We start from the raw sequence: 56,428 nt of genomic DNA on the forward strand, positions 1-56,428 counted from the left end.
GTGTGCTGACGCCCGGCAGCCTGGTCGACATTGTCGATCAGGCCCATGCGCAAGGCGCCATAGGCGCGAATGGTCTCGAAACGCAACAGTGCCTGCGGGTCGCCATTGATAGCGTCCTGCAGTTCGGTACCGGTGTAGCCGATATCGGCAGCATTGACAAAAATGGTCGGGATGCCGGCATTGATCAAGGTCGCCTTGAAGGTGCCCACACCCGGCACTTCCAGGTCATCGACCAGCTTGCCGGTAGGGAACATGGCACCCCCGTCGCCGTCCTCGTCGGCGGCCGGGTCAAGAAACTCCAGCTGCACCTCGGCCGCCGGGAAGGTCACCCCGTCCAGCTCGAAATCGCCGGTTTCCTGCACCTCGCCTTCGGTGACCGGCACATGGGCGATGATGGTCTTGCCGATGTTCGCCTGCCAGATGCGCACGGTGGCGATACCGTTGCGCGGTATGCGCGCCGGGTCGACCAGGCCGCTGCTGATGGCGAACGAACCGACCGCAGCGGACAGGTTGCCGCAATTGCCGCTCCAGTCGACGAAGGCCTTGTCGATGCTGACTTGGCCGAACAGGTAATCGACATCGTGTTCGGGCTTGATGCTTCGCGACAGGATCACGGTCTTGCTGGTGCTGGACGTCGCACCGCCCATGCCGTCGATCTGCTTGCCGTAGGGGTCGGGGCTGCCGATTACCCGCAGCAGCAGTGCATCGCGGGCGGGGCCGGGGATTTGCGCCTGCTCGGGCAGGTCTTGCAGGCGGAAGAACACGCCTTTGCTGGTGCCGCCGCGGATGTAGGTGGCGGGGATTTTTACTTGCGGTACATGTGCCATTGTCTTGGGCATCCTGATAGTCCGGTGAAATACCCTGGGGCCGCAAAGCGGCCCCGCTTCATACTCAGACGGTCGCTTCGAGGAAGTCCTGGGCAAAGCGCTGCAGCACACCGCCCGCTTCGTAGATCGACACTTCCTCGGCGGTGTCCAGGCGGCAGGTCACCGGCACGTCAAGGCGCTCGCCATTGCTGCGGGTAACCACTAACGTCAGGGTCGCCCGTGGCGTACGCGCGCCCAGCACGTCATAGGTCTCGCTGCCGTCCAGGCCCAAGGTCTTGCGGTCGGTGCCCGGTTTGAACTCCAGCGGTAACACGCCCATGCCCACCAGGTTGGTGCGGTGAATGCGCTCGAAGCCTTCGGCGACGATTGCCTCGACACCCGCCAGGCGCACACCTTTGGCCGCCCAGTCACGGGACGAGCCCTGGCCGTAGTCCGCACCGGCAACGATGATCAGCGGCTGCTTGCGCTGCATGTAGGTTTCGATCGCCTCCCACATGCGGGTGACCTTGCCTTCCGGCTCGATACGCGCCAGCGAGCCCTGCTTCACGCTGCCATCTTCCTTGCGCACCATTTCGTTGAACAGCTTGGGGTTGGCAAAGGTGGCGCGCTGGGCGGTGAGGTGGTCGCCACGGTGGGTAGCGTAGGAGTTGAAGTCCTCTTCCGGCAGGCCCATTTTTGCCAGGTACTCACCGGCGGCGCTGTCGAGCATGATGGCGTTCGATGGCGACAGGTGGTCGGTGGTGATGTTGTCCGGCAGCACCGCCAGCGGGCGCATGCCACGCAACGTGCGCTCGCCCGCCAGGGCGCCTTCCCAGTAGGGTGGGCGGCGGATGTAGGTACTCATCGGGCGCCAGTCGTACAGCGGCGCCACTTTCGGCCCACGGTCCTCCTCGATGGCGAACATCGGGATATACACCTTGCGGAACTGCTCCGGCTTGACCGCGGCACGCACCACGGCATCGATTTCTTCATCGCTGGGCCAGATATCCTTCAGGCGGATTTCCTTGCCATCGACCACACCCAGCACATCCTTCTCGATGTCGAAGCGGATGGTACCGGCGATGGCGTAGGCCACCACCAGCGGCGGTGAAGCCAGGAAGGCCTGTTTGGCATACGGATGGATACGCCCGTCGAAGTTGCGGTTACCCGACAGCACGGCGGTGGCGTACAGGTCGCGGTCGATGATCTCTTGCTGGATCACCGGGTCGAGGGCGCCGGACATACCGTTGCAAGTGGTGCAGGCGAAGGCGACGATGCCAAAGCCGAGTTGCTCCAGTTCCTTCTCCAGGCCGGCCTCTTCCAGATACAACTGCACGGCCTTGGAGCCTGGCGCCAGCGATGACTTGACCCACGGCTTGCGGGCCAGCCCCAGCCGGTTGGCATTGCGTGCAATCAAGCCTGCGGCAATCACGTTGCGCGGGTTACTGGTGTTGGTGCAACTGGTGATGGCGGCGATGATCACCGCGCCATCAGGCATTTGCCCCGGTACCTCTTCCCAACTGCCGGCGATGCCTTTGGCCGCCAGGTCGCTGGTGGCCACGCGAGCATGCGGGTTGGACGGGCCGGCCATGTTGCGCACCACGCTCGACAGGTCGAAGCTCAGGGTACGCTCATAAACGGCAGCGCCCAGGCTGTCGGCCCACAGGCCGGCGGCCTTGGCGTAGGTCTCCACCAGCTTGACCTGCTGCTCTTCACGGCCGGTCAGGCGCAGGTAGTCGATGGTCTGCTGGTCGATGGCGAACATCGCTGCAGTGGCGCCGTATTCCGGGGCCATGTTGGAAATGGTGGCGCGATCGCCCAGGGTCAGGGCGCGGGCACCCTCACCGTGAAACTCCAGATACGCGCCGACCACCTTCTGCTTGCGCAGGAACTCGGTCAGGGCCAGCACCAGGTCGGTGGCGGTGATGTTCGGCGCCAGCTTGCCGGTCAGCTCGACGCCGACGATTTCCGGCAGGCGCATCCAGGAGGCGCGCCCGAGCATCACGTTCTCGGCTTCCAGGCCGCCCACGCCGATGGCGATCACGCCCAGGGCATCGACGTGCGGGGTGTGGCTGTCGGTGCCGACGCAGGTGTCCGGGTAGGCCACGCCACGGTCGTTGTGGATCACCGGCGACATCTTCTCCAGATTGATCTGGTGCATGATGCCGTTGCCCGGCTGGATCACGTCGACGTTCTTGAACGCCTTCTTGGTCCAGTTGATGAAGTGGAAGCGGTCTTCGTTGCGGCGGTCTTCGATGGCGCGGTTCTTCTCGAAAGCCTGCGGGTCGAAACCACCGCACTCCACGGCCAGCGAGTGGTCGACGATCAGTTGCACCGGCACCACCGGGTTGACGGCAGCCGGGTCACCACCTTTATCGGCGATGGCATCACGCAGGCCGGCGAGATCGACCAGCGCGGTTTGGCCGAGAATGTCGTGGCACACCACGCGGGCCGGGAACCACGGGAAGTCGAGGTCGCGCTTGCGCTCGATCAGCTGGCTCAGCGAGGCGTCGAGCGTGGCTGGGTCGCAGCGACGCACCAGGTTTTCGGCGAGCACGCGGGAGGTGTATGGCAGGCCGTCGTAGGCGCCGGGCTTGATCGCCTCGACCGCCGCACGGGCATCGAAGTAGTCCAGGTCGGTGCCTGGCAGGTGCTTGCGGAATGCTGTGTTCATATCGTTATCAGGCTCGGTCACGGTATTCGGGGGCAGGTGCGGCTCAGGCCTCGGGAGCGCTACGCGCCCCTTTCGCGACACAAAGCCGCCCCCACAGGTACTGCGCCGTCCCTGTGGGATCGGCCTTGTGTCGCGAAAGGGCTGCGCAGCAGCCCCAGCAATCTCTGACTCAGCGCTGCTCGATCGGCACGAACTGGCGCTGCTCGACGCCGACATACTCGGCGCTCGGGCGGATGATGCGGTTGTTGGCGCGCTGCTCGAAGACGTGCGCCGCCCAGCCGGTCAGGCGCGAGCAGACGAAGATCGGGGTGAACAGCTTGGTCGGGATGCCCATGAAGTGGTAAGCCGAAGCATGGTAGAAGTCGGCGTTCGGGAACAGGCGCTTCTGCTCCCACATGGTCTTGTCGATGGCTTCGGAAACCGGGTACAGCACCTTGTCGCCCACTTCGTCGGCCAGTTGCTTCGACCAGCCCTTGATCACCTCGTTGCGCGGGTCGGACTCTTTGTAGATGGCATGGCCGAAGCCCATGATCTTGTCCTTGCGCTCGAGCATGCGCAGCAGCTCGGCAGTGGCTTCCTGCGGGCTCTGGAAGCGCTCGATGAGCTCCATCGCGGCTTCGTTGGCACCGCCGTGCAGCGGGCCGCGCAGCGAGCCGATGGCAGCGGTAATGCAGGAGTACAGGTCGGACAGGGTCGAGGCGCAGACACGCGCAGTGAAGGTCGAGGCGTTGAACTCGTGCTCGGCGTAGAGAATCAGCGACACGTTCATGACCTTGACGTGCAGCTCGCTTGGCTTCTTGCCGTGCAGCAGGTGCAGGAAGTGGCCACCGAGGGTGTCTTCATCGCTGGTGCAGTCAATGCGTACGCCATGGTGGGTGAAGCGGTACCAGTAGCACATCACGGCCGGGAAAAGCGCCAGCAGGCGGTCGGTCTTGTCGCGCTGGGCCTCGAAGGTCAGTTCGGGTTCGAGGGTTCCCAGCACCGAACAGCCAGTGCGCATCACGTCCATCGGGTGGGCGTCGCGCGGGATGCGCTCCAGCACCTCCTTCAATGCTTGCGGCAGGTCACGCAGGCCCTTGAGCTTGCGTTTGTAGTCGGCAAGCTCGGCTTGGGTTGGCAGCTCGCCGTACAGCAGCAGGTAGGCGACTTCTTCAAATTCGGCACCGGCCGCCAGGTCACGTACATCGTAACCCCGATAGGTCAGCCCGGCACCGGCCTGGCCCACGGTCGACAGTGCAGTCTGGCCGGCCACCTGGCCACGCAGGCCTGCGCCACTGAGTACTTTTGCTTCGGCCATGGTGTTTCTCCTTTCTTGAATTTGTTATGGATGCTTTCTGGCTAATTCGGGAGATGTCGCTCAGCCCTTCTTCTGGGCAAACAACGCATCAAGGCTCTGCTCGAAGGCGTGATAGCCGATGGCATCGTAGAGCTCCATGCGGGTTTGCATGGTGTCGATCACGTTTTTCTGCGTGCCGTCACGACGCAGCGCGGTGTACACGTTCTCGGCCGCCTTGTTCATGGCGCGGAACGCCGACAGTGGGTACAGCACCAGCGACACGTCGACCGAAGCCAGTTCTTCGGTGGTGTACAGCGGCGTGGCGCCGAACTCGGTGATGTTGGCCAGAATCGGTGCCTTCACCCGATCGGCGAAAGTCTTGTACATCTGCAGTTCGGTGATGGCTTCCGGGAAGATCATGTCGGCGCCGGCCTCGATGCAGGCCTCGGCACGGTCCAGGGCAGCGTTCAGGCCTTCGACGGCCAACGCGTCGGTACGCGCCATGATCACGAAGCTGTCATCGCTGCGGGCATCCACGGCAGCCTTGATGCGGTCGACCATTTCCTGTTGGGTGACAATTTCCTTGTTCGGGCGATGGCCGCAACGCTTGGCGCCAACCTGGTCCTCGATATGGATCGCGGCAGCGCCGAACTTGCTCATCGAGCGCACGGTACGGGCAACGTTGAAGGCCGAGGCACCGAAGCCGGTATCGACATCCACCAACAGCGGCACGTCGCAGACATCGGTGATACGGCGCACGTCGGTGAGCACGTCGTCCAGGCCACTGATGCCCAGGTCCGGCAGGCCCAGGGAGCCTGCGGCCACGCCTCCACCGGACAGGTAGATGGCCTTGAAGCCGGCACGCTTGGCCAACAGGGCATGGTTGGCATTGATGGCGCCAACCACCTGCAGCGGATGTTCAGCGGCAACGGCATCGCGGAAACGCTGACCGGGGGTGCTCTTCACAGTCATTTCTCACCTCGTGGGCTGTTGTTGTGGGCGTCCAGATAGTGGCGCTCGATATTGCGTTTGGATGCACCGATATGGCGGCGCATCAGGAGCTCGGCCAGTTCGCCGTCACGGTCGGCGATGGCATCGAGAATGCGGTGGTGCTCGGCAAAGGCCTGACGCGGCCGGTTGGGCGTGGCGGAGAACTGGATGCGGTACATGCGCACCAGCTGGTACAGCTCGCCGCAGAGCATCTTGACCAGGGTCTGGTTACCGCTACCCTGAATAATCCGGTAGTGGAAGTCGTAGTCGCCTTCCTGCTGGTAGTAACCCAGGCCGGCCTGGAACGCAGCGTCGCGCTCGTGGGTGTCGAGCACCCGGCGCAACTCGTCGATGTCGGCCTGGCTCATGCGTTCGGCCGCCAGCCGGCAGGCCATGCCTTCCAGGGACTCGCGAATTTCGTACAGTTCGATCAGCTCGGCGTGGTTGAGCGACACTACCCTCGCCCCTACATGCGGCACGCGCACCAGCAGGCGCTGGCCTTCAAGGCGGTGGATAGCCTCGCGCAGCGGCCCACGGCTGATGCCATAGGTGCGCGCCAGTTCCGGCTCGGAAATCTTGCTGCCGGGGGCGATTTCACCCTTGACGATGGCCGCCTGGATGCGCCGGAAGACGTTTTCGGAAAGTGTTTCCGTTTCGTCTGCCAGCACTGGGCCAGGGGTGGAAAGGTCCTGCATATTGTCGACACCTTGAAAAACTCTTCGCCAGAAATTAACCAACAGAGCCCATCAAGTCAAAGACAAAATGAATATTGTCGACAATCGTCTAAGAACGAACTATCACCGCCTTGATGCTGTCAGATCGCGCACCGCTGGCGTCAAGACGTCGGCGTGATAGAATGCCGCGCCTCCAATGGGGTATGGATAGCCTGTCTGTCATACATTCATGCTTGTTGACAGATACACGAGGAAGCTTGCGCAGCCGTTGCCAGTCGCCTTGACCCGAACCTTGCCTAGAACCTTGCACTGCACCGCGCCAGGATTATGAGACTTACACCCGTTTTATTGCTGCTATGCCTCACCCTGCTGCCGGCCCTTGGCCAGGCTGCGGGCAAGACCGTGTATGGTCTCAACGAATACGCACAGCTGGGCGACCTGAACCTGGAAGTGGCCGCCAAGCTCGACACCGGTGCCAAGACCGCGTCGCTCAGCGCCCGCGACATCAAGCGGTTCAAGCGCAACGGCGAAAGCTGGGTACGTTTCTACCTCGCCATCGATGCGGCCCATTCGCACCCGATCGAACGCCCACTGGCACGCGTAAGCAAGATCAAGCGCCGGGCTGGCGACTATGATGCCGAATCGGGCAAGGCCTACACGGCCCGCCCGGTCATCGAACTCGAAATCTGCATGGGCCAGGCCATGCGCACCATCGAAGTGAACCTCACCGACCGCAGCGCCTTCCAGTTCCCGCTGCTGATCGGCTCCGAGGCGCTCAAGCACTTCGACGCGCTGGTTGACCCAAGCCTTAAATATGCGGCCGGCAAACCTGCCTGTGCCACCGACGCTCCCAAAGCAGAGTAATCCCGATGCGCTCTCTTACCCTCCATCTGAAAGTCCTGATCACCGTACTGGTGCTATTGGGCGTGGCGGTCACGGCTTATCAGATCTTCTTCCTCGGCATCCCGGTGACCGAGGATGAAACCGACGACCTGTGGAACATCGACGCCAAGGTCGAGTTCGTGGCCAGCACCAAGGACCCGGTCAAGGTGCAGATGTTCGTGCCGCCGCTGAACCGCGACTACGTCAGCCTGAACGAGAGCTTCATCTCCAACAACTACGGGGTCAGCGTCAACCGCGCCGACGGCAACCGCAAGGTCACCTGGTCGGCCCGCCGCGCCAGTGGCAACCAGACCCTCTACTACCGCCTGGTGCTGACCAAGCGCTACAGCAACGAGAAGACCACGGTCAAAGGCCCGACCTTCCGTGACAGCCTGGCCGTCGAAGGCCCCGAGAAGATCGCCGCTGAAGCCCTGATGGCACCGATCCGCCAGCACTCGGCCGACGTCGAAACCTTCGTCAGCGAGACCATCAAGCGGGTCAACAACCTCAATGATGACAACGTCAAGCTGCTGCTGGCCGGCGACACTTCGGCCATGAAGAAGGCCCAGATCATCGACCTGCTGCTGTCGATCGCCCACGTGCCGATGGAAAAGGTGCACACCATCCGCCTGGTCGCCGACACCCCGCAGACCCCGGAACTGTGGCTGCGCAGCTTCAACGGCAACGACTGGCTGTACTTCAACCCGGACACCGGCGAGCAAGGCCTGCCGAGCGACCGCCTGCTGTGGTGGACGGGTGACGACAACCTGATCACCGTCGATGGCGGCAAGAAGGCCAACGTCACCTTCAGCATGAACAACAGCGAGATGAACGCCATTCGCCTGGCCAAGCTGACCGACGAGAACACCGACGCCGACTTCCTCGAGTACTCGTTGTACGGCCTGCCGCTGCAAACCCAGCAAACCTTCATGATCATGGTCATGATCCCGATCGGCGTGCTGGTGATCCTGGTGTTGCGCAACCTCATCGGCCTGCAGACCCTGGGTACCTTCACACCGGTACTGATTGCCCTGGCCTTCCGCGAGACCCAGCTAGGCTTTGGCATCGTGCTGTTCACGGTGATCACCGCCCTGGGCCTGTCACTGCGCTCGTACCTGGAACACCTCAAGCTGCAGATGCTGCCACGCCTGTCGGTGGTGCTGACCTTCGTCGTGGTACTGATCGCCGCCATCAGCCTGTTCAGCCATAAACTGGGCCTGGAGCGCGGGCTGTCGGTGGCGCTGTTCCCGATGGTGATCCTGACCATGACCATCGAACGCCTGTCGATCACCTGGGAAGAGCGTGGCGGCGGCCATGCCATGAAAGTGGCCATCGGCACCCTGTTCGCCGCCTCGGTGGCACACCTGCTGATGATGGTGCCGGAACTGGTGTACTTCGTATTCACCTTCCCGGCCGTACTGCTGATCCTGGTGGGCTTCATGCTGGCGATGGGCCGTTATCGCGGCTACCGCCTGACCGAGCTCGTGCGTTTCAAGGCTTTTCTGAAGAAGGCTGACGCCTGATGTTTGGCCTGATCAAGACGTGGAAAGCCCTGGAGGCCCGGGGCATCATGGGTATCAACCGGCGCAACGCGGACTACGTGTTGAAGTACAACAAGCGCCACCTGTACCCGATCGTCGACGACAAGATCATCACCAAGGAGCGTGCCCTGGCGGCCGGCATCCATGTGCCGGAAATGTACGGCATCATCGAGACCGAAAAAGAGATCGAGAAGCTCGACCAGATCATTGGCGGGCGCAACGATTTCGTCATCAAGCCGGCGCAGGGCGCCGGCGGTGACGGCATCCTGGTGATCGCCGACCGCTTCGAAGACCGCTACCGCACGGTGTCGGGCAAGATCATCAGCCATGAGGAAATCGAGCACCAGATTTCCAGCATCCTCACTGGCCTGTACTCGCTCGGCGGGCACCGCGACCGCGCGCTGATCGAGTACCGGGTGACCCCGGACCAAATCTTCAAGAGCATCAGCTACGAAGGCGTGCCGGATATCCGCATCATCGTGCTGATGGGCTACCCGGTAATGGCCATGCTGCGCCTGCCAACCCGCCAGTCCGGTGGCAAGGCCAACCTGCACCAGGGCGCCATTGGTGTGGGTGTGGACCTGGCCACCGGCGTGACCCTGCGTGGCACCTGGCTGAACAACATCATCAGCAAACACCCGGACACCACCAATGCGGTGGACGGCGTGCAGCTGCCGAACTGGGACGGTTTCATGAAGCTGGCCGCCGGCTGTTACGAGCTGTGCGGCTTGGGCTACATTGGCGTGGACATGGTGCTGGACCAGGAAAAGGGGCCGTTGATTCTGGAGCTCAATGCCCGCCCGGGACTGAACATCCAGATTGCCAACGACTGCGGTTTGACCCAGCGTACCCATGCCATCGAGGCGCATATCGAAGCGCTGGCCAAGGACGGCGTGACCGAGGATGCCGAGCAGCGGGTACGGGTCGCGCAAGGGCTGTTTGGGCACGTACCCAACCGCTGAGATACCGGGGGGCTGCATTGCAGCCCCTAATGCAGGATCAGCCTTGTGCTGCGAATGGGCCAAACACAATGTTGAATGTCGCGCCCAGTGCTAGGCGCTTTTCCTACACAGGTCTACAATCGCCCTCCTCGCTTTTACATCGCCGTCCACACTGATGCCGACCTGTACGCTTTACCCCCTGCCCTACCAGCCCGACCCTGCCGCCTATTTCGCCCGCCTGCGCCAGGCCCCCGGCGCAATTCTGCTCGACAGCGCCCGCCCTGGCGCCGAACGCGGCCGCTTCGACCTGCTCAGCGCCTGGCCGCTGCAACAGTTGCGAGCGCACCCGCACGAAGAAGGCCGCGCCTTCCTTCAGCGCCTGCGGGTCGGCCTGGCTCAACTGGGTTACGCCGACTTGCCCGACGGTGTAGAACTGCCCTTCGCCGGCGGCCTGATCGGCTACCTGAGCTATGACTTCGGACGCCGCCTAGAACACCTGCCAAGCCATGCCGTGGACGACCTCGGCCTGCCAGACGCCCAACTGGGCCTGTACGCTTGGGCATTGGTCAGCGACCATCTGCTCGGCACCAGCCAACTGGTGTTTCACCCAAACCTGGCAGCTGACGAACGCCAACGCCTGATCAGCCTGTTCCAAGGCGAAATCAACGCCGAAGCCGGCGAGTTCCAGCTGCTCGCGCCGATGGCCGGCGACCTGCAGCCCGAGCAGTACAAAGCAGCCTTTGACCAGGTACAACGCTACATCCAGGCCGGTGACTGCTACCAGATCAACCTCACCCAACGCTTCCGCGCGCCCTGCCAGGGCGACCCGTGGCGCGCCTACCAGGCCCTGCGCCAGGCCTGCCCAACGCCGTTCTCCGGCTACCAGCAACTGGCCGACGGCAGCGCCTTACTGAGCTTTTCGCCTGAACGCTTCATTCGCGTCAACCAGGGCCAGGTGGAAACCCGACCCATCAAGGGCACCCGCCCACGCGCCAGCGACCCGACCGAAGACACGCGCAATGCCGAAGAGTTGCTGCACAGCCCCAAGGACCGCTCGGAAAACCTGATGATCGTCGACCTGCTGCGCAACGATTTGGGGCGCACCTGCAAAATCGGTTCAGTGCAGGTACCGGAGCTGTTCAGCCTGGAGAGCTACCCCAACGTCCACCACCTGGTCAGCAGCATCACCGGCCAGCTGGCCAGCGACAAGGACGCGCTGGACCTGATCGGCGACAGCTTCCCCGGCGGCTCGATCACCGGTGCACCGAAAATCCGCGCCATGCAGATCATCGACGAGCTGGAGCCATCGCGCCGTGCGCTGTACTGCGGCTCTATGCTGTATGTGGATGTGCGCGGCGAGATGGACAGCTCCATTGCCATTCGCAGCCTGCTGGTCAAGGACGGCCAGGTCAGTTGCTGGGGCGGCGGCGCGGTGGTAGCCGACTCCGAGTGGCAGGCCGAATATGAAGAGTCGATCGCTAAAGTGCGGGTGCTGATGCAAACCTTGCAGGGCTTGTGAGTCCGTCTAGCCCGCGTTTTTTTGTTACCATCACCTCATTACGAGCGCACAGCGCCACAGCCAAGATGGAAACCGCCTGATGAGCCAACCCTTCGACGTCGCCGCCCTGGCCGCGACCTACGCCAACAAGTCCCCACAGGACATTCTCAAGCTCGCGTTCGAGCATTTTGGTGATGACCTGTGGATCTCCTTCAGCGGCGCCGAGGACGTGGTGCTGGTCGACATGGCCTGGAAGCTGAACAAGCAAGTCAAGGTGTTCAGCCTCGACACCGGTCGCCTGCACCCGGAGACCTACCGGTTCATCGACCAGGTACGCGAGCAGTACAACCTGCCGATCGAAATCCTCAGCCCTGATCGGGCCAAGCTCGACCCGTTCGTCAAGGAAAAGGGCCTGTTCAGCTTCTACAAGGATGGCCATGGGGAGTGCTGCGGCATTCGCAAGATCGAGCCGTTGCGCCGCAAGTTGGCCACCGTCAGCGCTTGGGCTACCGGCCAGCGCCGCGACCAGAGCCCGGGCACCCGCAGCCAGGTGGCGGCACTGGAAATCGACAGTGCCTTCTCCACCCCTGAACGTACGCTGTACAAGTTCAACCCGCTGGCGCAGATGAGCAGTGAAGAGGTGTGGGGCTATATCCGCATGCTTGAACTGCCTTACAACAGCCTGCATGAACGCGGCTTCATCAGCATTGGTTGCGAGCCGTGCACCCGGCCGGTGCTGCCGAACCAGCATGAGCGTGAAGGGCGTTGGTGGTGGGAAGAGTCGACGCAGAAGGAATGCGGGTTGCACGCGGGCAACCTGATCAGCAAGGCTTGAAATAGCCGGGGCTGCTATGCAGCCCCAGCATTCTTGAATCAGTGCACTGGCAGTTCGACGCCTTCGAAAAGTTCTTCCAGCTCCTGCTTGTTATGGCACTGAATCGCCTTGGCCATCACTTCGCGGGTCAGGTGCGGGGCGAACTTCTCGATGAAGTCGCACATGAAGCCACGCAGGAAGGTGCCACGGCGGAAGCCGATCTTGGTAATGCTGGCTTCGAACAGCTCGCTGGCGTCCAGGGCCACCAGGTCACTGTCGAGCTTGGCATCCACGGCCATGCCAGCAACGATGCCCACGCCCAACCCCAAGCGTACATAGGTCTTGATCACGTCGGCGTCAGCCGCGGTGAATACAACTTTCGGCGTGAGGCCTCGGTGGTTGAAGGCTTCGTCCAGCTTCGAACGCCCGGTGAAACCGAACACGTAGGTAACGATCGGGTATTCGGCAACGGCTTCCAGGGTCAGCTTCGGCAGCTTGGCCAGTGGGTGACCTTGCGGCACCACCACGCAACGGTTCCACTTGTAGCACGGCATCATGATCAGGTCGCCGAACAGCTCCAGCGCCTCGGTAGCGATAGCGAAGTCGACCGTACCGTCCGCAGCCATCTCGGCAATCTGCATGGGTGAGCCCTGATGCATGTGCAGGGACACTTCCGGGTATTGCTTGATGAAACTGCTGATTACCGGCGGCAGTGCATAACGCGCCTGGGTATGGGTAGTGGCAATGGACAGCGTGCCCTTCTTCTCGTTGGAGAACTCCTGGGCGATCTGCTTGATGCTCTCGACCTTGCGCAGGATTTCGCCTGCGGTATTGATGATGCGCTCACCGGCCGGAGTAACGCGGGTCAGATGCTTGCCACTGCGGGCAAAGACTTCAACACCCAGTTCGTCTTCGAGCAGGCGGATCTGCTTGCTGATACCTGGCTGGGAGGTATACAGGCTCTGCGCCGTCGCGGAGACGTTGAGGTCATGGTGCGCCACTTCCCAGATGTAGCGCAGTTGTTGAAGCTTCATAGGTTCCCCTCGGTTCAGCGATGAGTCCGCGGCAGCAGGCAGCGACGATATATAACTATATTAGTGGTTCTGGAAATAAATCTAGAACTATTTTGTTACGCGCCAGCCGGAAATGGCCTACAGCCATCTTCATGTTTTCCTACGCCCCAGGTGCTGCGCCAAAGGCACCATGTACACCGGCACCGGCGACAATTGCAGCAGCCGCACCGCCGTGCGCCCCAGCGGTACGTCCACCCCGGCACCGGCGCTGTGGCTACCGAATATCAACAGGTCGACGCTTAGCCGCTGCGCCTGGTCGAGAATCACTTGGGCCGGGTCGCCCTGCCGTACCCGCACGGCTTTGATCACCGCCAGATCGGCTTCTTCACCTAGCTCGTCGCGAAAGCTTTCCAGCACCCGCTGCTCTATATTCGCCATCACCGTGTTCACGCCTTGGCTATGCAACTGGTCGAGCGTCTGCTCATCGAGGTAGCTTTGCAGGAGGGATTCGGCGAACTGGCCCATCGGCTCTACCGCGTGAATCACATACAATTCGGCGTTGAACGTGCGCGCCAACGCCAGCGCGTGCTGCATCACGAAAGGGGCGTAGACACCGAGGTCGGTGGCGTACAGCATGGAGCGGATCATTCGACCTCCTCGACTGCCGCAGCGGCAGAGCAAGCTTCAGCTTAGCAGCGCGCCGGATGCACGCTTTGCCGTCCGGCGCGCTGCTGGCGTGGGCTGGAGCGACCCACAGCGAGTGCCGCCAAGGCCGAAGCCGCCTTCAGTGGGGCCGATCACTGCTGTCGATGAAACTCAGCGCCTGATACAGCATCTCCATGCGTGGCAGGCTGCACCCCGCCGCCCGAGCGCGTGCCAGCGGCTCGGCATAGATAGCCTGCAGTTCAAGGGGGCGCTGGTGGGCATGGTCGTGGTACATGCTCGGCCAGTAGTCGGGCATGCGCTCGGTCACCTGGAACAAGTGCTCGGCGTAGCCCTCCGGTAACACATGGCCACAGGCTTCCGCCCCCTGCACCACCTCGGCCATCAAGGCCTGGATCAGCTCGCGACTATGGCGCTCGGCCATCAGCGGCGTGGTGCTCGCCCCCAGCAGCACCGACAGGCCGTTGTAAGGCACGTTCCACACCAACTTCTGCCAGCGAGCCAGGGCCAGGTTCGGCATGGCCTGCGAATCGATGCCCGCGGCCTGGAACAACCCGGCGCCTTCCGCGACCAGCGCGGCGCCACCATCAATGGCCGGCCCGCTGTGGTACCCCAGATTGACCGCACCTAGAGCCTGGTGACGGATTACACCCGGTGCCTGGCGATTGACACAGATGAAGCACAGGCCGCCAAGCAGATGCATGTCGCTGCGCAAGGCCGAGCGCAACTGTTCCTCCACACCCAGGCCATTCTGCAACAGCACCACCTTGGCGCCGGGCGCAGCGGCCTGGACGATCAACGGCGCAAGCTGCGCGTTGCTGGTGGCCTTGGCACCGATCAGCAGCCAGTCACACGGCGGCATGTCGGCGGCATTGACGTAAGCCTGCACCTTCATTTGCAGCGTGCCATGCACGGCACTGTCCAGGCTAAGCCCCTGCTCGCGAACGGCCTGATACTCGCTGCGCAGCAGAAAATGCACATCGAAACCGGCCCGGGCCAGCATCAACCCATAAAAGCCGCCAATGGCGCCACTGCCGATGATGCCGATGCGCGGGGTGTTCGAATCCATGCCAATCTCCAGCTATAGGGTCAGCCCTCTTTTTACACAGGTTGAGACGCGCTGGGCAGCCCATTCGCGCGCAACCCCCTCGAACAGGGAAAAACCCCACAATGACTGGGCTTAGCCCATTGTCGCGCCACCTGTAACGCGCTAAGGTTCGGCTCCCCGCTGCGATTATTCTTGCTGCTGGGCCGCACGGGGATTGTTGGCGGCCGGCACCCGTGACCTGACGAGTAACACGATGGCTGATTTACCGATCGATGACTTGAACGTTGCCTCCAACGAGACCCTGATCACCCCTGATCAGCTCAAGAAGGAAATCCCCCTCAGCGCCAAGGCCCTGCAGACCGTGACTGCCGGCCGTGAAGTGGTGCGCAATATTCTCGACGGCAAGGACCATCGCCTGTTCGTCGTGGTCGGCCCTTGCTCGATCCACGACATCAAGGCCGCCCACGAGTATGCCGAGCGCCTGAAAGTGCTGGCCGAAGAAGTGTCCGATACGCTGTACCTGGTCATGCGCGTGTACTTCGAAAAGCCACGCACCACCGTCGGCTGGAAAGGCCTGATCAACGACCCATACCTGGATGACTCGTTCAAGATCCAGGACGGCCTGCACATCGGCCGCCAGCTGCTGCTGGACCTGGCTGAAATGGGCCTGCCGACTGCCACCGAGGCGCTCGACCCGATTTCCCCGCAATACCTGCAAGACCTTATCAGCTGGTCGGCCATTGGTGCTCGCACCACCGAGTCGCAAACCCACCGCGAGATGGCCTCGGGCCTGTCCTCGGCGGTCGGCTTCAAGAACGGCACCGACGGCGGCCTGACCGTTGCCATCAACGCTTTGCAGTCGGTGTCCAAGCCGCATCGCTTCCTGGGTATCAACCAGGAAGGCGGTGTATCGATCGTTACCACCAAGGGCAACCCTTACGGCCACGTGGTACTGCGCGGCGGCAACGGCAAGCCGAACTACGACTCGGTCAGCGTTGCCCTGTGCGAACAGGACCTGGCCAAGGCCAAGATCAAGGCCAACATCATGGTCGACTGCAGCCATGCCAATTCCAACAAGGACCCGGCCCTGCAACCGCTGGTCATGGAAAACGTTGCCAACCAGATCCTCGAAGGCAACCAGTCGATCATCGGCCTGATGGTCGAAAGCCACCTGAACTGGGGCTGCCAGTCGATACCGAAAAACCTGGACGAGCTGCAGTATGGTGTGTCGATCACCGACGCCTGCATCGACTGGTCGGCTACCGAGAAGACCCTGCGCAGCATGCGTACCAAGCTGAAAGATGTGCTGCCGCAGCGCAAGCGCGGCTAAGCATTGCAACAACGAAAAACGCCGGGCAATGCCCGGCGTTTTGGTGTCTGGTGCCTGCTCAGGCTTTGCTTGAATGCCGCTGCTGGCGCTCCATGTAGCGCTCCACATACGAGCAGGACGGAATCACCGTGTAGCCCATCTGCTCGGCGTACTCCAAGGCTCGTTCGGTCAAAGCGGCAGCGATCCCGCGGCCGCGCAGGGCGTTGGGCACGAAGGTGCGATAGATGTCCAGCGTCTGCTTGCCCAAATCCATGTACGTCAGATAGGCACGATGACCGTCCACGTTGGTCTCGAACTGATGACCCGCCTGGTCATGGTGGATGGTCAGCGCTTCGCTCATCACTACTCCTTGCAGGTCTTCTCGGCAGACCCATACCTTAACCGATGGTTGTTTATCCGGCACAGAATCTCTACGCCACCTGTTGCCCCTTCGACCACTGGACGATTGTAATCGTTCGGATCCTCTGGCACTCACAAGATAGTAGGCGCCGCGAGCGTGATTGCTCAAGGTGGCGGCGGTTAAAAATGGCCAAAATGGCATCAGGGCGACTTTCCCCATCCCACCCAACAGCCGCCGGATGTTCTAGGGCTTAAGACGCTGAGGGACAGTTAAAGTCACCCTTAGTTCAACAAAAAAGTTCCTGTACTACAATCGCTTGCGAACCCTGCACGTTTTTTTCACAGAAGCGTCGCAAATCTTGTCGGCGCAGGGTCAAGCAACATTTTTTTTGCAGTTCTTGCGCTCGGTCAGTTTACTTACTACAAGTAATGGGTACTATGTACGCCGGCCAGTTTCTCTTTCCTGAGAGATGGCTATTTAATAGAAAGTCCTTGAAGGGGAACACGATGAACAACGTTCTGAAATTCTCTGCTCTGGCTCTGGCCGCAGTTCTGGCTACCGGTTGCAGCAGCGTATCCAAAGAAACCGAAGCTCGTCTGACTGCGACTGAAGACGCAGCAGCTCGCGCTCAAGCCCGTGCTGACGAAGCCTACCGTAAGGCTGACGACGCACTGGCAGCCGCTCAGAAGGCTCAGCAGACCGCTGACGAAGCCAACGAGCGCGCTCTGCGTATGCTGGACAAAGCCAGCCGCAAGTAATAATCCTCACGGATTGTTAAGAAGCCGACCCACTTGTGGGTCGGCTTTTTTATTGCCTGTGAAACGGGCAAACGCGTCAGGCGGGTACGAAAAGGCCTGCACTAAGGCAGGCCCGGGTGTGTCGCGATTACCTTACTGCAGTTCGGGCGGAATGCTCGTAACCATTGGTGTGCCACCCTGGTTTTCCACGGGCACGGCAATTTCTACCGGCATGCCATCTTCTGCAGCCACCACGTCACGCACCATGTCCCAGTTCATGCGCAGGTTATTGGCCAGGTCTTCGCGCTTGAGCAAGGCATTGATAACGGCGGTGTGTTTGTCCACCACTGACGGGTTACCCTGGTCATCCAGCGGCGTGTGTGCCTCAAGATAGACCTTGCCGCCACTGATACCAAACTTGTACGGCTCGTTGATGATGCGTACCGGAGTACCCACCGGCACCATCTTCGACAGTTCCAGCACGTTGTTGTTGAGCATGCGGAAGCAACCGTGGCTGGTACGCATGCCAATGCCGAACTTCTTGTTCGAACCGTGGATCAGGTAGCCCGGCACGCCCAAGGTGAACTTGAACGGCCCCAGCGGGTTGTCCGGGCCAGCCGGCACCACGGCGGGCAGGATGTCACCGTCCGCTGCGTGCTCTTTGCGAATCGAGGCAGGCGGCGTCCAGGTCGGGTTTGGCGTCTTGGCAGTGATCTTGGTGTTGGCGATCGGCGAACCCCAACCCTCCCGGCCAATACCCAGCGGGAAGGTATGTACCACGTTCTGCCCTTTCGGGAAGTAATACAGGCGGTACTCGGCCAGATTGATGACGATGCCTTCACGCGGGCCCGGCGGCAAGACGTAACGGGTCGGCAGGATGATTTCGGTGCCGGCGCCCGGCAGCCAGGGGTCGACGCCCGGGTTGGCGGCAATCATTTCCAGGTAGCCGAGGTCGTTGGCGGTGCCGATATCGGCGAACGTGTCCTCGTACTTTGCCTTGATCACATGCACCTGGCCGACGATGTCTTCACCGGGCGGTGGCAGTGGCAGCTCCAGCGCAGCAGCGGGGCCCGCTACCAGCAGGGCGGCCAGGGACAGGCTACGGGTGACGGCAGGAAAGCGCGGCAACATCCGGTAAATCCTTCGAAAGGTGGGTCAAGAGGATCGATTGTACACCCGCGCCAGTGCAAGCGGGAGGCATTGGCGTCATGCAAGCGTTTCAGATGATGAAAGGTGCTTGCCGTTCAGCTGCCATGCAGCTCAGGCCACACCGGGCGCATGCCGCGTCGCTGGGCATCGAGGATGGCACGGCATAGGTCACACAGGCGGCCATCGCGGTAGATCGAGCGCGGCACCCCCGACCAGCGCGGCTGCGCAGGTAGCAGACCACCGCACAAGGTACGGTCGACTGGCACACCCAGCTCAAGCTGGCGGGCCACGAGGTGAACACGGATTTCCTGGCAGGCGAACAAGTCGAGCTGCTCGTCAGGCTCGATCAGTTGGTAGGCAAACAGGGACCAGGCAGGGCGCGGCATTGGGGGCACTCGAAACGGGGGGCGCAACATTAGCCGAAAGGCGCCCTCGTTTAAAGCTTCACAGCAAGGGTTTTATCGCTGGCCAGGCATTTTCCAGCAGGCGCTGCTGGGCACCCTGCGCCGGATGGATGCCGTCGGCCTGCATCAGCTCAGGCACGCCCCCTACCCCTTCAAGGAAAAACGGCACCAAGGGCACCTGCTTGTCCGCTGCCAGCTGTTCATACACGTTGGCAAATGCGGTGGTGTAGCGCACACCATAATTGGGCGGTAGGCGCATGCCCAACAAAAGTACCTTGGCACCAGCCTGGCGCGAACGCTCGATCATCGACGCAAGATTTTGTTGCAATTGCGCGGGCGGCTGCCCGCGCAGGCCATCGTTACCGCCCAGCTCCAACACCACCAGGCTGGGTTTATGGGCTGCAAGCAGCGCCGGCAGCCGTGCCTGGCCGCCTGCGCTGGTGTCACCGCTGATCGATGCATTGACCACTTTGTCATCGAAACCTTCGTCCTTGAGGCGGGTCTGCAAGAGAGACACCCAACCCTGGCGGGTATCCAGGCCAAAACCGGCGCTGATACTATCGCCAACAATCAGCAGCGTTCCCGCCGCCGCGCTCTGGGCCAGGCAATACAGGGCCAGACCGGCACTCAACCACCACACTCGCATCGGATTCTCCATGAGCCCCAGCATTCTCGTTGCGCAGAACCTTAGCAAAGTGGTCCCCAGCGCGGAAGGCGACCTGACCATCCTCCACGCACTTTCCCTTGATCTCACCCAGGGTGACAGCTTGGCCATCGTCGGCGCCTCGGGCTCTGGCAAGTCGACGCTGCTCGGCCTGCTCGCGGGCCTCGACCAGCCCAGCGCTGGCAAGGTCATTCTCGCCGGCCATGACCTGGGGCCACTGGATGAAGACCAGCGCGCCCGTGTGCGCGCCGAACATGTGGGCTTCGTGTTCCAGTCGTTCCAACTGCTCGACAGCCTCAATGCGCTGGAAAACGTCATGCTGCCACTGGAGCTGGACGGCCGCCGCGATGCACGCGAACAGGCGCGCACCCTGCTGGAACGGGTCGGCCTCGGCAAGCGCCTGAGCCACACCCCACGCCAACTGTCGGGCGGCGAGCAGCAGCGGGTGGCCATCGCCCGCGCCTTCGCCGCACAGCCTGCGGTGTTGTTTGCCGACGAACCCACCGGCAACCTCGACAGCCACACGGGTGAGCGCATCAGCGACTTGCTGTTTGAATTGAACAAGGAGCGCGGCACCACCCTGGTGCTGGTCACCCATGACGAACGCCTGGCCCGGCGCTGCCGCCGCCAGATCCGCCTGGACGCGGGGCGCCTGGTGACCTCGGTGGAAGCCTGATGAACCACATGCCGTTATCCCGCCTGTGCGGCCTGGCCCTGCGCCAGTTGCTGCGCGACATTCGCGCCAGCGAAGTACGCGTGCTGTTCTTTGCCCTGCTGGTGGCGGTGGCAGCCAGCACCGCCATCGGCTATTTCGGCGCCCGCCTTAACGGTGCCATGCAACTGCGCGCCAGCGAATTCCTGGGTGCCGACCTGGTGCTGCAGGGCAGTGCCCCCGCCCGCGAGCAACAGATCGATACCGGCACGGCACTTGGCTTGCGCCACGCGCAGGTGGTCGAGTTCACCAGTGTGGTGGGCGGCGATAACGGCATCCAACTGTCCAGCGTCAAGGCCGCCGACGGCACCTACCCATTGCGCGGGCAAGTACGCAGCGCGCCGGCACCTTACGCCGAGGAAACGCCTGGCGGCGGCCCTGCTCCTGGCGAGGCGTGGGTCGAACCACGCCTGCTGGCGGCACTGGGGCTGGCGATTGGTGACAGCATCGACGTAGGCATGAAAACCCTGCGCATGAGCCGCGTGCTGACCTACGAGCCAGACCGCGCCAACAACTTCTACAGCCTTACCCCGCGCGTGATGATGAACCTGGCCGACCTGGGGGCAACCGGCGTGATCCAGCCGGGCAGCCGGGTCACCTACCGCGACCTGTGGCGCGGTGATGCCGAGGCACTGGCCCGGTACCGCCAAGCCGTGGAAAAAGACCTGGCCGCCAACCAGCGCCTGCGCGACACCCGCGATGGCAACCAACAGATCGGCGGCGCGCTGGGCAAGGCCGAACGCTACCTGAACATGGCCAGCCTGGTGGCCGTGCTGCTGGCCGGCGTGGCTGTGGCCCTCTCGGCCAGCCGCTACGCCGCACGCCGCCTGGACGCCAGCGCCCTGCTGCGCTGCCTGGGGCTCTCACGCCGCCAGGCTCTGGGCTTGTATTGCCTGCAGTTGGCCATGCTCGGCCTCGTCGCCGCCTTTGCCGGCGCCCTGCTCGGCTGGCTGGCTCAGTTGGGCCTGTTCCGCTTGCTGCACGGCCTGCTGCCAAGCGTGGTACCGGCCGGTGGCATCATCCCGGCGCTGGCCGGTATCGGTACCGGGCTGGTTGCACTGGCCGGCTTCGCCCTGCCGCCAATTGCCGCCCTGGGCCAAGTTCCGCCACTGCGGGTACTGCGCCGTGATCTGTTACCGATACCACCCAGCAGCTGGTTGGTGTACGGCGCCGCTCTGTTTGCCCTGGGCCTGATCATGTGGCGCCTGAGCCTCGACTTGCTGCTCACTTTCGCCCTGCTCGGCGGCGGCCTGGTCGCTGCACTATTGCTCGGTGGCCTGCTGTTACTCGGATTGCGCAGCCTGCGCCAGCTGCTGGCCGGCGCGCCACTCACCTGGCGCCTGGGGCTCGGCCAGCTGTTACGCCACCCCATGGCTGCCGCCGGCCAGGCCCTGGCCTTCGGCTTGATTTTGCTGGCCATGGCCCTGGTCGCCCTGCTGCGCGCAGAACTGCTCGACACCTGGCAAGCGCAGTTGCCCAAGGATGCGCCGAACCATTTCGCCCTGAACATCCTGCCGGATGACCGCGAACCGTTCGCTCAACGCCTGCACCAGGTCAACGCCACTTCAGCGCCGCTGTACCCGGTGACGCCCGGGCGCCTGGTGCAGATCAACGAGCAGCCGGTACAGCAGATCGTCAGCAAGGACTCGGCAGGCGAGCGCGCCGTACAGCGCGACCTCAGCCTGACCTGGGCCGCCGAATTGCCCGAAGGCAACGCGCTGACCGCCGGCAGCTGGTGGCAAGCCTTGCCAGCCGACAACGAAATCCCCGGGGTATCGGTGGAAGCGGAACTGGCCAGCAGCCTGAAACTGCACATGGGCGACCTGCTGACATTCGACATCGGCGGCCAGCAGCGCCAGGCCCGCGTCAGCAGCCTGCGTAGCGTGCACTGGGACAGCTTCCAGCCGAATTTCTACATGATCTTCCAGCCCGGCACGCTACAAGGGCTGCCGACCACCTACCTGACCAGCTTCTACCTGGCACCGGGGCATGACCTGGATGTGGTGGCGCTGTCACGGGCGTTTCCGGCAGTGACCATCCTGCAGGTGGATGCCTTGCTCGACCAGCTGCGCAGCATCCTCGCCCAGGTGACCCTGGCGGTGGAGTATGTGCTGCTGTTCGTACTGGCGGCCGGGCTGGCGGTGCTGTTCGCAGGCTTGCAGGCCACACTGGACGAACGCATTCGCCAGGGCGCCTTGCTGCGCGCCCTGGGGGCGGCGCGGCCGTTGCTGGTCAAGGCTCGGCGTATCGAATTCGGTTTGCTGGGAGCGGCCAGCGGGCTGTTGGCTGCAGTGGGCTGCGAACTGATTACCCTGGTGCTGTACCGCTACGCCTTTGACCTGCAATGGAGCCCACATCCGTGGTTGCTGGTGTTGCCGCTTGCGGGGGCGTTGCTGGTGGGGGGTGCGGGGGTACTGGGGACGCGACGGGCCTTGAATGCTAGCCCGCTGGCGGTTCTACGCGACACTTGATGGCTGCCTGTGCCCGCGAAGAGGCGGGCACAGGTAACGTCAACTCATCACCCGTAGCTGATGCTGTTCACATACCAGGTCGCTTCACCAGTAGGTGTATGCACCACCACCTCATCGCCCTCCTCCTTCTTCAACAAGGCGCGGGCCATGGGCGAGTCGATCGAAATGTAATCGTTGCGCCCGTAGATCTCGTCATAGCCGACAATGCGAAACTTCATGGTCTCGCCCTCATCGTTCTCGATTTCGACCCAGGCACCGAAAAACACTTTGCCCTCCTGCTGCGGCGAGTACGCCACCACCTTCACATCTTCAAGGCGCTTGCGCAGGTAACGCACTCGGCGGTCGATTTCGCGCAGTAGCTTCTTGTTGTACTGATAGTCGGCGTTCTCGCTACGGTCTCCCAGCGACGCCGCCCAGGCGACTTTCTGGGTGATTTCCGGCCGATACACCCGCCACAGGTGGTCCAGCTCCTTCTTCAGCGCCTCATGGCCTTCCGTGGTGATGATGTTGGTGCTCAACAGCGCACTCCTCAGCGGCGGGTAATCAGGCCTTGGCGCGCGATGCGGGTGAGGTGGCCGATGACTTCGGCAGCCTCCTCCAGCGCTGGCGCCTGGATCACGGCCAGGTCGAAACGGTCAGTGCCATACTGCGCGAGGTAGCAGCCGCTATCGGCGAACTGAATCAGAAAGGCACGCGCCTGGCCCTTGCGCCGTGACAGGCCATCGAGATGACGCAAAAGGGTGGGCTGATGCTGGCCACCGAGCAGGATGCGCGGTGTGCGGGACGCCTGGTTGGCAGGCAAAGGGCTCAAACAGACACTGGTACGTGGGCAACTCATGGAGCTTCTCTCCGCCTCGCGAATCCCGCTGGGCAGCGGTGGGAGGCGTCACCGAACCAGCGCTTTAGCGGTATTTCGGATGGCCCGGAGGTGGGGCTTTCCTGCGCCCCGCAAGTAGCTGTTTAAATCGGCGCAGGCGGTATGCTAGAGCTACAAGCGGCAAGATACAAGCCTCAAACCGATCACTTTCGGCTTGAGGCTTGTATCTTGCCGCTTGCGCAGTATCAGCGGGCGATCAGGCGGTCGAGCGAGAAGCGGCCTGCGCCTTCGATCATGACGGCAACGGTACCGGCCAGCAGCGCCAAGGCGAACTCATAGCCGTTGTTGGACATGAACAGGCCATTGCCGATGTGCACCGAGAAGATCGCCACCACCAAGGTCACGGTCAGCGCCAGCGCCGCTGGACGAGCCAGCAGGCCAACCACCAGAGCCAGGCCGCCGAAGAACTCGGCACTACCGGACAGCAGGGCCATCAGGTAACCCGGGGCCAGGCCGATGCTTTCCATCCATTGGCCGGTGCCTTCCAGGCCATAGCCACCGAACAGGCCGAAGAGTTTTTGCGCACCATGCGCCATGAAAATGATGCCGACCAGGATGCGGATAACGCTGAGGCCAGCGCCAGCACGGGTAGAGAACAGGGCGTTGAGGGTAGTGTTGTTCATGTCGGAGCGTCCTTGAAGCGAGGAAGTTGTGTTGGGATGAGCGCCATCATAATCAATTCTACTGATATGAAAATCGCAAAAAGCCCAACATAACAATCTACAAATTCGATACATCAACGCTTCGCTACGCGCTCCAGCGCGACCCGTTCGCGGTTGAACGCCAGGTAGTATTTGTTGACGCTGTTGACGAAATTGACTGGCCCCATACCCACCTGCTCCATGGCGATGCGTTCGGTCTGGAAAAACCACTGGTTACCGTTGAGCCCACGCCGCCGAGCCTCGGCGCGCATGGCCTGGACCCGCTCGGGGCCAAGATTGTAGGCTGCCAGCACAAAGGCCATGCGCTCACGCTCGTTGATCTTGGCACTGGCGAAGAACTTGCGCCGGATAAGCGCCAGGTATCGAGCACTGGCCTGGACATTGCCATCCACCGTCGCGGTGTTGCTCACCCCCACGCGCTGGGCGGCCGAAGGGGTGATCTGCATCAGGCCATGGGCACCACCGGTGCCGCGTGCGGCCGGGTTGAGCGTCGACTCCTTGAAGGCCAGCGCAGCCAGGTTGAGCCAGTCGATCTGCTGCGCCTGACCATGCTTCTGCAGCACCGCCCGCACCGAGGCCAGGCGCTGGCGGTCCTTGCTGGCCAACGGGTTGTGCACCCGATACTGACGGCGGTAGATGCGCTCGAACGCGGCATCCTGGTTGTCAGGCGCGCGGTAACCTTGCAGGAAGTGATCGACTGTCGCCAACAATTGCGGCGCATCACGCCCCACATACCAGCGCATGGCTTGCGGCGCCCCCAGGTGCACCCGGCTGTCCAGGCGCAGCCGCGGCATAACCCGCGCCCATCGGCGGGCAATAGGCTGCTCGACTACGGTCAGGTGGTAGATGCCAGCCTGTACCATCTCCAGCACGTCCTCCACCGCCAGCGTCGAATCGACCCACTCCACCTTGATTGGCGGCCGCTTGCGCAGCGCCAGTTGCTGGTTGACCTGCTGGATCATTGGCCCGGCGGCGCTGGCGCTGGTCAAGGCCACGGTACGCCCGGACAACTGCTCGACCTTGCTGAAGCTTCGCTCGCCTTTACGCCCGACCAGCATCAACGGCACCTGGTCGAGTATCGGCGCACTGCTGCTGACGCCGCGCACCGTGCTGGGGTCGAGCAGTTCGCCAGGCGCAGCCAGGTCACCCTCGCCACGGGCCAAGGCGCCCAGCAACTGCTCCTTGGCCCTTGGGATGAGTTTCAGCTGGATCTGCTGGTCGTCGTCGGTACGAGCATTGAGGTAATGCTCCAGGGCACGCAGGCGATAATACTCAATGCCGACCGGCTCGCCCTTGACTTCACCCGAGCTGTTGCGGCTTTGGTTGACCAGCACCCGCAGCACTTTGCTGGTGCGAATCTGCTGCAGGTCACGCACCTTGGCTGGCGGAATATTCTGCTGCGGCCCCGGCGCGCGCGCCTGTGCCGGACCGGCAAGGACCAGCCCAAGCGTCAGCAGGAAAACAAGCCAGCATCGCAGCATGCGCAAACGTGTCCGTGGTCGGTGGGCGGCATCCATGGGTTGCACCGCCAAGTGATAAATGACGGTAAAAGACCACGGCAACAGCATGAAGTTCTTGGTTTTTTCAGAAAAACGCGGTTTTTGCTATGCTGGCCGCCCCGCGGCACGAGATAGCACCATGCAACTGATCGATATCGGCGTCAACCTGACCAACAGCAGTTTCCACGACCAACAGGCAGCAATCGTCGAGCGCGCACTTGAGGCCGGGGTTACGCAAATGGTGCTGACAGGCACTAGCCTGGCCGTCAGCGAACAGGCGTTGGCGCTGTGCCAGCAGCTGGACCCGAACAGTGCGCACCTGTTCGCCACGGCCGGCGTGCACCCTCATGACGCCAAAGCCTGGGATGCCGACAGCGAGCGCCAGCTGCGCCTGTTGCTGAATGAACCGCGCGTGCGCGCCGTGGGCGAATGCGGCCTGGATTTCAACCGCGACTTCTCCCCTCGCCCGCTGCAGGAAAAAGCCCTGGAAGCCCAGCTGGCCCTGGCTGTGGAGCTGCGCCTGCCGGTGTTCCTGCACGAGCGTGATGCCAGCGAACGCTTGCTGGCAATCCTCAAGGATTACCGCGACCACTTGACCGGCGCGGTGGTGCACTGCTTTACCGGTGAGCGCGAAGCACTGTTCGCCTATCTGGACATGGACCTGCATATCGGCATTACGGGCTGGATTTGCGACGAACGCCGCGGCACCCACCTGCACCCTCTGGTAGGCAACATTGCGCAAGGCCGGCTGATGCTGGAAAGCGACGCGCCCTACCTGCTGCCGCGCAGCCTGCGGCCCAAGCCAAAAAACGGCCGTAACGAGCCGGCGTTTCTGCCGGAGGTCTTGCGCGAAGTGGCCCTGCATCGAGGTGAGTCGGCCGAGCAGACCGCGGCGCATACCACAGCGACGGCGCGGGCATTTTTCCAAATCTGAATTTGACGCATATCAACAACGGACCTGAGTGATACAGGCACAATGATGGCACCTTGCCAATATTGTTTCCGCTCAACTCAGAGAAGACCTGCCCATGGGTGCCTGGCTTAGCAACGTTTCCTTGAAGTACAAATTCTGGGCCGTCAACGCGGTGGCCTTTGTGACCACCTTGCTGCTGGTGCTGTATGCCGTGCACCTGGAGCAACGCGCACGCGCCGAGGCAGCGCAGGAGCAAGCGGCCGCGCAAGCCCAGTTGTTGGCTGCCTGGCCGGCCGGGCAAGCACTGCCGCGCCCGGCCAACGTCATCAGCTGGTCGGCCGGGCAAACGCCAACCTTCGCCGGTGAGGCCCTTGAAGCCCTGCGCAACGCCCAGGGCTGGGTTGCACTGCCCAGCGCCTGGATCCTCGGTGACAACCCGCTGCGCGGCGCACAGGTACTGCGCAACGGCGACCAGCAGGTTGCCGTGCTGGCCCAGTCGCCCAGCCTGCGCCAGGTATTCTTCGATCGCTTCAGCAATTACGCGGTGTGCGTGCTGATATTGATGCTGGCCATGCTCGGCGCCTCACAACTGCTGATCCGCTTCCTGCTCAGCCAGCTCAATACCCTCAAGGACGTGATGCTGCACGTGGAAAAAACCGGCGACCTGGCGGCTCGGGTACCGCTAGCCTGTGGCGACGAGGTCGGCCAGATGGCCGGGGCCTTCAACGCCATGCAGGCAACCTATCACCGCGTGGTCAGCACCGTCGCCCATACCGCTGCACAGTTGGACTCAGGTGCCGCACGCCTGGCCGCCAGCATGAGCGACGTGCGCCACGGCATGCTTGGCCAACAGAGCGAAACCGATCAAGCGGCCACCGCCATCAACGAAATGTCGGCGACGGTGCACCACATTGCCCAGCACGCCGGCGCCACCCGCGACTTGTCACAATCCGCCGACACCCTGGCCGGCAGTGGCAAAGAGGTGGTCAGCCGGGTGCAGGATTCGATTTCCGGGCTTTCCAGTGGCGTGCAGCAAACTGCCGAGATGATTCGTCAGCTGGCTGAAGACAGCCAGAAAATCAACGGCGTGGTCAGTGTGATCCACAGTATTGCCGAACAGACCAACCTGCTGGCGCTCAACGCCGCCATCGAAGCAGCGCGCGCCGGTGACTTGGGGCGCGGCTTTGCCGTGGTGGCCGATGAAGTGCGCAACCTGGCCAAACGCGTGCAATCCTCCACAGACGAGATCACCACCATGGTTTCGGCCCTGCAGTCGGGCACCCGCGATGCAGTGGAGTTCATGCAGGAAAGCTCGTACAAGGCCGACGACTGCGTGCGCCAGGCACAGGAAGCCGGTGAGGCGCTGGCCGAAATCACCGGTGCCGTGGCGCAAATGCGCGAAAGCAATACCCAGATTGCTGTGGCGGCCGAGCAGCAAAGCCAGGTGGCCGAGGAAATGAACCGCGCGGTGGTGAGCATCCGCGATGTCACCGAGCAGACTGTGCAGCAGACAGTGAGCTCGGCGACCACCAGCAGCGAACTGGCGACCCTGGCAGGCGAACTGAGCAAAGCCATTGGCCAGCTCAAGCTATAGCCACCATAGCCAGCCTCGATTGGCCCCCGCTCGGGGGCCGCACTAAGCTTTGGGCATGACCGAGAGGAATTACCCATGAGCAAACGCCTGCCCAACCTGCCCGCCTGGCAATGGCGCGGCTACCACCATAACCACCGCCACCCGACCAATCTGGTGCTGCACCTGATTGCCGTGCCGTTGTTCATCCTGGGGGCTCTGCTGGTGCTGTCCGGCCTCTTCGGTCTCGACCTGGGCCAGATCGCGGTGGGTATCATTGCCTTGATCGCCGGCCTCGGCCTGCAGCGCCATGGCCACCGCCTGGAAGCCGAACAGCCCGAGCCATTCGCCAACCGCCAGGATGCCATGCAACGCTTACTGACCGAGCAGTTCATCACCTTCCCGCGCTTTGTACTCAGCGGGGCTTGGTGGAAGGCCTGGCGGGAGCGGCACAAGCACCGCCATTGACGTGACGATCATGCGCGCAATCGCTGTGGTTACGGGTTAGGCAAACACGGTGACGGTCTGGCGGCTCAAGGCCAGCAATTCACCCCCTGCGGTCCACAACGCCGCAGCAGCATGCCCATAACCATCCCGCGCATGCTCGGTCTCTACGCAATACCGGCACCAGTCCAGGGTCGATAGCTTCGCCGTGGGCTGAATGAATTCGATGGTCCAGGTCAGCGTGCTGCCCGCTGCGGGCTGCTTGAGAAACGGCATCAGGCTCGGTGGCCAGGCATCGACCAACGCCAGCAGGTGCGTTTCGTTGACCTGTTCTTCAGCCACATCCCGCAACCGTACCCAGCCCCCCATCTTGCGCGACTGATTGCCACTGAACGGCAACCCGCCCACTGCCCAGCGCAATGCCACGTGCCGCATGAACTCCGGGGTAACGCCTTTGATGTACGGTAACTCGGGAGCTGCATCATCGAGTGCCGGCATTTCCATCGCCGGTAATGCTGGCACTTCGACCACCGAAGGCCGGCCTGCACCGAAATTGCCCTGTACCAGCGTCACCACCTGGCCATCCTGAACGGCGCGGCCCAGCAAGGTGCTGACTGCCTTGCCTTCACGCAGCACCTCCACCTCGAAGCGGATCGGCACATCTGCCGCCGCTGGCGCCACAAAGCTGATGGCCAGCGAGCGTACCGGGCGGCTGTCGCTGAGTTTCAGGCGCATGGTTTCATAGACCATTGCCGCCATCAGCCCGCCAAAGGCAGCGCGGCCCTGGGCCCAGCTGGGCGGGATACTGACGGAGTTCGGGTTGGCCCGCACGGCGTCGAGCAGTTGGTTGAAATTCATTGGCCGGCTCCTGCCTGCAGCGAAAAAGGTCTGCCCATCCTAGCCAGCAAACCTCGGGGGATCAGCCCGCATTTCGGTCATTTTTCGGGCTGGCGCCGCGCCAGCGCCCGTTGCAGGGCATCGAGGGTCACATCCGATTGGCGCTCAGCCTCGTGCAGCTCATGCTCCCAAGCCGCCTTGCAGGGGGCCAGGTCGGCATGATCGCGCACTTGCAGCAGCCATTGCAGGCGGTCGTGCCAGTTGCCAAGGTCGCCCTGCGCCTGCTTCAGCAAACGCTGCAGTTTCTTGCCTGCATGGTTGAGCTGCGGGTATGCCTCATCGCCATAGCGCGCACGCTTGATCAGCAAACGCAGCCGGTGACGATCGTGGGCCGGGTCCTGCAGCGCTTCGTTCAACCTGCGCCATTGCTTGACCAGGCGTTTGTCGATGCGCTTGCCCAGCGACTTGACCAAACCCTCACGGCCTGCCGCACGCAGAAACAGTGGAAACGCGTCGACAATCGCCAGCACCCTTGCCAGCTGTGGGCTAGCAGCGACACTGGCGAAGGTTTTGTCACGCCCCTGAAGGCGCCGCTGGCCGGCCGCGATTTGGCCGCGCCCGATCAGCTCAGCCGCCAGCACCTCGCGATCACGCAGCGGCGTGGTCAGGGTACCCAGCGCGCTGGCGGCATCTTCCAGTTGCTCCACGCCAGGCAGGCCGCGCAGCGGCCGCAGCAGGCTGCGCAGCCGGCGCAAGGTGATACGCAGGTCGTGCAAGGCCTCGCTGTCGGTATTGGCAGCCAAGCGCTCGCGACAGGCCAGCAGGCGCACCTGCACGGCCAGAATCTGAGCTACGACATGATCGAGCATGGCAGACATTGGACGCTCCTTGGTCAACGCCCGGCGCGCGATTCACGAATGTAGAAGCGCGCCTTTTCAGCTTTGCGGGTACAGCTTTCGTAACCTTCGAACTGCTGCTGGGTCTTGGCCCCGGTGAGCAGCGACAAAGCCTTGGAATAGCTCACGGCACCGGCAAAGCCTTCGGCCTTGGCCAGGTCCAGTTCCTTCCAGGCGGCATCCAGCTGGGTCGCGCAGCTGTCACGGTAGGCCGTCTTGCCCGCACAGCCGGCAAGGGCCAAGGCAATCAGTGGAAGGCAGATCCAGGCTTTCATCAGTAATACCTCAATGGAAAATTCGGTGGCTGTTCGACGCCCCGGCAGCTGAAAAGTGCCCTGCCCGGCCAGCGGGCTCCGGCCGGTTTTAATACAGTAGCTCAGCGCGATCTACATTGAAGCACAGGCAGCGATGGGTGCATTGTAGGACCATGGTGGCAATGGCCGGGGAATGTTCATGAGTAAACGCGTAGCGCTGGTACTGGGATCGGGCGGAGCCCGGGGGTATGCACACATCGGCGTCATCGAGGAAATCGAGCGCCGCGGCTACGACATCGCCTGTATCGCCGGCTGCTCCATGGGCGCGGTGATTGGCGGCATCTACTCCGCCGGCAAATTGGACGACTACCGCAACTGGATCGAAAGCCTGGATTATCTGGATGTATTGCGCCTAGTCGACGTCAGCTTTCGACTGGGTGCCATTCGCGGCGACAAGGTGTTTGGGCAGATCCGCAAGATCGTCGGCGAAATCAACATCGAGCAACTGCGTATTCCTTACACAGCAGTGGCCACCGACCTCACCAACCAGCAGGAAATCTGGTTCCAGGAGGGCTGCCTGCATCAGGCCATGCGCGCCTCGGCAGCCATCCCCAGCCTGTTCACACCGGTGATGCAAGGCAACCGCATGCTGGTCGACGGAGGCATCCTCAACCCCTTGCCAATCGTCCCGGTGGTGTCCAGCCATTGCGACCTGATCATCGCGGTCAACCTCAACGCCACCAACCAGAAGCACTATCAGTTGCCGGTGATCGAACGCCCGGCGGCATTCAAGATGCGTTTTGATGCTTTGTTGAGTTCACTGGGTTCACGCTTGCCGTTTCGGCGCAAGCCGGCCGAGGAGCTGATACGCATCGAGCAGGAGATCGTCGCCGAAGGGCTGGCTCCACCCAGCCCATGGCTGAACGATGCCGCCGACCCGGAAAGCCAGCAACCGGCGGCGGCACCGGAGCGCGAGGGTGCACCGAAGTCGGCTACCGGTTCGTTCATCATCGATAACGTGGGGCCTGCTTCGCTGCTGGACCTGATCAACCAGAGCTTCGAGGTCATGCAGACCTCGTTGGCACAGTACAAAATCGCCGGCTATCCGCCAGACGTGCTGATCAACGTGCCTAAACGGGTCTGCCGGTTTTTCGAGTTCTACAAGGCGCCGGAGCTGATTGCTCTAGGGCGGGAGATTGCGCGGGATACGCTGGATAACTATGAAGGGGTGAAGCGCTAACACGATGACCGTGCATGCCTTCACGTGAACCGAAATGAAACAGGCCGCACGAGGCGGCCTGTTTGTTCATGCAGCGATCACCTTAGTAACGGGTGATATCCGCATTGGCTTCCAGCTGCTTGCGGTAGGCCGCGAAGTCCTGCTGGCCAGCACGCGACGCAAGGTAGCGGCGGATCTGCTGCTTCTCTTCGTCGGTGGCAGTTGCGCCTTCGTTGACGCCCTTGAGCTGCAGTACTACCAGGCTACCGTCGCGCAGCACTACGCTGCCATAAACCGGCTTGTCCTTGGCTTGCGGCTTGCCCAGGCGGAACAGCGCCTGCAGCTCGGCCGGGTCAATGCCGTCCTCACCACGTGTAACTGCTTCATAAGCTTTCCAGCCTTGCCCTTCATGCACGCTACCTGCTGCGATGGAACCATCACGCAGGCCGGCAATCAGCTTGTCCGCCTTGGCCTTGAGCTCGGCAGTCGCCTTCTCTTTGGCCAGGTGTTCGCTGATGTTCTTGGCCACAGCTTCCAGCGGCAATTGCTCTGGCTTGCGGTGCTCCTTGACACGCAGCACTACAGTGGTTTCCGGGTCGAGTTCGATGGCGGTGCTGTTGGCACCCTCATCCAGCACTTCTTCGGAGAACGCGGCCTGCACCACTGAACGGTTGGCCGTGATGCCCTCACCGCCTTCGCGGCCAAACGCTGCAGAGGTGTGCACCTTGAGGTTCAGGTCCTGGGCCGGCTGGGCCAGGTCGGAAGCCTCGTAGGCTGCATCCTGCAGTTGCTTGCTGGCGTCGACATAACGCTGCTCGACCAACGGAATCTTCAGGTCGCGGGCCAGCTTGTCCTTCAGGCTGGCGAAGCTCGGTACTTCTGGCGCCTGCACGCCCAGCAGCTTGATCAGGTGGTAGCCAAACTCGGTACGCACCGGCGTCGATACCTGGCCATCCTGCAGCTTGTAGAGCGCGTCTTCGAAGGCTGGGTCGTATACACCCGGGCCGGCAAAGCCGAGGTCGCCGCCGTTGTTGGCCGAGCCTGGGTCCTGGGAGAACTCCTTGGCCAGCGCGGCGAAGTCTTCACCCTTGGCCAGGCGCTGCTCGATCTCTTCGGCGCGGGCCTTGGCCTGGGCTTCGGTGACCTTGTCGTTGACCTCGATGAGGATGTGCGCGGCATGGCGCTGCTCGGCGAGGTTGGCGATTTCCTTCTCGTACTGGGCCTTGAGTTCTTCGTCGGTGACCTTGACCTGGTCGAAGAACGCCGACTTCTTCAGCTCGATGTAGTCGATCACTACTTGGTCAGGCGACATGAACTCCTTGGCGTGCTGGTCGTAGTGCGCCTTCACCTCTTCTTCGCTGACCTTGACCGCGGCCGGGTCGGCCTTGAAGGTCAGGGAGGCGAAGTCGCGCGTCTGCTTCTCGAGGCGAGCAAAGGCGTCAACCTGCTGATCGGTCACGAAGCTGCTGCCAGCCAGGCCGGTGCGCAGCTGGCCGATGAGCATTTCCTCGGCGAGCATCTCGCGGAACTGCATGCGACCGTAGCCCATCTGGCGGATGACCTGGTCGAAACGGTCGGCACTGAACTTGCCGTCCACCTGAAACTCCGGCGTCTGCAGGATCACCTGATCAAGCGCGGCCTCGGAGAAGGCGAACTTGGCATCTTCGGCGCCTTGCAGCAGCAGCTTGCGGCTGATCAAGCCCTTGAGGGCCTCTTCACGCAGCAATTTGTCATCCAGCAGCGCTGGGTCGAAATCCTTGCCCAACTGTTGCATCAGCTGACGGCGCTGCATGTCGGCCGCCTGGCTCAGCTCGTTCTGGCTGATGGTCTGGCCGTTCACCTTGGCGGCGTCCTGGCTATGGGTGGCGGCCTGAAAAATGGCTTCGAAGCCGGTCAACGCCATCAACACGACGATAAGGCCGATGATGGTCTTGGCAATCCAACCTTGTGAATTGTCCCTGATATTTTGCAGCATGCGTCCCCCAGAAACGGCTGTACCACTGCGTCGACAACCGCGGAGCGTGGGTAGAATCCTGATAAAAGAAAGGCGCATCCGAGGATGCGCCTTTTCTTAGCAAACGTGTCAGGCGGGAACGTTTGCGCCCCGCCGTCACCGTGCTCGGACCAGGCCAGGCCGGGTCCGGCTGAAAGACGACTTAGTTGACGGCGTCTTTCAGGCCTTTGCCTGCCTTGAAACCTGGAACCTTGGCGGCTTCGATCTTGATCGCCTTGCCGGTTTGCGGGTTGCGGCCGGTACGCTCGGCGCGATCCTTGACCGAGAAGGTACCGAAGCCAACCAGTACTACATCGTCACCTTGCTTCAGGGCGCCGGTGACGGATTCGATGACTGCATCCAGCGCACGGCCGGCTACAGCTTTCGGGATGTCTGCAGATGCGGCGATAGCGTCAATCAGTTCCGACTTGTTCACTCTAAGTCCCCTTATTTCTCTATTGAGTTTGTTTCTAAGTATGTAATGAAAAGCTTATGAAACGTGCGCTGGGTGGCCTGTTGACAATAGCGTGCCGCTTTATAGCAAGGCCCCGAAAAAACTGTCAAGGAAAGCCCCCCAGCCAAAAACTACTAATGCGTGCTGATTCTTTCCTTAGCATCGCCGTCGCGCTTTTCATCTTTCGCGACAATCTCAGGAGCCACATCTGGCAAGGGCTCCGGGGCGTATTGCAGCGCAATTTGCAGGACTTCGTCAATCCATTTGACCGGTTTGATCTGAAGATCCTGTTTGATATTTTCCGGAATCTCCTTCAGATCGCGAACATTTTCCTCTGGAATGATCACCGTCTTGATCCCGCCACGGTGTGCCGCCAGCAGTTTTTCCTTCAGCCCGCCAATGGCCAACACCTGGCCACGCAGGGTGATTTCGCCGGTCATGGCCACGTCGGCACGTACCGGAATCTGCGTCAGCGCCGACACCAGCGCGGTGCACATGCCGATACCGGCACTTGGGCCGTCCTTCGGCGTGGCGCCTTCAGGCATGTGGATGTGCACGTCGTGCTTCTCGTGGAAGTCGGCTGCAATCCCCAGGCTGCGGGCGCGGCTGCGAACCACGGTCTGCGCGGCGGTGATCGACTCGACCATGACATCGCCCAGCGAGCCGGTCTTGATCAGTTGGCCTTTGCCGGGGATGACCACGGCCTCGATGGTCAGCAGTTCGCCGCCAACCTGAGTCCAGGCCAGGCCGGTCACCTGGCCGATCTGGTCCTGCTGCTCGGCCAGGCCGTAGCGGAACTTGCGCACGCCCAGCAGATGCTCCAGCTGCTCGCTGGCCACCTTGACCTTGACCTGCTTCTGCCCGGTATGTTCCTTGACCACCTTGCGGCAGACCTTGGCGATTTGCCGCTCGAGGCCCCGCACACCGGCTTCGCGGGTGTAGTAGCGGATGATGTCGCGGATCGCCGAGACGTCGACTTCCAGCTCTTCCTTCTTCAAACCGTTGGCCTTGACCTGCTTGGGTACCAGGTACTTGACCGCGATGTTGATCTTCTCGTCCTCGGTGTAACCCGGCAGGCGGATGACTTCCATCCGGTCGAGCAGCGCCGGCGGGATGTTCATCGAGTTCGAGGTGCACAGGAACATCACGTCCGAAAGGTCGTAGTCGACCTCCAGGTAGTGGTCGTTGAAGTTGTGGTTCTGCTCCGGGTCGAGCACTTCAAGCAGCGCCGAGGCCGGGTCGCCGCGCATGTCGCTGCCCATCTTGTCGATTTCATCGAGCAGGAACAGCGGGTTGCGCACCCCCACCTTGGTCATCTTCTGGATCAGACGGCCCGGCATGGAGCCGATGTAGGTACGGCGGTGGCCGCGAATTTCGGCCTCGTCACGCACACCACCCAGGGCCATACGCACGAACTTGCGGTTGGTGGCGGCAGCGATCGACTCGGCCAACGAGGTCTTGCCGACGCCGGGTGGGCCGACCAGGCACAGCACCGGGCCGCGGATTTTCTTGACGCGTTTCTGTACGGCAAGGTACTCGAGGATACGTTCCTTGACCTCTTCCAGACCATAATGGTCGGCGTCGAGGATTTCCTCGGCCTTGGTCAGGTCCAGGCGCACCTTGCTCTGCGCCTTCCACGGCACCTGCACCAGCCAGTCGAGGTACGAACGTACCACGGTGGCCTCGGCCGACATCGGCGACATCTGCTTGAGCTTGTTCAGCTCTGCCTGGGCCTTGGCCAGGGCATCTTTGGGCAGGCCAGCGGCTTCGATACGCTTTTTCAGCTCTTCGACTTCGTTGTGGCCTTCGTCGCCATCGCCCAGCTCTTTCTGAATGGCCTTCATCTGCTCATTCAGGTAGTACTCGCGCTGGCTGCGCTCCATCTGCTTCTTGACCCGGCCGCGAATGCGCTTTTCGACCTGCAGCAGGTCGATTTCGGCGTCCAACAGCGCAAGCACGTGTTCGACACGGGTAGTCAGGTCGACGATTTCGAGAATTTCCTGCTTCTGCTCGATCTTCAGGGCCATGTGCGCGGCCATGGTGTCGACCAGGCGCCCAGGCTCTTCGATGCTGTTCAGCGAAGACAGCACTTCGGCAGGGACTTTCTTGCCCAACTGAACGTACTGCTCGAACTGCGACAGCAGCGTGCGCACGAACACTTCCGACTCGCGCTCGGCGGCATCGGTTTCGTCGATCAGGGAGACTTCGGCACGGATGTGCCCTTCTACTTCGGTGAAACGCTCGACGGCGCCACGCTGCTCGCCTTCGACCAACACCTTCACGGTGCCATCAGGCAGCTTCAGCAGTTGCAGCACGGTGGCAACGGTACCGACGCGGTACAGGGCGTCCTCACCCGGGTCGTCGTCGGCTGGATTCTTCTGGGCCAGCAGGAGGATCTGCTTTTCGCCCGTCATCGCTGCCTCGAGGGCTTCGATGGACTTTTCACGCCCCACGAACAGCGGGATAACCATGTGCGGGTAAACAACGACATCGCGCAATGGCAAAAGAGGCAAGTCGAGGGTGGTCTTCATGATTTCGCCTCTACAGCGGCCTTATGGCCGGAAACCGGTGGAAATGATGCTTGGACCTAATGTGGGGGCACGCCTGGGAAATTACAAGCGCTTGCGCAGGAAAAGCAGAAAGGGGCCCGTAGGCCCCCTTCTTGCTTGCAACCGAGAACCGGCCATTACCTGAATCAGGCGTCTGGCGCGGCCTTGGCTTGCGGCTCGCTGTTCTCGTAGATCATCAGCGGCTGCGAGGTGCCCTCGATGACGCTCTCGTCAATCACCACCTTGCTGACCTCCTTCTTCGAAGGAATCTCGTACATGGTGTCGAGCAGCACGCCTTCGAGGATCGAACGCAGGCCACGGGCGCCAGTTTTACGCTCCAGGGCTTTGCGCGCTACGGCCTTGAGCGCATCACTGCGGAACTCGAGGTCGACGCTTTCCATCTCGAACAACTTGGCATACTGCTTGGTCAGGGCGTTCTTCGGCTCGGTGAGGATCTGCATCAACGCAGCCTCGTCCAGCTCGTCGAGTGTAGCCAATACCGGCAGACGGCCGACAAACTCCGGGATCAGGCCAAACTTGACCAGATCGTCCGGCTCGACCTCACGCAGGGATTCGCCAACCTTCTTGCCCTCTTCCTTGCTACGCACTTCGGCGCCAAAACCGATGCCACCCTTGGTGGAACGGTTCTGGATGACCTTTTCCAGGCCCGAGAACGCACCACCGCAAATGAACAGGATGTTGCGGGTATCAACCTGCAGGAATTCCTGTTGCGGGTGTTTGCGGCCACCTTGCGGCGGAACCGAGGCCACGGTGCCCTCGATCAATTTCAGCAACGCCTGCTGCACACCCTCGCCCGAAACATCACGGGTGATGGATGGGTTGTCCGACTTACGCGAGATCTTGTCGATTTCGTCGATGTAGACAATGCCCATCTGGGCCTTTTCCACGTCGTAGTCGCACTTCTGCAACAGCTTCTGGATGATGTTCTCGACGTCCTCACCCACATAACCGGCCTCGGTCAGGGTGGTGGCGTCAGCAATGGTGAACGGTACGTTCAACAGGCGTGCCAGGGTTTCGGCGAGCAGGGTCTTGCCCGAGCCAGTCGGCCCGATGAGCAGAATGTTGCTCTTGCCCAGTTCGACTTCGTCACCCTTCTTGTCACGCTGGTTCAGGCGCTTGTAGTGGTTGTACACCGCTACGGCCAGCACCTTCTTCGCGCGCTCCTGACCAATGACGTACTGGTCCAGGATGCCGCTGATTTCTTTCGGCGAAGGCAATTTGTGCGCGCTGCTTTCGGCCTGGGCTTCCTGCACCTCCTCACGGATGATGTCATTGCACAGGTCGACGCACTCGTCGCAGATAAATACCGAGGGCCCGGCAATCAATTTGCGCACTTCGTGCTGGCTTTTGCCGCAGAAGGAGCAATAGAGCAATTTGCCGCTGTCCTCGCCGTTACGGGTGTCAGTCATTCGATCGATCCAATCCGGTAGGCTTGCAACACAAGATGAAGGCAATTGCGGGCTTTTTCAAGTCCGCAGGTAGGCGCTTTCGGCGCCTACCTGCTCTGGCACCCCGGTTCAGGAGGCCAGTTGCCGCTTGTCGTAGACCGAGTCGATCAGGCCGTACTCGGCCGCGCGCGAGGCGCTCATGAAGTTGTCACGCTCAGTATCGCGCTGAATGGTCTCGAGGTCCTGGCCGGTGTGGTAGGCCAGCAGCTCGTTGAGACGCGCCTTGATGCTGAGGATTTCCTGGGCGTGGATCTGGATGTCGGTAGCCTGGCCCTGGAAGCCGCCCAGCGGCTGGTGAATCATCACCCGCGAGTTAGGCAGGCAGTGACGCTTGCCCTTGGCGCCAGCGGTCAACAGGAAGGCACCCATGCTGCAGGCTTGGCCGATGCAGATGGTCGAGACATCCGGCTTGATGAACTGCATGGTGTCGTAGATCGACATGCCAGCCGTCACCGAACCGCCTGGGGAGTTGATGTAAAGATGGATATCCTTGTCCGGGTTTTCCGCCTCAAGGAACAGCATCTGCGCCACTACCAGGTTGGCCATGTAGTCTTCTACAGGGCCCACCAGGAAGATCACTCGCTCCTTCAACAGGCGCGAGTAGATGTCGTAGGCGCGTTCGCCACGGGCGGACTGCTCGATAACCATCGGGACCAGACCGCCTGCGGCCTGGATGTCAGAGCTCTGCTGAATATAAGAATTGCGGGACATGTCCTGCGCTCACTCCCAAATAGTCATGGCTTGAATACGCACAAGCCAGCTCGAAGGCTGGCTTGTGGGGGTTTCCTACGAGAGAAGCCCGTTACTCAGCAGCGGCAGGAGCCTCAGCTGGCTTAACGGCATCTTCGTACGAGACCGACTTGTCGGTCACAGTCGCTTTCTGCAGAACAGTATCTACAACTTGCTCTTCCAGCACAACCGAACGCACTTCGTTCAGTTGCTGATCGTTCTTGTAGTACCAGGCGATGACCTGCTCAGGCTCTTGGTAAGCCGAAGCCATTTCTTCGATCATCTCGCGAACCTTGGCGTCATCTGGCTTCAGCTCGAACTGCTTGACCACTTCGGCCACGATCAGGCCCAGCACTACGCGGCGCTTGGCTTGCTCTTCGAACAGCTCGACTGGCAGCTGCTCAGGCTTGATGTTGCCACCGAACTGCTGAACAGCCTGCACGCGCAGACGATTGATTTCGTTTTCCAGCAGGGCTTTCGGCACTTCGATCGGGTTGGCAGCCAGCAGACCGTCCATGACCTGGTTTTTCACCTTGGTCTTGATCGCCTGACGCAGCTCACGCTCCATGTTCTTGCGAACTTCGGCGCGGAAGCCTTCCAGGGTCGATTCCTTGATGCCGAACTGGGCGAAGAACTCTTCGTTCAGCTCTGGCAGCACAGGTGCCGAAACGCTGTTGACGGTGATGGTGAACTCGGCGGCTTTGCCAGCCAGGTCCAGGTTCTGGTAATCCTCTGGGAAGGTCACGTTCACAACGCGCTCTTCACCCGCCTTTGCGCCAACCAGACCATCTTCGAAGCCTGGGATCATGCGGCCGGAGCCCAGTACCAGCTGGGTACCCTTGGCCGAACCACCGGCGAATACTTCACCGTCGACCTTGCCGACGAAGTCGATGTTGACCTGGTCGTCGTTCTGCGCAGCGCGCTCGACGGCCTCGAAACGGGTGTTCTGCTTGCGCAGCACTTCCAGCATGTTGTCCAGGTCGGCGTCAGCCACTTCGGCGCTCAGGCGCTCGACGTTAATCGACTCGAGGCCGGAAACGGTGAACTCTGGGAACACTTCGAAGATGGCGACGAATTCCAGGTCCTTGCCCTTTTCGAAGGACTTCGGCTCTACAGCCGGGGCACCAGCCGGGTTCAGCTTCTGCTCGACGATGGCTTCGTAGAAGGAAGCCTGGACCAGGTCACCGAAAGCCTCTTGACGGGCGTCAGCTTCGAAACGCTGACGGATCACGTTCATCGGCACTTTACCAGGACGGAAGCCCGCAATCTTGGCGCGCTTGGCAGTCTGCTGCAGACGCTTGTTGACTTCGTTCTCGACGCGCTCGGCCGGAACGGCGATGGTCATGCGGCGCTCGAGAGCGGAAGTGTTTTCAACAGAAACTTGCATGGATATTCCTCGTTGCACAGACGTTAGCCGGCGTTAGCCCGACTCCAAGAATCAAGGGCAAGCATTCTAGTGAGTCACGCAGCAGAAGTCACCCCACTCGGGACGACGGGAAACAACGCCGGTCGATTAACTTTCAAGGCCCGCACGGCACACCGCCGGGCCTGCTTCAATAAGGGCTGCACGACACCCGAGGCGACGTGCAGCCGAAATACCTTGTCAAACAACTGCCTGTGGCGAATTCGCTTCCTTTATTCAGGATCGATTTCGTTGAACTGGCAGTACTCTTCCCATTCCAGCCCCAGCGCCTCGGCCACCTCACGGTGCGTCTCCAGACGCATGGCGTTCAGCTGCTCCGGGGTTTCGGCAATCAATTGCAGCGCCAGCTCCCAGGGCTGAATACCCTGCTCGTCGGCTGCATCCTCGAACGCCCACTCGATCTGCTGAGCCTGCTCACGCGCGTCCAGCTCACGGATCTCCTCGAGCAACTGCGGATTGGCTTCGGCAAAGCGCTGCAGCGCCAGGGCCTGACGGGCTTCTTTTGCAATCATCGTGGTGTCCTCTGCCAGCCAAACGGGCCGGTGTTTCAACCGGCTGAAATCTAACAGCTTTTATTGGGGTGTCACCAGTGGATTGCAAGGGCGAGGAATGCGATTTGGCGGGAAGGGGCTCGCCACGACATTTTCGGCGCCTCTGAGATCGAGCGCCGACGCACCCAAGGCATACAACCACAGCCACGCAGAACCCAAAACAAAAAGGCGCCCGATCTCACGATCAAGGCGCCTTTCAAGAATATGGGGTGGACGATGGGAATCGAACCCACGACAACTGGAATCACAATCCAGCGCTCTACCAACTGAGCTACGCCCACCATATTGCGGTCTTGCGATGTTGCGGTACAACCTTACAGAAGCATGGTGCGGACGAAGAGACTCGAACTCTTACAGCTTGCGCCGCTGGAACCTAAATCCAGTGTGTCTACCAATTTCACCACGTCCGCGTAACGCTTAAAACAAAGGCGCCAGATGCTATCGAGGCGCCCTTGAAGAATATGGGGTGGACGATGGGAATCGAACCCACGACAACTGGAATCACAATCCAGCGCTCTACCAACTGAGCTACGCCCACCATATTGCATTACTGCCTACTTGCTTGCCAAAGCTGCCTAATGGCGCACCCGGCAGGACTCGAACCTGCGACCATCCGCTTAGAAGGCGGATGCTCTATCCAGCTGAGCTACGGGCGCTTAAGCTTGAAGCCTAACCGAACAAGACGTTAACAAGTAATTGTTAAACCACTCATTCTGCCCGACTTAGCCAACCAGTGCTAGGCTGTGCCCGACAAGTGCGGCGAATCTTATAGGCGACCCCGAAAGTCGTCAACACCTTTTTAAAAAAAATTTAAATTATTTAAGGGCTTAGGGGATTTGCCCGACCACCCGCCTTTGCCCTTGGCCCATGTCGTGCGAGAATGCGCGTTCTTAATTGTTTCCTTCTCGATGGTTAATCACGCGTCTATGACTGCACACCTAATCGATGGCAAGGCGATCGCCGCCAGCCTGCGCCAGCAGATCGCTCAACGTGTCGTGGAGCGTCGCCAGCAAGGCCTGCGTACGCCGGGCCTGGCGGTGATCCTGGTCGGCACCGACCCCGCCTCCCAAGTCTATGTTTCGCACAAGCGCAAGGACTGCGAAGAGGTCGGCTTCATTTCGCAGGCATTCGACCTGCCCAGCGAGACCACGCAACAAGCCCTGACCGAGCTGATCGACCGCCTCAATGATGACCCGGCCGTCGATGGCATCCTGCTGCAGCTGCCACTTCCGGCGCACCTGGACGCCTCGCTGCTGCTCGAGCGCATTCGCCCGGACAAGGATGTGGACGGCTTCCATCCGTACAACATTGGCCGCCTGGCCCAGCGTATTCCGCTGCTGCGTCCGTGCACGCCAAAAGGCATCATGACCCTGCTGGAAAGCACCGGTCAGGACCTGTACGGCATGAACGCCGTGATCGTCGGCGCGTCCAACATCGTTGGCCGCCCGATGGCCATGGAATTGCTGCTGGCCGGCTGCACCGTGACTGTCTGCCACCGCTTCACCAAGGACCTGGCCGGCCATGTAGGCCGTGCCGACCTGGTGGTGGTGGCCGCCGGCAAGCCGGGCTTGGTCAAGGGTGAGTGGGTCAAGGAAGGCGCCATCGTCATCGACGTGGGCATCAACCGCCAGGAAGACGGCAAACTGGTTGGCGACGTGGTCTACGAGACCGCCCTGCCGCGCGCCGGCTGGATCACGCCGGTGCCGGGTGGCGTCGGGCCGATGACCCGGGCGTGCCTACTGGAAAACACGCTGTATGCGGCAGAAGAGCTGCATAAGTAATACCGCGTGATGTGAAAACGGCACCTCTGGCAGGTGCCGTTTTTTTTGCCTGTGATTTTTCGGTGGCTGCACCGCCTCTTCGCGATGTTCAGCCAATCACTTCCTGGCCGCCTCCCACGACTTCAACAGTTCGTTGTAGCTGACCGTCTCGCCTTTGGGCTTTTCGTTGGCCAGCTTGGGCTTCGGTGCACCCGGCTGGTCGAACCAGTACTGTGCGTCCTTCTCTGGGTTCAGCTTCGGTGCACAGGTCGCCTGGGCATTGGAGCGTTGCAAGCGTTCCATCATGCGATCCTGGTCGCGGGCCAGGCCATCCAGCGCCTCCTGCGGGGTCTTCTCGCCACTGGCCACTTCGGCAATATGGCTCCACCACAACTGCGCCAAGCGCGGATAGTCCGGCACGTTGGTGCCGGTTGGCGTCCACTGCACCCGCGCCGGGCTGCGATAGAACTCGACCAGCCCACCGAGCTTGGGCGCCAGCTCGGTCATGGCCTGGGAGTTGATGTCCGACTCACGAATCGGCGTCAGGCCGACGATGGTCTTTTTCAGCGACACGGTCTTGGAGGTGACGAATTGGGCATACAACCATGCCGCCAGCCGTTGCTTCTCGGGGGTGGACTTGAAGAACGTCCACGAGCCGGTGTCCTGGTAGCCCAGTTTCATCCCCTCCTCCCAATACGGCCCCTTCGGCGAGGGCGCCATGCGCCACTTCGGTGTGCCGTCGGCATTCACCACCGGCAAGCCGGGCTTTGTCATGTCGGCGGTGAACGCGGTGTACCAGAAGATCTGCTGGGCGATGTTGCCCTGCGCCGGCACCGGGCCGGCTTCGGAGAAGGTCATGCCCTGGGCTTCCTTGGGCGCGTAGGCGCGCATCCAGTCCACATACTTCTGCGTGGCATAGACGGCGGCCGGTCCATTGGTGTCGCCGCCACGGGTCACGCTGGAGCCCACCGGGTGGCAGTCCTCCACACGAATGCCCCATTCATCCACCGGCAAACCGTTGGGAAGCCCCTTGTCGCCGCCGCCGGCCATGGAGAACCACGCATCGGTAAAGCGCCAGCCCAGCGATGGGTCTTTCTTGCCGTAGTCCATATGGCCATAGACGCGCTTGCCGTCGATCTCCTTGACGTCTTCGGTGAAGAACTTGGCAATGTCCTCGTAGGCCGACCAGTTCACCGGCACACCCAGCTCGTAGCCGTACTTCTCCTTGAACTTGGCTTTCAGCTCAGGCCGTTCGAACCAGTCGGCACGGAACCAGTACAGGTTGGCGAACTGCTGATCGGGCAACTGATAGACCTTGCCATCAGGCGCGGTGGTGAACGAAATACCGATGAAGTCCTTCAGGTCGAGGGTCGGCGAGGTGTAGTCCTTGCCCTCGTTAGCCATCAGGTCGGTGATCGATTCGACCTTGCCGTAGCGAAAGTGCGTACCGATCAGGTCGGAGTCATTGACCCAGCCGTCGTAAATGTTCTTGTCCGACTGCATCTGTGTCTGCAGCTTTTCCACCACGTCGCCTTCCTGCAGCAGGTCGTGGGTCAGCTGGATGCCGGTGATCTCGCTGAAAGCCTTGGCCAGCACCTTGGACTCGTATTCATGGGTCGTGATGGTTTCCGACACCACATTGATCTTCATCCCACGGAACGGCTCGGCGGCCTTGATAAACCACTGCAGTTCAGCCAACTGCTGCTCTGGGGTAAGGGTCGAAGGCTTGAACTCGCTGCCGATCCATTTTTTGGCCGCATCTTCGTACTGGTCGGCCCAGGCTGAGCCTTGCACGCTGGCCAGTACCAGCAATGCGGCCAGGGTCAAATGTCGCCTGTTGTGCTTGTTATCGAACATTGTGATCTCCCGTTTCAGTTATCCCACAGGGCCGCTCGCTCAGCCCCAGCGCAGTACCACCACCAGCCACGCCAGCGACAGCAGCGAGGCCACCCACAATGGCCAGTCGCTGACGCCGACCACCAGCAGGTGCAGGTAGGCGCTGGCCAGCAGGCCGATGAACAAGCGGTCACCACGGCTGGTGACCAGCGGCAAGAAGCCCCGTCGCTCCACGCACGGGCGACGCAGTTCAAGCAGGGTCATGCTCAGCAGCAGCATGCCTATGGCGACGAAAAACAGCGCCGTCGGCAAGGTCCAGGCCATCCACTCCATGCGTCGCCCTCCTCACACCCGGCCCAGGGCAAAGCCCTTGGCCACATGGTTGCGCACGAACCAGATCACCAGCATGCCCGGCAAGATGGTCAGTACCCCCGCCGCCGCCAGCACGCCCCAGTCGATACCTGATGCCGACACGGTGCGGGTCATCACTGCGGCAATCGGTTTGGCATTCACCGACGTCAGGGTGCGCGCCAACAGCAGTTCGACCCAGGAGAACATGAAGCAGAAAAACGCCGTGACGCCGATACCGGAGCCAATCAGCGGAATGAAGATCTTCACGAAAAAGCGCGCAAAGCTGTAGCCGTCGATGTAGGCCGTTTCGTCGATCTCCTTCGGCACCCCCGACATGAACCCCTCCAGAATCCACACCGCCAGCGGTACGTTGAACAGGCAATGGGCCAGGGCCACGGCGATATGGGTATCGAACAGACCAATTGACGAGTACAGCTGGAAGAACGGCAGCAGGAACACCGCAGGTGGCGCCATGCGGTTGGTCAGCAGCCAGAAGAACAGGTGCCGGTCGCCAAGGAAGCGGTAGCGCGAGAAGGCATAGGCCGCCGGCAACGCCACCAGCAAGGAAATCAGCGTGTTCAGGCACACGTAGTACAGCGAGTTGATGTAGCCGCTGTACCAGCTGGCATCAGTGAAGATCACCCGGTAGTTGTCGAGGGTGAACGCCTGCGGCCACAGGGTCAGGCCACCCAGGATCTCGGTGTTGCTCTTGAACGACATGTTCAGCAGCCAGTAGATCGGCACCAGCAGGAAGAAGAAGTACAGCAGCAGGGCCAGCGATTTGCGCGTGCTCATGGCCTAGTCCTTGTCGGCATGGGTCATGGCTGTGTAGAACAGCCACGACACCAGCAGGATGATCAGGAAGTACACCAGCGAGAACGCCGCTGCCGGGCCCAGGTCGAACTGCCCCACGGCCATGCGTGTGAGGGTCTGGCTGAGGAACGTGGTCGCGTTGCCAGGCCCACCACCGGTCAGCACGAATGGCTCGGTGTAGATCATGAAGCTGTCCATGAAGCGCAGCATCACCGCGATCAGCAGCACGTTCTTCAGCTTGGGCAGTTGGATATGGCGGAACACGGCCCAGCCCGAGGCACGGTCGATGCGCGCGGCCTGGTAGTACACGTCGGGGATGGCACGCAGCCCCGAATAGCACAGCAACGCCACCAACGAGGTCCAGTGCCACACATCCATCACCAGCACCGTGAGCCAGGCGTCGAACGGGTCGCCGGCGTAGTTGTAGCTGACCCCAAGCTTGGCCAGGGTGGCGCCGAGCAGGCCGATGTCGGCACGGCCGAAAATCTGCCAGATAGTGCCAACCACGTTCCACGGAATCAGCAACGGAATAGCCATGATGATCAGGCACACCGAGGCCATACGGCCTTTGGTTGGCATGGTCAGGGCAATGCCGATACCCAGCGGGATCTCGATCAGCAGCACGCAGGCGGAGTAGATGAACTGGCGCAGCAACGCATCGTGCAGCGCCGGGTCGCGCAGCACCTGGCGGTACCAGTCGGCGCCGACGAAGTAGCGGTTGGACTGGTCGAAGATGTCCTGCACCGAATAGTTGACCACCGTCATCATCGGCACCACCGCACTGAATGCCACCAGCAGAAACACCGGCAGCACCAGCCACCACGCCCTGTTGTTCGGCACCTTGTTGATCATGGCCCGGCCTCCAGCAGCACATCGTCGACGTACAGCATCAGCCACTGCGCGGGCAGGCTGACCCAGGCCAGCTCCACGGGCAACGGGCGATCCTCGCTCAGCCGCGCCTTGAGCGCGACACCGCCCAGTTCGAGGGTGACGATGCGGTAGGTACCCAGGTCTTCGACATCCAGCACCCGCGAGGGGTGGGCATCATCGAACGGGCCGTCCCACAGCTGCACGAACTCCGGGCGAATACCCACTTGCAATCGCCCACCCGCCATCGCCGCCAGGCGCTCGCGCAGGCCATCGGGCAGCGCCAGGCGGACATCACCGAACACCACTGCATCTGTCTCGGCGCGCACGTCAATCAGGTTCATCCCGGGGCTGCCGATGAAGTAGCCGACAAACGTATGTCGCGGTCGCTCGAACAGCTCGCGCGGGGTGCCGAACTGGACGATGCGCCCACCGTGCATCACTGCGATCTTGTCGGCGAAGGTAGAGGCCTCCAGCTGGTCATGGGTGACGTAGATCATGGTGATGTTGAACTGCTCATGGATCTGCTTCAGCTTGCGCCGCAGCTTCCATTTCAGGTGCGGGTCGATCACCGTCAGCGGCTCGTCGAACAGGATTGCCGATACGTCATCGCGCACCAGGCCACGCCCCATCGAGACCTTTTGCTTTTCGTCGGCACTGAGGTTGCGTGCCTTCTTGCGCAGCACGCCAGCCAGGTCGAGCACCTCGGCAATTTCTTCCACCCGGGCACGCACACGCGCTTCGTCCAGCCCCTGGTTGCGCAGGGGAAAAGCCAGGTTGTCGAACACCGTCATGGTGTCGTACACCACCGGAAACTGGAACACCTGAGCGATGTTGCGCGCCTGCGGTGACAACTGGTTGACCGGTTTGCCGTCGAACAGCACCTCGCCATGGGACGGTGTCAGCAGCCCGGAAATGATATTGAGCAACGTCGACTTGCCGCAGCCCGATGGCCCGAGCAAGGCATAAGCACCGCCCTGCTCCCACACATGTTCCAGCGCGTGCAGGGCATAGTCTGCCTCGCTGGCGGGCTGGCGACTGTAACTGTGCGCCAGTTGGCGCAGGCGAATTTCGGCCATTACCCTCTCCTTGCCTGGCGCAGCCCCGGGGCCTGCACCAACACCCCGGCGCTGTCGAAGACGAACAGCTTGTGCGTGGGGATGAACACACGGATCGGCGTATCCACCTGGTATTCGTGCACCCCAGGCAGGTGCAGGACCATGCGCCAGAATTCGTTGCGCACATGCAGAAAGGTTTCTGAACCACTGATCTCTGCCAATTCCACCAGCACCGCCAATTCCAGGTCATCGTCATGGGCCGGCACCAGGGTGATATGGCTGGGGCGCACGCCAAAGCGGTAGTCGCCCTCGGCCAACGGCTGCAAATCGGCATTGCGGGCAAAGTGCACGGCCTGGGCCAGGCTCACCTCGTTGCCACTGATACGGCCGGGCACCAGGTTGATCGGCGGCTCGGAAAACAACTCGGCAGCCAGCACGCTGCACGGGCGCTGATACACCTCGGCGCTGGGCCCGCTTTGCACGATGCGGCCTTCGTGCACCAGGGTAGTGGTGCCGCCCAGCGCCAGCGCCTCGTTGGGCTCGGTGGTAGCGTACACAGCAATGCAATGGCGGGCCGCGAACAGCTCACGCAGCTCTTGGCGCAGGCCCTCGCGCAACTTGTAGTCGAGGTTGACCAATGGCTCGTCGAACAGGATCAACGAGGCGTCCTTGACCAACGCCCTGGCCATCGCCGTGCGCTGCTGCTGGCCACCGGAAAGCTCAAGCGGCAGGCGCTGCAGGTAGGTTTCGATGCGCAGCATCTCGGCGGTTTCCTGCACCCGGCGGCGGATCTGGTCCTCGGCCATGCGCGCCTGGCGCAGCGGCGAGGCGATGTTCTCGTACACGCTCAAGGTCGGGTAATTGATGAACTGCTGATACACCATCGACACATTGCGCTGGCGCACCGGCACGCCGGTGACGTCCTGGCCGTCCATCAGCACCCGCCCCCGGTCCGGGCGGTCGAGCCCGGCCATCAGGCGCATCAAGCTGGTCTTGCCCGCCAGGGTACGGCCCAACAGCACGTTGAACGAACCGGGCTCGAAACGCAGTGAGGCATCGACGACCCAGGGCTGGTTGTCGACACTGCGGCTGACCTGCTCCAGCACCAGGGACATGGCGTGGCCTTTTTGTGAGGGTTGTCCGCCGAGCACAGCCAGTTTCGTGCCAGTCATTCCCCGGCGCTCTGGTCCGGGGCCTGGATGGCAGAACGGGCAAATCGCGGGTTCACAAGTGAACACAATCACTGAACAACTGAACACTTGCCGGTTTGACAATGAACAGCGGTGAACAACACTGAACAGCAGTCCGCCCATAACAACAACCACCCAGGACAGGCCCATGGCCGCATCCGCGTCGACCCACACCCAACTGATCCAGGCGTCCTGGGCCCGCTGCCGCGATCACGGCCTGCAACCACAGCACGCACCGGACTTCGACTGCCTGACCCGTACCGAGCTAAGCGCCCTGCTGGAGCGGCGCCAGGCGCTGCTACGCCTGACCCGCGAGGAAGTGCTGCCGCAATACGCGCACCTGCTGGGCAATGCCAGCTACCTGGTGATGCTGGCCGATGCCGGTGGCTGCCTGCTCGACAGCTGGGGCTCGCGACGCTTCATCGAACCGCACCAACAGCACGGCTTCAGCGCAGGCGCCCATTGGCACGAGCGTGGCGTGGGCACCAATGCCCTGGGCACCGCACTGATTTGCGCCGAGGCGATTCACGTCGGCCAGGACGAGCACTTCCTGCGGCAGAACCGCTACATGTCCAGCGCCGCCGCCCCCCTGTTCGACGCCGCACGACAACTGGTCGGGGTGCTCGACGTAGCGAGCGACGGCTACTTGCCGGCCAGCCAGACGCTTGGCTTGGTGCGCATGATGGGCCAAAGCCTGGAAAACCGCCTGATCCTCGCCGAACATGCCGACCAGCATGCACAGCTGATCTTCAACAGCGCCTCTGACAACCTCGACAGCCCCTGGGCCGGCCTGCTGGTATTCGATGAGCGCGGGCAGGTCATGGCTGCCAATCACCGGGCCGACAGCCTGCTCGGCGGCAACCCGCTGCAACAGAACATCGAGCAACTGTTCCAGTTGCCCCTGCAGCAGCTGCTCAGCCATCCCCAGCAACAGCCCTTCGCCCTGCAGGCCACGGGGCGCAACCGCTTCCATTGCCAGTGGCACCCTGCGCGCGAAGCCACACGCCGCCGCGAGGCTGGCAGTGGCGAGGCGCGCCTGGATAAAGCGTTGCAACAGGCCGGCCTGTTGCTGGAAAAGGACATCCCGGTGTTGGTGCAGGGTGAAACCGGCGTAGGCAAGGAAGTGTTCGTCGAAACCTTGCACCGAGCCAGCAGCCGCGCCAATCAGCCGCTGATTGCCGTCAACTGTGCGGCGATCCCAGCCGAACTGGTGGAGTCGGAACTGTTTGGCTACGACAAAGGCGCGTTCACCGGCGCCCACCACAAGGGCAACCTGGGGCTGATCCGAAAAGCCGACCACGGCATCCTGTTTCTCGACGAAATAGGCGACATGCCACTGCCCACTCAAGCCCGCCTGCTGCGTGTGCTGCAGTCACGCACTATCCAGCCACTGGGTAGCGGCGAGCCGGTAGCGGTAGATATCCGCGTGGTGTCGGCGAGCAACCGCGACCTGGCCGAAGAAGTGCGCGCCGGGCGCTTTCGCCAGGACCTGTACTACCGCATCGCCGGGCTGGCCGTGGTATTGCCTGCGCTGCGCGAGCGCAGTGACCGGCGTCAGTTGATTGAGCAGCTACATGCCCGCTACCGCGACCCCGGGCAACCTGCGCGGCTGCCCCCGGCCATTATCGACCTGCTCGATCAACACCCATGGCCAGGCAACCTGCGCGAGCTGGTGAGTGTGCTGCAGGTGGCACTGGCGCTGGCGGGCAACGGACCGGTCGGCATCGAGCACCTGCCTGCGGGCTTTCTGGCCGAGTCGCAGCTACCGGTACGGGTGACGACCGAAGAGACGGACCTGCAGACCCTGGTCGAGCAAGCCAATGGCAACCTGTCGGCGGTGGCGCGGGGGCTGGGTATCAGCCGCACTACGCTGTACAAGCGTTTGCGGGCGCACTGAATCCATTGGCAGGTTTAGGCTCCCCACAGCCGTTTCGGCTGTCAGTGTCTCCAAATCAGCCGCAGCCGCTGCCGCCAGGGCCCATTACAGCCAGCTTTACCTCCCTGCACACCGCACAATGAACCCAGTGCCCACTCTGGAAGCGTCGCCGCAGGGAGACCCCTCATGACCCGCTTTATCGATGTGCAAGACCTGGCCCGCCTGGTCAACCGCAAAGGCCTGCCTACCTGCCTGCTGGAAATGGCCGAATACATCCGCCAGGACTACCTGCGCTGGCCCGCCTTCGAGAAATGCGCCCGGGTTGCCAACCATTGCGCGGACGGGGTGATCGAGCTGATGCCGGTTGCCGATGCCAGTCGCTACGCCTTCAAGTACGTCAACGGCCACCCGAAGAACACCCGCCACGGCCTGCCCACGGTGATGGCCTTCGGCGCACTGGCCAGCATCGATACCGGCGCACCGTTGCTGCTCAGCGAGATGACCCTGACCACGGCCATTCGCACGGCGGCCACCTCGGCCCTGGCCGCCCGCTACCTGGCGCGAGAGGACAGCCGCAGCATGGCGCTGATCGGCAATGGCTCGCAAAGCGAGTTTCAGGCCATCGCCTTCAATACCCTGCTGGGCATTGACGAAATACGCCTGTTCGACATCGACCCCGCCGCCTCGGCCAAGCTGGTCGCCAACCTGGCCAACCGCCCCGGCCTCAAGCTGACCATCGCACGCTCCGTGGCCGATGCGGTGCGCGGTGCCGATATCGTCACCACGGTGACCGCCGACAAAGCCTACGCCACCATCCTCACCCCCGAGATGATCGAGCCGGGCATGCACCTGAACGCCGTGGGCGGTGACTGCCCAGGCAAGACCGAACTGCACCGGGCAATAGTCGAGCGGGCTCGGGTGATTGTCGAGTACGAGCCGCAAAGCCGGGTTGAAGGCGAGATTCAGCAGATGCCGGCGGATTCGCCGGTGACCGAGTTCTGGCGGGTGGTGGCGGGTGAGGCCAAGGGCCGCGAGCACGCCGAGCAGGTGACGCTGTTCGACTCGGTCGGGTTTGCCTTGGAGGATTTTTCGGCGCTGCGTTATGTGCTGGATACGGCGCAGGCGCTGGGTATCGGCAAGGACATCGGGCTGGTGCCGGTGCTGGAGGATCCGAAGGATCTGTATGCGCTTTTACAGCCGCGCAAGGTTGAGTTGCGAGCGGTGCCCAAGGCTGATTCCGTATGCGCCTGACAGACCTTGGGGCTGCTGTGCAGCAGCGCCCTTTACCGCCTAACCTGTCCATGCCCACTTCTGAAAGAAGCCCACGCGCATGGACACCAATGCCCACCCCCTCGACCGCATCGACGAAGCGATCATCGACATCCTGCGCCACGACGGTCGTATCACGTTCGAAAAACTCTCCACCCTCGTCCACCTCACCCCGCGCCCCTGCCTGGAGCGCGTGCGCAAGCTGGAGCGACGTGGCGTGATTCGTGGCTATGGGGCAATCATCGACCAGCACAAAGTGGCGCCCGGGGTGTCACTGCTGGTGCTGGCGGCCCTGTCCAACCAAAGCGGGCGCGCGGCACAGAAGGCCTTCGAAGCCACCTTGCACAACTGCCCGGAGGTGCATGAATGCCAGCTGATCAGTGGCCACTTCGACTACAGCCTGCGCCTGCACTGCCGCGACATGGAACACTACCGACTGCTCAGCGAACGCTGGATGAACGACGACACCTTGCACATCGACAAGCTGGTGGCGCACCCCGTGCTGGCCGAGGTCAAGACCATGGCCCGCTAATGGGCGTTCACGTGGCCCGCCATTGCTCCGGCTGCCGGTAGGCCTGTGCCCAGGCTTGCACCTCATTGACCGGCATCGGCCGAGCAATGCAGTAACCCTGCGCCAGCTCACAGCCCAGGCCCATCAGCACCCGGCCGTGCTCGACACTCTCCAGCCCCTCGGCAATCACCTCGCGGCCAAACGCCCGGGCCAGGCCGATCACCGCCGCCGTCAGCGCCAGGTCATCCTGGTCGTGAAGGATGTCACGCACGAACGACTGGTCGATCTTGATCGTCTGGGTCGGCAAGCGTTTCAGGTAACTCAACGACGAATAACCGGTGCCGAAATCGTCCAGTGAGAAACGCACGCCCAGTGCACGGCAGGCGTCCAGGCAGCGGCTGACGTGCTGCAGGTTGTCGATGGCAACCGACTCGACGATTTCCAGGTCCAGCCGCGCCGGGTCCACCTCCGGGTACGCTGCCAGTAGCTGCTGCAGGCGCTCGGCGAAGTCATTGCGCTGCAAATGCCGTGCGGCGATATTCACACTCAACGACCAGGGCTGCCCTTGGCGCTGCCAGGCCTGCAGCTGGCTCAGCGCCTGGCCGACCACCCACTCGCCGATTTCGACGATCAGGTCGGTCTGCTCTACCCAAGGCAGGAAGTCGCCGGGCGGCACCACGCCACGGCCTGGCCGTTGCCAGCGCAACAACCCTTCGAAGCCCAGCACCTGGCCGCTGCGCAGGTTGACCTTGGGTTGGTAGTAAAGGCACAGCTCACTGTTGTGCAGTGCCCGGCGCACGCGCGCTACAGTCTGGTGAGTGGCCTTGAGCTCCTGCTCCTGCGACACGTCGAACAGGTGATAGCGGTTGCGCCCGCGCTGCTTGGCCACATACATGGCCTGGTCGGCGTGGCGCACCAAGGTGTCGGCATCTTCGTCATCCTGCGGGTACAGGGTCACGCCGATACTGGCGCTGAGCGAAAGCCTGTGTTCACGCACCACACAGGGCGCCGCCAATGCCCGCAACACCCGCCGCAGAGCTGCATGCAACTGCTGCTCATCATCGACATCGCGCAGGATCAGCACGAATTCGTCGCCCGAAAGCCGGGCCACGGCATCGCCACCGCGCAGGATGCTCTTCAAGCGCTGCGCCACTTCCACCAGCAGCAAGTCGCCCACGGCATGCCCATAGCCGTCATTGACCGCCTTGAACCCATCCAGGTCGAGCATGCACACCGCCAGCGGAATGTCTTCGCGGCGCGAGTAGGCCAGGGCCTGATTCAGCAGGTCGGACAGGTAGGCGCGGTTGGGCAGGCCGGTGAGCACATCGTGGCCTACCCGCCACTGCAGGGTATGCAGCAGCTGGCGTTTCTCGGTGACGTCAAAGCGGATCGACACATACTTGCGCACCTGGCCGGTCAGCGGGTCGATCAATGGCACCATGGTGCTGTCGACCCAATACAGCGAACCGTCCTTGGCCCGGTTGCAGATCTCGCCCTTCCATACCCGCCCGGCAGCCAGGGCACGCCACATGCCAACGAAGAACGCCGGTTCGTGCAGGCCCGAGTTGAGGATGCGGTGGTTGGCGCCCAGCAGCTCCTCACGGCTGTAGCCCGAGATGCTGCAGAACTGCTGGTTGACGTAAGTGATGTTCCCACGCAGGTCGGTTTCGGAAAAGATCGCGGCCGCGTCCACGGCCGCGCGATAGTTGTCATCCATAAAGCATCCTGCCTTAGCGGTTGAAGCGCTCCACCAGGGCGCGCAATCCGGCGCACACCTGTTCCAGTTCGGCGCCGCGCGAGGCGGCGGCGTTGGCGCTGTGGGCGCTGTGCTGGGCAATACCGGCTACGCCGTTGATCTGCCGCGAAACGTCTTCGGCCACCGCCGACTGCTGCTGCGAGGCGGTGGCCATCTGCTGGCTCATGTCGCTGATGCGCTGCACCGCGTCACGAATGCCGTGCAGCGCCTGCCGGGCTTCCTGTACCTGGGCAACGCCCTGCTCGGCGCCATCGATGCCTTGGCTGGCGATCGCCACGGCCTCCTCGGCGCCACTGCGCAGGGCATCGATAATCGCCTGAATGTGCAGGGTCGACTGGCGAGTCTTGTCGGCCAATGCCCGCACCTCATCGGCGACCACGGCAAAACCGCGGCCCTGCTCGCCTGCACGCGCCGCCTCGATGGCGGCGTTGAGGGCCAGCAGGTTGGTCTGCTCAGCAATGCCGCGAATCATCCCAGCAGCCTCGGCGATGGCACCGGTCTGACCAGCCAGGTGGCTGACCGCCTGGTTGATCTGCGTCACGGTGCTGGCCAGGGTCCGAATGGCCGCGCCGCTGGCATCGGCCACCTGGCTACCCTGCTCGGCCAGCAGGTGTGCGGTGTGTGCCTCGGCGGCGGTCAACTGGACGTGATTGGCCACTTCACCGATAGAGGCGGCCATCTGATTCATTGCCGTGGCGCTCAGGTCGGTTTCGGCACGCTGCTTGAGCAAGGCCACCTCGGTGCTGCGCGACAACTGCCCGGCATCGTGGGCGGCTACCGCCATTTGCCCGGCCAGGTCACTTAGCCGCGTCAATGCGGTTTTCAGGCGTGCCTCTTCGCTGATCAGCATCAGTTGCAACTGCCCGGCGGCACCCGGCAGGTCGCTGTAGGTCAAGGCGGCGACCGGGTCGGCAAACGTGCCTTGCGCGCCCTGCACAACCTGCTGAAGCTGTCGCCCAAGGGCGTTGCGCACCCACAAGCCATAGGCCACGAACAGCCCCACCGTCAGCCCCTGCCCCACCAGGCCAGGCCACAGCTGATGGGCGCCAACTGCCAGCACTCCCCCGGCCAGTGGCAAGGCCAGGGCCTGCGCCAGCAAGCTCAACCGGCGCGGCGCCGACAATGCCGCTTGACCGTTACGCAGCCGCGCATACAAAGCCTCGGCACGGGCCACCTGCTCGCGGGTGGGGCACACCCGCACCGACTCGTAGCCCACTACCCGCCCGCCTTCGAGGATGGGCGTGACGTAGGCGTTGACCCAGTAGTAGTCGCCGTTACGGCAGCGGTTCTTGACGATACCCATCCAGCTCTTGCCGGCTTTCAGGTAGCGCCACATCAGCTCGTACACCGCCGGCGGCATGTCCGGGTGGCGCACCAGGTTGTGCGGGCTGCCGATCAGTTCGGCCTCGCTATAGCCGCTGATGGCAGCGAATTCAGGGTTGCAGTAGGTGATCAGGCTGGCGGTATCGGTAGCAGAAATCAGCCGCTGATCTGAGGGGAAACGTTGCTCGACCGGGGTTACCGGCAAGTTGAGGCGCACGATGAGACTCCATTCACTGACGAACCGGTACCCAGCTCATCGACAGCCGCCGGAACCGATCCATGGCGATCCGCTCCAATTGGCAAATGCGCTTCCCGCCGTTGGGGCACGAGGCCGACCGAAGCAAGGAAGTTGACGATGACTGGCCAGTCAAGCCGTGAATTCTACGAAATTCATCACATAAATAAAACAAAGGTGATCAATCATGGCGTTGCGCCATGCCGATAGATATCGTTAAGTTCTTGATTCTAAATGGGAATTAAGTGATGACGAGATCAGCTTTGGGTTTCGCCCTGCGCCGCTACCGCAAGCTGGCGGGCCTGACCCAGGCACAACTGGCCGAACGGACCGGCTTCGACCCCAAGACCATCAGCCGCTTCGAAACCAGCACCTATACCCCCAGCATTGATGCACTGATGGAGTTCGCTCAGGTGCTGGGTGTAAAACCCAAGGACTTCTTCGCCGAACCGGACGACGAAGAGGAGCAGCGCGCCTACCTGTTCGGTGTCATTCACAACGCCCCGCCCAAGGATCTTGGCAAGCTGATTGCAGCAGTGGAGCAGGCACTGGCCAAGCCCTGACCTGTTCACGCGCCCCCCTCTACGGTACGCACCGAACTAGAGCCTGGCAGGCCG

General features: G+C 62.2%; 52 protein-coding genes, 4 tRNA genes and 1 pseudogene. 18 read left to right on the forward strand and 39 right to left on the reverse strand.

Features of this window, described 5'->3' with window-relative positions; genetic code table 11:
- From prpF to APH42_RS07530, 5 genes are all read right to left on the reverse strand, one after another.
- Positions 1–827: 2-methylaconitate cis-trans isomerase PrpF (prpF, locus tag APH42_RS07510; RefSeq protein ID WP_060493050.1), on the reverse strand; the 827-nt coding region annotated here is incomplete at its 3' end.
- Between the two features lie 64 nt (positions 828–891).
- The gene (gene acnD / locus APH42_RS07515) at positions 892–3,480 is read right to left on the reverse strand and encodes a Fe/S-dependent 2-methylisocitrate dehydratase AcnD (protein ID WP_060493051.1); all 2,589 of its coding nucleotides are present in this window, start codon (positions 3,478–3,480) and stop codon (positions 892–894) included.
- 169 nt (positions 3,481–3,649) lie between these two features.
- Positions 3,650–4,777 (reverse strand): 2-methylcitrate synthase, encoded by a 1,128-nt coding sequence (gene prpC / locus APH42_RS07520; protein ID WP_060493052.1) that lies wholly within the window; start codon positions 4,775–4,777, stop codon positions 3,650–3,652.
- A gap of 60 nt (positions 4,778–4,837) precedes the next feature.
- Complete coding sequence (gene prpB, locus APH42_RS07525; RefSeq protein ID WP_060493053.1) at positions 4,838–5,728, reverse strand: methylisocitrate lyase; 891 nt, start codon at positions 5,726–5,728, stop codon at positions 4,838–4,840.
- The gene (locus APH42_RS07530; RefSeq protein WP_012271590.1) at positions 5,725–6,441 is read right to left on the reverse strand and encodes a GntR family transcriptional regulator; all 717 of its coding nucleotides are present in this window, start codon (positions 6,439–6,441) and stop codon (positions 5,725–5,727) included. Before APH42_RS07530 ends, prpB begins: the two co-directional genes overlap by 4 nt.
- Before the next feature lie 306 nt (positions 6,442–6,747).
- On the opposite strand from APH42_RS07530, the gene APH42_RS07535 reads away from it, so the two are divergent.
- The 5 genes from APH42_RS07535 to APH42_RS07555 all read left to right on the forward strand — a co-directional run bounded on the left by APH42_RS07535 (position 6,748) and on the right by APH42_RS07555 (position 12,117).
- A complete protein-coding gene (locus APH42_RS07535; RefSeq protein WP_012271589.1) occupies positions 6,748–7,284 on the forward strand; it encodes an ATP-dependent zinc protease in 537 nt (178 codons plus the stop codon).
- A 5-nt stretch (positions 7,285–7,289) separates the two neighbouring features.
- Positions 7,290–8,825, forward strand: coding sequence for an inactive transglutaminase family protein (locus APH42_RS07540; protein WP_012271588.1), 1,536 nt, complete (start codon positions 7,290–7,292; stop codon positions 8,823–8,825).
- Positions 8,825–9,805 (forward strand): alpha-L-glutamate ligase-like protein, encoded by a 981-nt coding sequence (locus APH42_RS07545; protein ID WP_012271587.1) that lies wholly within the window; start codon positions 8,825–8,827, stop codon positions 9,803–9,805. Before APH42_RS07540 ends, APH42_RS07545 begins: the two co-directional genes overlap by 1 nt.
- A gap of 154 nt (positions 9,806–9,959) precedes the next feature.
- Positions 9,960–11,303 carry an aminodeoxychorismate synthase component I gene (gene pabB, locus APH42_RS07550; protein ID WP_060493054.1) on the forward strand — a complete coding sequence of 448 codons (1,344 nt, stop codon included), beginning with the start codon at positions 9,960–9,962 and terminating at the stop codon, positions 11,301–11,303.
- A 79-nt stretch (positions 11,304–11,382) separates the two neighbouring features.
- A complete protein-coding gene (locus APH42_RS07555) occupies positions 11,383–12,117 on the forward strand; it encodes a phosphoadenylyl-sulfate reductase (RefSeq protein WP_003250299.1) in 735 nt (244 codons plus the stop codon).
- Between the two features lie 38 nt (positions 12,118–12,155).
- On the opposite strand, the gene cysB is transcribed toward APH42_RS07555, so the two are convergent.
- The 3 genes from cysB to APH42_RS07570 form a co-directional block, all read right to left on the reverse strand.
- Positions 12,156–13,130 carry an HTH-type transcriptional regulator CysB gene (gene cysB / locus APH42_RS07560; protein ID WP_010953293.1) on the reverse strand — a complete coding sequence of 325 codons (975 nt, stop codon included), beginning with the start codon at positions 13,128–13,130 and terminating at the stop codon, positions 12,156–12,158.
- 129 nt (positions 13,131–13,259) lie between these two features.
- Positions 13,260–13,757, reverse strand: coding sequence for a universal stress protein (locus tag APH42_RS07565; protein ID WP_060493055.1), 498 nt, complete (start codon positions 13,755–13,757; stop codon positions 13,260–13,262).
- A gap of 136 nt (positions 13,758–13,893) precedes the next feature.
- Positions 13,894–14,841 carry a putative 2-dehydropantoate 2-reductase gene (locus APH42_RS07570; protein WP_060493056.1) on the reverse strand — a complete coding sequence of 316 codons (948 nt, stop codon included), beginning with the start codon at positions 14,839–14,841 and terminating at the stop codon, positions 13,894–13,896.
- A gap of 232 nt (positions 14,842–15,073) precedes the next feature.
- On the opposite strand from APH42_RS07570, the gene APH42_RS07575 reads away from it, so the two are divergent.
- Positions 15,074–16,150, forward strand: a complete 1,077-nt coding sequence (locus tag APH42_RS07575) for a 3-deoxy-7-phosphoheptulonate synthase (protein WP_012271583.1) — start codon at positions 15,074–15,076, stop codon at positions 16,148–16,150.
- Between the two features lie 58 nt (positions 16,151–16,208).
- Here the strand turns inward: APH42_RS07575 and APH42_RS07580 are convergent, their stop codons facing one another.
- Positions 16,209–16,490, reverse strand: a complete 282-nt coding sequence (locus tag APH42_RS07580; RefSeq protein WP_003250290.1) for a GNAT family N-acetyltransferase — start codon at positions 16,488–16,490, stop codon at positions 16,209–16,211.
- A gap of 506 nt (positions 16,491–16,996) precedes the next feature.
- Between APH42_RS07580 and oprI the strand changes: the two genes are divergently transcribed.
- On the forward strand, positions 16,997–17,248 hold the full coding sequence (gene oprI, locus APH42_RS07585) for an outer membrane lipoprotei OprI (RefSeq protein WP_003259780.1): 252 nt from the start codon (positions 16,997–16,999) through the stop codon (positions 17,246–17,248).
- 132 nt (positions 17,249–17,380) lie between these two features.
- Here oprI and APH42_RS07590 read toward each other — a convergent pair whose 3' ends face one another.
- The 3 genes from APH42_RS07590 to APH42_RS07600 form a co-directional block, all read right to left on the reverse strand.
- Positions 17,381–18,358, reverse strand: coding sequence for a L,D-transpeptidase family protein (locus APH42_RS07590; RefSeq protein WP_012271581.1), 978 nt, complete (start codon positions 18,356–18,358; stop codon positions 17,381–17,383).
- 113 nt (positions 18,359–18,471) lie between these two features.
- On the reverse strand, positions 18,472–18,762 hold the full coding sequence (locus APH42_RS07595) for a hypothetical protein (protein ID WP_012271580.1): 291 nt from the start codon (positions 18,760–18,762) through the stop codon (positions 18,472–18,474).
- A 58-nt stretch (positions 18,763–18,820) separates the two neighbouring features.
- A complete protein-coding gene (locus tag APH42_RS07600) occupies positions 18,821–19,426 on the reverse strand; it encodes an arylesterase (RefSeq protein WP_041166452.1) in 606 nt (201 codons plus the stop codon).
- 10 nt (positions 19,427–19,436) lie between these two features.
- Between APH42_RS07600 and APH42_RS07605 the strand changes: the two genes are divergently transcribed.
- Together APH42_RS07605 and APH42_RS07610 are read left to right on the forward strand one after the other, a co-directional pair.
- On the forward strand, positions 19,437–20,120 hold the full coding sequence (locus APH42_RS07605) for an ABC transporter ATP-binding protein (RefSeq protein WP_012271578.1): 684 nt from the start codon (positions 19,437–19,439) through the stop codon (positions 20,118–20,120).
- A complete protein-coding gene (locus APH42_RS07610) occupies positions 20,120–22,627 on the forward strand; it encodes an ABC transporter permease (protein ID WP_012271577.1) in 2,508 nt (835 codons plus the stop codon). Before APH42_RS07605 ends, APH42_RS07610 begins: the two co-directional genes overlap by 1 nt.
- A 47-nt stretch (positions 22,628–22,674) precedes the next feature.
- On the opposite strand, the gene greB is transcribed toward APH42_RS07610, so the two are convergent.
- From greB to APH42_RS07630, 4 genes are all read right to left on the reverse strand, one after another.
- Positions 22,675–23,145 (reverse strand): transcription elongation factor GreB, encoded by a 471-nt coding sequence (gene greB, locus APH42_RS07615; RefSeq protein ID WP_012271576.1) that lies wholly within the window; start codon positions 23,143–23,145, stop codon positions 22,675–22,677.
- Between the two features lie 11 nt (positions 23,146–23,156).
- Positions 23,157–23,465: a hypothetical protein gene (locus tag APH42_RS07620; protein WP_060493057.1), complete on the reverse strand. Its 309-nt coding sequence runs from the start codon at positions 23,463–23,465 to the stop codon at positions 23,157–23,159.
- Positions 23,466–23,689: 224 nt separating this feature from the next.
- Positions 23,690–24,127, reverse strand: coding sequence for a DoxX family protein (locus APH42_RS07625; protein WP_012271574.1), 438 nt, complete (start codon positions 24,125–24,127; stop codon positions 23,690–23,692).
- A 113-nt stretch (positions 24,128–24,240) separates the two neighbouring features.
- On the reverse strand, positions 24,241–25,647 hold the full coding sequence (locus APH42_RS07630) for a transglycosylase SLT domain-containing protein (protein WP_012271573.1): 1,407 nt from the start codon (positions 25,645–25,647) through the stop codon (positions 24,241–24,243).
- Between the two features lie 157 nt (positions 25,648–25,804).
- Here APH42_RS07630 and APH42_RS07635 point away from each other — a divergent pair, with 157 nt between their 5' ends.
- The 3 genes from APH42_RS07635 (at position 25,805) to APH42_RS07645 (ending at position 28,616) form a co-directional block, all read left to right on the forward strand.
- A complete protein-coding gene (locus APH42_RS07635; RefSeq protein WP_012271572.1) occupies positions 25,805–26,599 on the forward strand; it encodes a TatD family hydrolase in 795 nt (264 codons plus the stop codon).
- A gap of 94 nt (positions 26,600–26,693) precedes the next feature.
- A complete protein-coding gene (locus APH42_RS07640) occupies positions 26,694–28,172 on the forward strand; it encodes a methyl-accepting chemotaxis protein (RefSeq protein ID WP_060493058.1) in 1,479 nt (492 codons plus the stop codon).
- Positions 28,173–28,247: 75 nt separating this feature from the next.
- Positions 28,248–28,616, forward strand: a complete 369-nt coding sequence (locus APH42_RS07645) for an Mpo1-like protein (RefSeq protein WP_060493059.1) — start codon at positions 28,248–28,250, stop codon at positions 28,614–28,616.
- 36 nt (positions 28,617–28,652) lie between these two features.
- Here the strand turns inward: APH42_RS07645 and APH42_RS07650 are convergent, their stop codons facing one another.
- The 3 genes from APH42_RS07650 to APH42_RS07660 all read right to left on the reverse strand — a co-directional run bounded on the left by APH42_RS07650 (position 28,653) and on the right by APH42_RS07660 (position 30,600).
- Entirely contained in the window at positions 28,653–29,450 is a 798-nt protein-coding gene (locus APH42_RS07650; protein WP_060493060.1) for an acyl-CoA thioesterase II, read from the reverse strand.
- Between the two features lie 77 nt (positions 29,451–29,527).
- Complete coding sequence (locus tag APH42_RS07655; RefSeq protein WP_060493061.1) at positions 29,528–30,307, reverse strand: CHAD domain-containing protein; 780 nt, start codon at positions 30,305–30,307, stop codon at positions 29,528–29,530.
- A gap of 14 nt (positions 30,308–30,321) precedes the next feature.
- Positions 30,322–30,600, reverse strand: coding sequence for a lipoprotein (locus APH42_RS07660; protein ID WP_003250254.1), 279 nt, complete (start codon positions 30,598–30,600; stop codon positions 30,322–30,324).
- 178 nt (positions 30,601–30,778) lie between these two features.
- Between APH42_RS07660 and APH42_RS07665 the strand changes: the two genes are divergently transcribed.
- On the forward strand, positions 30,779–31,819 hold the full coding sequence (locus APH42_RS07665; RefSeq protein WP_012271567.1) for a patatin-like phospholipase family protein: 1,041 nt from the start codon (positions 30,779–30,781) through the stop codon (positions 31,817–31,819).
- Between the two features lie 82 nt (positions 31,820–31,901).
- On the opposite strand, the gene APH42_RS07670 is transcribed toward APH42_RS07665, so the two are convergent.
- From APH42_RS07670 to APH42_RS07720, 11 genes are all read right to left on the reverse strand, one after another.
- Positions 31,902–33,773, reverse strand: coding sequence for a SurA N-terminal domain-containing protein (locus tag APH42_RS07670; protein WP_060493062.1), 1,872 nt, complete (start codon positions 33,771–33,773; stop codon positions 31,902–31,904).
- 181 nt (positions 33,774–33,954) lie between these two features.
- On the reverse strand, positions 33,955–34,227 hold the full coding sequence (locus APH42_RS07675) for an HU family DNA-binding protein (protein ID WP_012271565.1): 273 nt from the start codon (positions 34,225–34,227) through the stop codon (positions 33,955–33,957).
- Between the two features lie 152 nt (positions 34,228–34,379).
- Positions 34,380–36,776 (reverse strand): endopeptidase La, encoded by a 2,397-nt coding sequence (gene lon, locus APH42_RS07680; RefSeq protein WP_012271564.1) that lies wholly within the window; start codon positions 36,774–36,776, stop codon positions 34,380–34,382.
- Positions 36,777–36,940: 164 nt separating this feature from the next.
- Entirely contained in the window at positions 36,941–38,224 is a 1,284-nt protein-coding gene (gene clpX, locus APH42_RS07685; RefSeq protein WP_012271563.1) for an ATP-dependent Clp protease ATP-binding subunit ClpX, read from the reverse strand.
- Between the two features lie 108 nt (positions 38,225–38,332).
- On the reverse strand, positions 38,333–38,974 hold the full coding sequence (clpP, locus tag APH42_RS07690; protein WP_012271562.1) for an ATP-dependent Clp endopeptidase proteolytic subunit ClpP: 642 nt from the start codon (positions 38,972–38,974) through the stop codon (positions 38,333–38,335).
- Positions 38,975–39,065: 91 nt separating this feature from the next.
- Complete coding sequence (tig, locus tag APH42_RS07695) at positions 39,066–40,379, reverse strand: trigger factor (RefSeq protein WP_060493063.1); 1,314 nt, start codon at positions 40,377–40,379, stop codon at positions 39,066–39,068.
- Between the two features lie 248 nt (positions 40,380–40,627).
- Complete coding sequence (locus APH42_RS07700) at positions 40,628–40,927, reverse strand: DUF6388 family protein (RefSeq protein WP_012271560.1); 300 nt, start codon at positions 40,925–40,927, stop codon at positions 40,628–40,630.
- A 244-nt stretch (positions 40,928–41,171) separates the two neighbouring features.
- Positions 41,172–41,247 (reverse strand) — tRNA-His (locus tag APH42_RS07705).
- 44 nt (positions 41,248–41,291) lie between these two features.
- Positions 41,292–41,376, reverse strand: a tRNA-Leu gene (locus tag APH42_RS07710).
- Positions 41,377–41,428: 52 nt separating this feature from the next.
- Positions 41,429–41,504 (reverse strand) — tRNA-His (locus APH42_RS07715).
- Between the two features lie 41 nt (positions 41,505–41,545).
- A tRNA-Arg gene (locus APH42_RS07720) sits at positions 41,546–41,622 on the reverse strand.
- A 270-nt stretch (positions 41,623–41,892) separates the two neighbouring features.
- Between APH42_RS07720 and folD the strand changes: the two genes are divergently transcribed.
- The gene (folD, locus tag APH42_RS07725; protein WP_003250234.1) at positions 41,893–42,747 is read left to right on the forward strand and encodes a bifunctional methylenetetrahydrofolate dehydrogenase/methenyltetrahydrofolate cyclohydrolase FolD; all 855 of its coding nucleotides are present in this window, start codon (positions 41,893–41,895) and stop codon (positions 42,745–42,747) included.
- A 96-nt stretch (positions 42,748–42,843) separates the two neighbouring features.
- On the opposite strand, the gene APH42_RS07730 is transcribed toward folD, so the two are convergent.
- Genes APH42_RS07730 through APH42_RS07755 form a run of 6 tightly spaced genes read right to left on the reverse strand, consistent with a single transcriptional unit; the run spans position 42,844 to position 48,766 of the window.
- Positions 42,844–44,583 carry an ABC transporter substrate-binding protein gene (locus tag APH42_RS07730; protein ID WP_012271558.1) on the reverse strand — a complete coding sequence of 580 codons (1,740 nt, stop codon included), beginning with the start codon at positions 44,581–44,583 and terminating at the stop codon, positions 42,844–42,846.
- Between the two features lie 39 nt (positions 44,584–44,622).
- Positions 44,623–44,895 (reverse strand): DUF2160 domain-containing protein, encoded by a 273-nt coding sequence (locus APH42_RS07735; RefSeq protein WP_012271557.1) that lies wholly within the window; start codon positions 44,893–44,895, stop codon positions 44,623–44,625.
- Positions 44,896–44,907: 12 nt separating this feature from the next.
- Positions 44,908–45,708: a carbohydrate ABC transporter permease gene (locus tag APH42_RS07740; protein WP_012271556.1), complete on the reverse strand. Its 801-nt coding sequence runs from the start codon at positions 45,706–45,708 to the stop codon at positions 44,908–44,910.
- Between the two features lie 3 nt (positions 45,709–45,711).
- Entirely contained in the window at positions 45,712–46,575 is an 864-nt protein-coding gene (locus APH42_RS07745) for a carbohydrate ABC transporter permease (RefSeq protein WP_060493081.1), read from the reverse strand.
- Entirely contained in the window at positions 46,575–47,672 is a 1,098-nt protein-coding gene (locus tag APH42_RS07750; protein ID WP_060493064.1) for an ABC transporter ATP-binding protein, read from the reverse strand. Before APH42_RS07750 ends, APH42_RS07745 begins: the two co-directional genes overlap by 1 nt.
- The gene (locus APH42_RS07755) at positions 47,672–48,766 is read right to left on the reverse strand and encodes an ABC transporter ATP-binding protein (protein ID WP_060493065.1); all 1,095 of its coding nucleotides are present in this window, start codon (positions 48,764–48,766) and stop codon (positions 47,672–47,674) included. Before APH42_RS07755 ends, APH42_RS07750 begins: the two co-directional genes overlap by 1 nt.
- A gap of 223 nt (positions 48,767–48,989) precedes the next feature.
- Between APH42_RS07755 and APH42_RS07760 the strand changes: the two genes are divergently transcribed.
- From APH42_RS07760 to APH42_RS07770, 3 genes are all read left to right on the forward strand, one after another.
- Positions 48,990–50,738, forward strand: coding sequence for a sigma-54-dependent Fis family transcriptional regulator (locus tag APH42_RS07760; RefSeq protein ID WP_060493066.1), 1,749 nt, complete (start codon positions 48,990–48,992; stop codon positions 50,736–50,738).
- 165 nt (positions 50,739–50,903) lie between these two features.
- Entirely contained in the window at positions 50,904–51,968 is a 1,065-nt protein-coding gene (locus tag APH42_RS07765) for an ornithine cyclodeaminase (protein WP_012271551.1), read from the forward strand.
- 79 nt (positions 51,969–52,047) lie between these two features.
- Positions 52,048–52,518 carry an Lrp/AsnC family transcriptional regulator gene (locus tag APH42_RS07770; protein ID WP_060493067.1) on the forward strand — a complete coding sequence of 157 codons (471 nt, stop codon included), beginning with the start codon at positions 52,048–52,050 and terminating at the stop codon, positions 52,516–52,518.
- Positions 52,519–52,525: 7 nt separating this feature from the next.
- Here the strand turns inward: APH42_RS07770 and APH42_RS07775 are convergent, their stop codons facing one another.
- The 3 genes and pseudogenes from APH42_RS07775 to APH42_RS30795 form a co-directional block, all read right to left on the reverse strand.
- A complete protein-coding gene (locus APH42_RS07775; RefSeq protein ID WP_060493068.1) occupies positions 52,526–54,214 on the reverse strand; it encodes a bifunctional diguanylate cyclase/phosphodiesterase in 1,689 nt (562 codons plus the stop codon).
- A gap of 13 nt (positions 54,215–54,227) precedes the next feature.
- Positions 54,228–55,103: a methyl-accepting chemotaxis protein gene (locus APH42_RS30790; RefSeq protein ID WP_374701048.1), complete on the reverse strand. Its 876-nt coding sequence runs from the start codon at positions 55,101–55,103 to the stop codon at positions 54,228–54,230.
- A 408-nt stretch (positions 55,104–55,511) separates the two neighbouring features.
- Positions 55,512–55,793 (reverse strand): annotated as a pseudogene (locus APH42_RS30795) (PAS domain-containing protein); the annotation flags it as partial.
- Positions 55,794–56,059: 266 nt separating this feature from the next.
- Here APH42_RS30795 and APH42_RS07785 point away from each other — a divergent pair.
- A complete protein-coding gene (locus APH42_RS07785; protein WP_012271547.1) occupies positions 56,060–56,374 on the forward strand; it encodes a helix-turn-helix domain-containing protein in 315 nt (104 codons plus the stop codon).
- The last annotated feature ends 54 nt before the right edge of the window (positions 56,375–56,428 follow it).

It is taken from the genome of Pseudomonas sp. NBRC 111140 (assembly GCF_001320885.1).
GTDB lineage: Bacteria > Pseudomonadota > Gammaproteobacteria > Pseudomonadales > Pseudomonadaceae > Aquipseudomonas > Aquipseudomonas putida_P.

Excerpts from the sequence above, each read along its gene's own strand:
- APH42_RS07555 (WP_003250299.1), top strand. The coding sequence starts at position 11,383 with ATGAGCCAACCCTTCGACGTCGCCGCCCTGGCCGCGACCTACGCCAAC.
- lon (WP_012271564.1), bottom strand. The coding sequence starts at position 36,776 with ATGAAGACCACCCTCGACTTGCCTCTTTTGCCATTGCGCGATGTCGTT.
- tig (WP_060493063.1), bottom strand. The coding sequence starts at position 40,379 with ATGCAAGTTTCTGTTGAAAACACTTCCGCTCTCGAGCGCCGCATGACC.
- APH42_RS07580 (WP_003250290.1), bottom strand. The coding sequence starts at position 16,490 with ATGAGCGAAGCGCTGACCATCCACCATGACCAGGCGGGTCATCAGTTC.
- APH42_RS07775 (WP_060493068.1), bottom strand. The coding sequence starts at position 54,214 with ATGGATGACAACTATCGCGCGGCCGTGGACGCGGCCGCGATCTTTTCC.
- APH42_RS07740 (WP_012271556.1), bottom strand. The coding sequence starts at position 45,708 with ATGAGCACGCGCAAATCGCTGGCCCTGCTGCTGTACTTCTTCTTCCTG.
- APH42_RS07640 (WP_060493058.1), top strand. The coding sequence starts at position 26,694 with ATGGGTGCCTGGCTTAGCAACGTTTCCTTGAAGTACAAATTCTGGGCC.
- APH42_RS07630 (WP_012271573.1), bottom strand. The coding sequence starts at position 25,647 with ATGCTGCGATGCTGGCTTGTTTTCCTGCTGACGCTTGGGCTGGTCCTT.
- APH42_RS07595 (WP_012271580.1), bottom strand. The coding sequence starts at position 18,762 with ATGCCGCGCCCTGCCTGGTCCCTGTTTGCCTACCAACTGATCGAGCCT.
- APH42_RS07755 (WP_060493065.1), bottom strand. The coding sequence starts at position 48,766 with ATGTCCCTGGTGCTGGAGCAGGTCAGCCGCAGTGTCGACAACCAGCCC.
- APH42_RS07545 (WP_012271587.1), top strand. The coding sequence starts at position 8,825 with ATGTTTGGCCTGATCAAGACGTGGAAAGCCCTGGAGGCCCGGGGCATC.
- APH42_RS07605 (WP_012271578.1), top strand. The coding sequence starts at position 19,437 with ATGAGCCCCAGCATTCTCGTTGCGCAGAACCTTAGCAAAGTGGTCCCC.
- APH42_RS30790 (WP_374701048.1), bottom strand. The coding sequence starts at position 55,103 with ATGCTGATCAGCGAAGAGGCACGCCTGAAAACCGCATTGACGCGGCTA.
- APH42_RS07635 (WP_012271572.1), top strand. The coding sequence starts at position 25,805 with ATGCAACTGATCGATATCGGCGTCAACCTGACCAACAGCAGTTTCCAC.
- APH42_RS07575 (WP_012271583.1), top strand. The coding sequence starts at position 15,074 with ATGGCTGATTTACCGATCGATGACTTGAACGTTGCCTCCAACGAGACC.
- cysB (WP_010953293.1), bottom strand. The coding sequence starts at position 13,130 with ATGAAGCTTCAACAACTGCGCTACATCTGGGAAGTGGCGCACCATGAC.
- APH42_RS07625 (WP_012271574.1), bottom strand. The coding sequence starts at position 24,127 with ATGAACAACACTACCCTCAACGCCCTGTTCTCTACCCGTGCTGGCGCT.
- APH42_RS07535 (WP_012271589.1), top strand. The coding sequence starts at position 6,748 with ATGAGACTTACACCCGTTTTATTGCTGCTATGCCTCACCCTGCTGCCG.
- APH42_RS07645 (WP_060493059.1), top strand. The coding sequence starts at position 28,248 with ATGAGCAAACGCCTGCCCAACCTGCCCGCCTGGCAATGGCGCGGCTAC.
- APH42_RS07665 (WP_012271567.1), top strand. The coding sequence starts at position 30,779 with ATGAGTAAACGCGTAGCGCTGGTACTGGGATCGGGCGGAGCCCGGGGG.
- clpP (WP_012271562.1), bottom strand. The coding sequence starts at position 38,974 with ATGTCCCGCAATTCTTATATTCAGCAGAGCTCTGACATCCAGGCCGCA.
- APH42_RS07785 (WP_012271547.1), top strand. The coding sequence starts at position 56,060 with ATGACGAGATCAGCTTTGGGTTTCGCCCTGCGCCGCTACCGCAAGCTG.
- oprI (WP_003259780.1), top strand. The coding sequence starts at position 16,997 with ATGAACAACGTTCTGAAATTCTCTGCTCTGGCTCTGGCCGCAGTTCTG.
- APH42_RS07760 (WP_060493066.1), top strand. The coding sequence starts at position 48,990 with ATGGCCGCATCCGCGTCGACCCACACCCAACTGATCCAGGCGTCCTGG.
- APH42_RS07570 (WP_060493056.1), bottom strand. The coding sequence starts at position 14,841 with ATGGATTCGAACACCCCGCGCATCGGCATCATCGGCAGTGGCGCCATT.
- APH42_RS07730 (WP_012271558.1), bottom strand. The coding sequence starts at position 44,583 with ATGTTCGATAACAAGCACAACAGGCGACATTTGACCCTGGCCGCATTG.
- APH42_RS07660 (WP_003250254.1), bottom strand. The coding sequence starts at position 30,600 with ATGAAAGCCTGGATCTGCCTTCCACTGATTGCCTTGGCCCTTGCCGGC.
- APH42_RS07610 (WP_012271577.1), top strand. The coding sequence starts at position 20,120 with ATGAACCACATGCCGTTATCCCGCCTGTGCGGCCTGGCCCTGCGCCAG.
- APH42_RS07565 (WP_060493055.1), bottom strand. The coding sequence starts at position 13,757 with ATGATCCGCTCCATGCTGTACGCCACCGACCTCGGTGTCTACGCCCCT.
- APH42_RS07600 (WP_041166452.1), bottom strand. The coding sequence starts at position 19,426 with ATGCGAGTGTGGTGGTTGAGTGCCGGTCTGGCCCTGTATTGCCTGGCC.
- pabB (WP_060493054.1), top strand. The coding sequence starts at position 9,960 with ATGCCGACCTGTACGCTTTACCCCCTGCCCTACCAGCCCGACCCTGCC.
- acnD (WP_060493051.1), bottom strand. The coding sequence starts at position 3,480 with ATGAACACAGCATTCCGCAAGCACCTGCCAGGCACCGACCTGGACTAC.
- APH42_RS07540 (WP_012271588.1), top strand. The coding sequence starts at position 7,290 with ATGCGCTCTCTTACCCTCCATCTGAAAGTCCTGATCACCGTACTGGTG.
- APH42_RS07650 (WP_060493060.1), bottom strand. The coding sequence starts at position 29,450 with ATGAATTTCAACCAACTGCTCGACGCCGTGCGGGCCAACCCGAACTCC.
- APH42_RS07590 (WP_012271581.1), bottom strand. The coding sequence starts at position 18,358 with ATGTTGCCGCGCTTTCCTGCCGTCACCCGTAGCCTGTCCCTGGCCGCC.
- clpX (WP_012271563.1), bottom strand. The coding sequence starts at position 38,224 with ATGACTGACACCCGTAACGGCGAGGACAGCGGCAAATTGCTCTATTGC.
- folD (WP_003250234.1), top strand. The coding sequence starts at position 41,893 with ATGACTGCACACCTAATCGATGGCAAGGCGATCGCCGCCAGCCTGCGC.
- APH42_RS07765 (WP_012271551.1), top strand. The coding sequence starts at position 50,904 with ATGACCCGCTTTATCGATGTGCAAGACCTGGCCCGCCTGGTCAACCGC.
- APH42_RS07735 (WP_012271557.1), bottom strand. The coding sequence starts at position 44,895 with ATGGAGTGGATGGCCTGGACCTTGCCGACGGCGCTGTTTTTCGTCGCC.
- prpC (WP_060493052.1), bottom strand. The coding sequence starts at position 4,777 with ATGGCCGAAGCAAAAGTACTCAGTGGCGCAGGCCTGCGTGGCCAGGTG.
- APH42_RS07750 (WP_060493064.1), bottom strand. The coding sequence starts at position 47,672 with ATGGCCGAAATTCGCCTGCGCCAACTGGCGCACAGTTACAGTCGCCAG.
- APH42_RS07700 (WP_012271560.1), bottom strand. The coding sequence starts at position 40,927 with ATGATTGCAAAAGAAGCCCGTCAGGCCCTGGCGCTGCAGCGCTTTGCC.
- APH42_RS07770 (WP_060493067.1), top strand. The coding sequence starts at position 52,048 with ATGGACACCAATGCCCACCCCCTCGACCGCATCGACGAAGCGATCATC.
- APH42_RS07620 (WP_060493057.1), bottom strand. The coding sequence starts at position 23,465 with ATGAGTTGCCCACGTACCAGTGTCTGTTTGAGCCCTTTGCCTGCCAAC.
- APH42_RS07530 (WP_012271590.1), bottom strand. The coding sequence starts at position 6,441 with ATGCAGGACCTTTCCACCCCTGGCCCAGTGCTGGCAGACGAAACGGAA.
- APH42_RS07655 (WP_060493061.1), bottom strand. The coding sequence starts at position 30,307 with ATGTCTGCCATGCTCGATCATGTCGTAGCTCAGATTCTGGCCGTGCAG.
- prpB (WP_060493053.1), bottom strand. The coding sequence starts at position 5,728 with ATGACTGTGAAGAGCACCCCCGGTCAGCGTTTCCGCGATGCCGTTGCC.
- APH42_RS07670 (WP_060493062.1), bottom strand. The coding sequence starts at position 33,773 with ATGCTGCAAAATATCAGGGACAATTCACAAGGTTGGATTGCCAAGACC.